The organism is Streptomyces alboniger, from assembly GCF_008704395.1.
GTDB classification, from domain to species: Bacteria; Actinomycetota; Actinomycetes; order Streptomycetales; family Streptomycetaceae; genus Streptomyces; species Streptomyces alboniger.
Map to the genome: position 1 here is coordinate 3,984,150 of NZ_CP023695.1, position 55,194 is coordinate 4,039,343.

Annotated in this window: 53 protein-coding genes and 3 tRNA genes (1 of these 56 cut by a window edge); 32 read left to right on the forward strand and 24 right to left on the reverse strand. The window is 69.9% G+C overall.

Translation table 11 applies throughout. The features are described 5' to 3' along the window. The 3 genes from gyrA to CP975_RS17690 form a co-directional block, all read left to right on the forward strand. Positions 1-1,148, forward strand: the 3' portion of a protein-coding gene (gene gyrA, locus CP975_RS17680; protein ID WP_055527288.1) for a DNA gyrase subunit A. 1,456 nt of this gene lie to the left of the window's left edge; the window shows 1,148 of its 2,604 coding nt (coding positions 1,457-2,604); its start codon lies off the left edge, out of view; the stop codon is at positions 1,146-1,148. An 18-nt stretch (positions 1,149-1,166) separates the two neighbouring features. Beyond that, a complete protein-coding gene (locus tag CP975_RS17685) occupies positions 1,167-1,826 on the forward strand; it encodes a DUF3566 domain-containing protein (protein WP_150477092.1) in 660 nt (219 codons plus the stop codon). 131 nt (positions 1,827-1,957) lie between these two features. Next, positions 1,958-2,031, forward strand: a tRNA-Ile gene (locus tag CP975_RS17690). A 223-nt stretch (positions 2,032-2,254) separates the two neighbouring features. Here the strand turns inward: CP975_RS17690 and CP975_RS17695 are convergent. Beyond that, positions 2,255-2,587, reverse strand: coding sequence for a DUF6344 domain-containing protein (locus CP975_RS17695; protein ID WP_055527292.1), 333 nt, complete (start codon positions 2,585-2,587; stop codon positions 2,255-2,257). A gap of 314 nt (positions 2,588-2,901) precedes the next feature. Here CP975_RS17695 and CP975_RS35405 point away from each other — a divergent pair, with 314 nt between their 5' ends. Together CP975_RS35405 and CP975_RS17705 are read left to right on the forward strand one after the other, a co-directional pair. Next, positions 2,902-3,030: a DLW-39 family protein gene (locus tag CP975_RS35405; RefSeq protein WP_003999697.1), complete on the forward strand. Its 129-nt coding sequence runs from the start codon at positions 2,902-2,904 to the stop codon at positions 3,028-3,030. 271 nt (positions 3,031-3,301) lie between these two features. Next, positions 3,302-4,744 (forward strand): hypothetical protein, encoded by a 1,443-nt coding sequence (locus tag CP975_RS17705; protein WP_246201541.1) that lies wholly within the window; start codon positions 3,302-3,304, stop codon positions 4,742-4,744. Positions 4,745-4,783: 39 nt separating this feature from the next. Here CP975_RS17705 and CP975_RS17710 read toward each other — a convergent pair whose 3' ends face one another. Continuing rightward, entirely contained in the window at positions 4,784-6,238 is a 1,455-nt protein-coding gene (locus tag CP975_RS17710; protein ID WP_150477094.1) for a serine/threonine-protein kinase, read from the reverse strand. 59 nt (positions 6,239-6,297) lie between these two features. Next, positions 6,298-6,846 (reverse strand): helix-turn-helix domain-containing protein, encoded by a 549-nt coding sequence (locus tag CP975_RS17715; RefSeq protein ID WP_055527494.1) that lies wholly within the window; start codon positions 6,844-6,846, stop codon positions 6,298-6,300. 182 nt (positions 6,847-7,028) lie between these two features. Between CP975_RS17715 and CP975_RS17720 the strand changes: the two genes are divergently transcribed. From CP975_RS17720 to CP975_RS17730, 3 genes are all read left to right on the forward strand, one after another. Beyond that, a tRNA-Ala gene (locus CP975_RS17720) sits at positions 7,029-7,101 on the forward strand. A gap of 1,077 nt (positions 7,102-8,178) precedes the next feature. Next, positions 8,179-8,616 carry a hypothetical protein gene (locus CP975_RS17725; RefSeq protein ID WP_055527493.1) on the forward strand — a complete coding sequence of 146 codons (438 nt, stop codon included), beginning with the start codon at positions 8,179-8,181 and terminating at the stop codon, positions 8,614-8,616. Next, entirely contained in the window at positions 8,613-9,506 is an 894-nt protein-coding gene (locus CP975_RS17730; protein WP_055527492.1) for a Crp/Fnr family transcriptional regulator, read from the forward strand. The genes CP975_RS17725 and CP975_RS17730 overlap by 4 nt, the downstream gene beginning before the upstream one ends. Before the next feature lie 41 nt (positions 9,507-9,547). On the opposite strand, the gene CP975_RS17735 is transcribed toward CP975_RS17730, so the two are convergent. Continuing rightward, positions 9,548-10,036 (reverse strand): winged helix-turn-helix transcriptional regulator, encoded by a 489-nt coding sequence (locus CP975_RS17735; protein WP_150477095.1) that lies wholly within the window; start codon positions 10,034-10,036, stop codon positions 9,548-9,550. Positions 10,037-10,124: 88 nt separating this feature from the next. On the opposite strand from CP975_RS17735, the gene CP975_RS17740 reads away from it, so the two are divergent. Continuing rightward, on the forward strand, positions 10,125-10,826 hold the full coding sequence (locus CP975_RS17740) for an SDR family oxidoreductase (RefSeq protein WP_055527490.1): 702 nt from the start codon (positions 10,125-10,127) through the stop codon (positions 10,824-10,826). A gap of 54 nt (positions 10,827-10,880) precedes the next feature. Next, positions 10,881-11,306, forward strand: a complete 426-nt coding sequence (locus CP975_RS17745; RefSeq protein WP_055527488.1) for a tautomerase family protein — start codon at positions 10,881-10,883, stop codon at positions 11,304-11,306. Between the two features lie 43 nt (positions 11,307-11,349). Here CP975_RS17745 and CP975_RS17750 read toward each other — a convergent pair whose 3' ends face one another. From CP975_RS17750 to CP975_RS17760, 3 genes are all read right to left on the reverse strand, one after another. Beyond that, complete coding sequence (locus tag CP975_RS17750; RefSeq protein ID WP_055527487.1) at positions 11,350-12,642, reverse strand: MFS transporter; 1,293 nt, start codon at positions 12,640-12,642, stop codon at positions 11,350-11,352. Between the two features lie 147 nt (positions 12,643-12,789). After that, entirely contained in the window at positions 12,790-13,599 is an 810-nt protein-coding gene (locus tag CP975_RS17755) for a 2OG-Fe(II) oxygenase (protein ID WP_055527485.1), read from the reverse strand. Positions 13,600-13,638: 39 nt separating this feature from the next. Beyond that, a complete protein-coding gene (locus CP975_RS17760; protein ID WP_055527484.1) occupies positions 13,639-15,258 on the reverse strand; it encodes an ABC-F family ATP-binding cassette domain-containing protein in 1,620 nt (539 codons plus the stop codon). Positions 15,259-15,970: 712 nt separating this feature from the next. Between CP975_RS17760 and CP975_RS17765 the strand changes: the two genes are divergently transcribed. From CP975_RS17765 to CP975_RS17775, 3 genes are all read left to right on the forward strand, one after another. Beyond that, entirely contained in the window at positions 15,971-16,861 is an 891-nt protein-coding gene (locus CP975_RS17765) for a ThiF family adenylyltransferase (protein ID WP_425474256.1), read from the forward strand. Positions 16,862-16,961: 100 nt separating this feature from the next. Then, positions 16,962-18,287, forward strand: coding sequence for an ABC transporter substrate-binding protein (locus CP975_RS17770; protein WP_055527481.1), 1,326 nt, complete (start codon positions 16,962-16,964; stop codon positions 18,285-18,287). An 8-nt stretch (positions 18,288-18,295) separates the two neighbouring features. Next, a complete protein-coding gene (locus CP975_RS17775) occupies positions 18,296-19,042 on the forward strand; it encodes a class I SAM-dependent methyltransferase (protein WP_055527480.1) in 747 nt (248 codons plus the stop codon). A gap of 15 nt (positions 19,043-19,057) precedes the next feature. Here CP975_RS17775 and CP975_RS17780 read toward each other — a convergent pair whose 3' ends face one another. Then, complete coding sequence (locus tag CP975_RS17780; protein WP_055527479.1) at positions 19,058-21,475, reverse strand: helix-turn-helix domain-containing protein; 2,418 nt, start codon at positions 21,473-21,475, stop codon at positions 19,058-19,060. Positions 21,476-21,734: 259 nt separating this feature from the next. On the opposite strand from CP975_RS17780, the gene CP975_RS17785 reads away from it, so the two are divergent. Both CP975_RS17785 and CP975_RS17790 read left to right on the forward strand, forming a co-directional pair. Further along, positions 21,735-22,190 (forward strand): carboxymuconolactone decarboxylase family protein, encoded by a 456-nt coding sequence (locus CP975_RS17785; RefSeq protein ID WP_055528380.1) that lies wholly within the window; start codon positions 21,735-21,737, stop codon positions 22,188-22,190. A 112-nt stretch (positions 22,191-22,302) separates the two neighbouring features. Further along, entirely contained in the window at positions 22,303-22,767 is a 465-nt protein-coding gene (locus tag CP975_RS17790; RefSeq protein WP_246201796.1) for an iron chaperone, read from the forward strand. 118 nt (positions 22,768-22,885) lie between these two features. Here the strand turns inward: CP975_RS17790 and CP975_RS17795 are convergent, their stop codons facing one another. Then, on the reverse strand, positions 22,886-23,593 hold the full coding sequence (locus CP975_RS17795; protein ID WP_055528393.1) for a DUF5324 family protein: 708 nt from the start codon (positions 23,591-23,593) through the stop codon (positions 22,886-22,888). A gap of 253 nt (positions 23,594-23,846) precedes the next feature. Here CP975_RS17795 and CP975_RS17800 point away from each other — a divergent pair, with 253 nt between their 5' ends. Continuing rightward, entirely contained in the window at positions 23,847-24,380 is a 534-nt protein-coding gene (locus tag CP975_RS17800) for a peptidylprolyl isomerase (RefSeq protein ID WP_055528383.1), read from the forward strand. A 123-nt stretch (positions 24,381-24,503) separates the two neighbouring features. Next, a complete protein-coding gene (locus tag CP975_RS17805) occupies positions 24,504-25,400 on the forward strand; it encodes a rhomboid family intramembrane serine protease (RefSeq protein WP_055528384.1) in 897 nt (298 codons plus the stop codon). Between the two features lie 268 nt (positions 25,401-25,668). On the opposite strand, the gene crgA is transcribed toward CP975_RS17805, so the two are convergent. After that, positions 25,669-25,926 (reverse strand): cell division protein CrgA, encoded by a 258-nt coding sequence (crgA, locus tag CP975_RS17810; RefSeq protein ID WP_030790466.1) that lies wholly within the window; start codon positions 25,924-25,926, stop codon positions 25,669-25,671. Between the two features lie 142 nt (positions 25,927-26,068). On the opposite strand from crgA, the gene CP975_RS17815 reads away from it, so the two are divergent. Genes CP975_RS17815 through CP975_RS17840 form a run of 6 tightly spaced genes read left to right on the forward strand, consistent with a single transcriptional unit; the run spans position 26,069 to position 30,431 of the window. Next, positions 26,069-26,839 carry a DUF881 domain-containing protein gene (locus tag CP975_RS17815; protein WP_055528385.1) on the forward strand — a complete coding sequence of 257 codons (771 nt, stop codon included), beginning with the start codon at positions 26,069-26,071 and terminating at the stop codon, positions 26,837-26,839. A gap of 24 nt (positions 26,840-26,863) precedes the next feature. After that, positions 26,864-27,553, forward strand: a complete 690-nt coding sequence (locus tag CP975_RS17820) for a class E sortase (RefSeq protein ID WP_246201542.1) — start codon at positions 26,864-26,866, stop codon at positions 27,551-27,553. Positions 27,554-27,607: 54 nt separating this feature from the next. Next, entirely contained in the window at positions 27,608-27,769 is a 162-nt protein-coding gene (locus CP975_RS17825) for a hypothetical protein (protein ID WP_030790461.1), read from the forward strand. Continuing rightward, positions 27,766-28,431, forward strand: a complete 666-nt coding sequence (locus tag CP975_RS17830) for an aminodeoxychorismate/anthranilate synthase component II (protein ID WP_055528388.1) — start codon at positions 27,766-27,768, stop codon at positions 28,429-28,431. The genes CP975_RS17825 and CP975_RS17830 overlap by 4 nt, the downstream gene beginning before the upstream one ends. Then, complete coding sequence (locus tag CP975_RS17835) at positions 28,428-29,669, forward strand: class E sortase (protein ID WP_055528389.1); 1,242 nt, start codon at positions 28,428-28,430, stop codon at positions 29,667-29,669. Before CP975_RS17830 ends, CP975_RS17835 begins: the two co-directional genes overlap by 4 nt. Positions 29,670-29,693: 24 nt before the next feature. After that, a complete protein-coding gene (locus tag CP975_RS17840) occupies positions 29,694-30,431 on the forward strand; it encodes a class E sortase (protein ID WP_055528390.1) in 738 nt (245 codons plus the stop codon). A gap of 106 nt (positions 30,432-30,537) precedes the next feature. On the opposite strand, the gene pknB is transcribed toward CP975_RS17840, so the two are convergent. From pknB to CP975_RS17875, 6 genes are all read right to left on the reverse strand, one after another. Continuing rightward, entirely contained in the window at positions 30,538-32,580 is a 2,043-nt protein-coding gene (gene pknB / locus CP975_RS17845) for a Stk1 family PASTA domain-containing Ser/Thr kinase (protein WP_055528391.1), read from the reverse strand. 168 nt (positions 32,581-32,748) lie between these two features. Then, the gene (locus CP975_RS17855; RefSeq protein ID WP_055528392.1) at positions 32,749-34,212 is read right to left on the reverse strand and encodes a peptidoglycan D,D-transpeptidase FtsI family protein; all 1,464 of its coding nucleotides are present in this window, start codon (positions 34,210-34,212) and stop codon (positions 32,749-32,751) included. Continuing rightward, on the reverse strand, positions 34,209-35,615 hold the full coding sequence (locus CP975_RS17860) for an FtsW/RodA/SpoVE family cell cycle protein (protein WP_150477098.1): 1,407 nt from the start codon (positions 35,613-35,615) through the stop codon (positions 34,209-34,211). Before CP975_RS17860 ends, CP975_RS17855 begins: the two co-directional genes overlap by 4 nt. A gap of 26 nt (positions 35,616-35,641) precedes the next feature. Further along, positions 35,642-37,219: a Stp1/IreP family PP2C-type Ser/Thr phosphatase gene (locus CP975_RS17865; RefSeq protein WP_199783222.1), complete on the reverse strand. Its 1,578-nt coding sequence runs from the start codon at positions 37,217-37,219 to the stop codon at positions 35,642-35,644. 128 nt (positions 37,220-37,347) lie between these two features. Further along, complete coding sequence (locus tag CP975_RS17870; RefSeq protein ID WP_030790435.1) at positions 37,348-37,866, reverse strand: FHA domain-containing protein FhaB/FipA; 519 nt, start codon at positions 37,864-37,866, stop codon at positions 37,348-37,350. A 10-nt stretch (positions 37,867-37,876) separates the two neighbouring features. After that, on the reverse strand, positions 37,877-38,785 hold the full coding sequence (locus tag CP975_RS17875; protein WP_055536035.1) for an FHA domain-containing protein: 909 nt from the start codon (positions 38,783-38,785) through the stop codon (positions 37,877-37,879). A 504-nt stretch (positions 38,786-39,289) separates the two neighbouring features. Here CP975_RS17875 and CP975_RS17880 point away from each other — a divergent pair. The 4 genes from CP975_RS17880 to CP975_RS17895 all read left to right on the forward strand — a co-directional run bounded on the left by CP975_RS17880 (position 39,290) and on the right by CP975_RS17895 (position 42,530). Then, positions 39,290-39,376, forward strand: a tRNA-Leu gene (locus CP975_RS17880). A gap of 214 nt (positions 39,377-39,590) precedes the next feature. Beyond that, positions 39,591-41,060 (forward strand): DUF2252 domain-containing protein, encoded by a 1,470-nt coding sequence (locus CP975_RS17885; protein WP_167532705.1) that lies wholly within the window; start codon positions 39,591-39,593, stop codon positions 41,058-41,060. A 93-nt stretch (positions 41,061-41,153) separates the two neighbouring features. Beyond that, on the forward strand, positions 41,154-42,110 hold the full coding sequence (locus CP975_RS17890) for a hypothetical protein (protein WP_246201797.1): 957 nt from the start codon (positions 41,154-41,156) through the stop codon (positions 42,108-42,110). A 72-nt stretch (positions 42,111-42,182) separates the two neighbouring features. Next, positions 42,183-42,530, forward strand: coding sequence for a rhodanese-like domain-containing protein (locus CP975_RS17895; RefSeq protein WP_150477100.1), 348 nt, complete (start codon positions 42,183-42,185; stop codon positions 42,528-42,530). 14 nt (positions 42,531-42,544) lie between these two features. Here CP975_RS17895 and CP975_RS17900 read toward each other — a convergent pair whose 3' ends face one another. From CP975_RS17900 to paaA, 6 genes are all read right to left on the reverse strand, one after another. Further along, complete coding sequence (locus CP975_RS17900; RefSeq protein WP_055534794.1) at positions 42,545-43,678, reverse strand: acyl-CoA dehydrogenase family protein; 1,134 nt, start codon at positions 43,676-43,678, stop codon at positions 42,545-42,547. Between the two features lie 114 nt (positions 43,679-43,792). After that, positions 43,793-44,866: a 2Fe-2S iron-sulfur cluster-binding protein gene (locus tag CP975_RS17905; RefSeq protein WP_150477101.1), complete on the reverse strand. Its 1,074-nt coding sequence runs from the start codon at positions 44,864-44,866 to the stop codon at positions 43,793-43,795. After that, entirely contained in the window at positions 44,866-45,366 is a 501-nt protein-coding gene (gene paaD, locus CP975_RS17910; RefSeq protein WP_030790412.1) for a 1,2-phenylacetyl-CoA epoxidase subunit PaaD, read from the reverse strand. The genes CP975_RS17905 and paaD overlap by 1 nt, the downstream gene beginning before the upstream one ends. Then, positions 45,360-46,139, reverse strand: coding sequence for a 1,2-phenylacetyl-CoA epoxidase subunit PaaC (gene paaC, locus CP975_RS17915; RefSeq protein WP_150477102.1), 780 nt, complete (start codon positions 46,137-46,139; stop codon positions 45,360-45,362). The genes paaD and paaC overlap by 7 nt, the downstream gene beginning before the upstream one ends. Further along, positions 46,136-46,426: a 1,2-phenylacetyl-CoA epoxidase subunit PaaB gene (gene paaB, locus CP975_RS17920; RefSeq protein WP_055529084.1), complete on the reverse strand. Its 291-nt coding sequence runs from the start codon at positions 46,424-46,426 to the stop codon at positions 46,136-46,138. Before paaB ends, paaC begins: the two co-directional genes overlap by 4 nt. Beyond that, entirely contained in the window at positions 46,423-47,430 is a 1,008-nt protein-coding gene (gene paaA, locus CP975_RS17925) for a 1,2-phenylacetyl-CoA epoxidase subunit PaaA (RefSeq protein WP_055529082.1), read from the reverse strand. Before paaA ends, paaB begins: the two co-directional genes overlap by 4 nt. 184 nt (positions 47,431-47,614) lie before the next feature. Here paaA and CP975_RS17930 point away from each other — a divergent pair, with 184 nt between their 5' ends. The 3 genes from CP975_RS17930 to CP975_RS17940 are packed head-to-tail and all read left to right on the forward strand — an operon-like array spanning position 47,615 to position 50,483. Beyond that, on the forward strand, positions 47,615-48,469 hold the full coding sequence (locus CP975_RS17930; protein ID WP_055529080.1) for a DUF5819 family protein: 855 nt from the start codon (positions 47,615-47,617) through the stop codon (positions 48,467-48,469). Next, positions 48,466-49,707 carry an HTTM domain-containing protein gene (locus CP975_RS17935; RefSeq protein WP_055529078.1) on the forward strand — a complete coding sequence of 414 codons (1,242 nt, stop codon included), beginning with the start codon at positions 48,466-48,468 and terminating at the stop codon, positions 49,705-49,707. The genes CP975_RS17930 and CP975_RS17935 overlap by 4 nt, the downstream gene beginning before the upstream one ends. Next, a complete protein-coding gene (locus tag CP975_RS17940; protein WP_055529076.1) occupies positions 49,704-50,483 on the forward strand; it encodes a TrmH family RNA methyltransferase in 780 nt (259 codons plus the stop codon). Before CP975_RS17935 ends, CP975_RS17940 begins: the two co-directional genes overlap by 4 nt. 28 nt (positions 50,484-50,511) lie before the next feature. Here the strand turns inward: CP975_RS17940 and paaN are convergent, their stop codons facing one another. Further along, positions 50,512-52,203 (reverse strand): phenylacetic acid degradation protein PaaN, encoded by a 1,692-nt coding sequence (gene paaN, locus CP975_RS17945; protein ID WP_055529074.1) that lies wholly within the window; start codon positions 52,201-52,203, stop codon positions 50,512-50,514. A gap of 194 nt (positions 52,204-52,397) precedes the next feature. On the opposite strand from paaN, the gene CP975_RS17950 reads away from it, so the two are divergent. After that, positions 52,398-53,909: a 3-hydroxyacyl-CoA dehydrogenase gene (locus tag CP975_RS17950; protein ID WP_055529072.1), complete on the forward strand. Its 1,512-nt coding sequence runs from the start codon at positions 52,398-52,400 to the stop codon at positions 53,907-53,909. Further along, positions 53,906-54,499 (forward strand): TetR/AcrR family transcriptional regulator, encoded by a 594-nt coding sequence (locus CP975_RS17955; protein ID WP_055529070.1) that lies wholly within the window; start codon positions 53,906-53,908, stop codon positions 54,497-54,499. Before CP975_RS17950 ends, CP975_RS17955 begins: the two co-directional genes overlap by 4 nt. Positions 54,500-54,539: 40 nt before the next feature. Here CP975_RS17955 and CP975_RS17960 read toward each other — a convergent pair whose 3' ends face one another. Then, on the reverse strand, positions 54,540-55,094 hold the full coding sequence (locus CP975_RS17960) for an Lrp/AsnC family transcriptional regulator (protein WP_425474323.1): 555 nt from the start codon (positions 55,092-55,094) through the stop codon (positions 54,540-54,542). Positions 55,095-55,194: the final 100 nt, after the last annotated feature.

The window sequence follows — 55,194 nt, forward strand, 5'->3', positions numbered from 1 at the left end:
TCAGTGAAGAGCTGGCGGCGATCGTCGACAAGTTCGGCGAGGACCGCCGGTCCGCGCTCGTGCCCTTCGACGGCGACATGTCCATGGAGGACCTGATCGCCGAAGAGGACATCGTCGTCACCATCACGCGCGGTGGCTACATCAAGCGCACCAAGACGGAGGACTACCGCTCGCAGAAGCGCGGCGGCAAGGGCGTGCGCGGTACGAAACTGAAGCAGGACGACATCGTCGACCACTTCTTCGTGTCGACGACGCACCACTGGCTGCTGTTCTTCACCAACAAGGGACGTGTCTACCGCGCCAAGGCGTACGAGCTTCCGGACGCCGGACGCGACGCCCGCGGCCAGCACGTGGCGAACCTCCTCGCCTTCCAGCCGGACGAGCAGATCGCCGAGATCCTCGCGATCCGCGACTACGAAGCGGTGCCCTACCTGGTGCTCGCCACCAAGGGCGGCCTCGTCAAGAAGACCCCCCTGAAGGACTACGACTCGCCCCGTTCGGGCGGTGTCATCGCCATCAACCTGCGCGAGACGGACGACGGTTCGGACGACGAGCTGATCGGCGCCGAGCTGGTCTCGGCCGAGGACGACCTGCTGCTCATCAGCAAGAAGGCCCAGTCGATCAGGTTCACCGCGACGGACGACGCGCTGCGCCCGATGGGCCGCGCCACGTCGGGTGTGAAGGGCATGAGTTTCCGCGACGGCGACGAGCTGCTCTCGATGAATGTCGTCCGGCCGGGTACGTTCGTGTTCACCGCCACCGACGGTGGGTACGCGAAGCGGACCAATGTCGACGAATACCGCGTCCAGGGTCGCGGTGGCCTCGGTATCAAGGCTGCCAAGATCGTGGAGGACCGCGGCGAACTCGTGGGCGCTCTGGTGGTCGAGGAGACGGACGAGATCCTCGCCATCACGCTGAGCGGTGGTGTGATTCGTACGCGAGTCAACGAGGTCAGGGAGACGGGCCGTGACACCATGGGCGTCCAACTGATCAACCTGGGCAAGCGCGATGCCGTGGTCGGCATCGCTCGTAACGCCGAGGCCGGGCGCGAGGCCGAGGAAGTCGACGGGGACATCGTCGTCGACGACTCGGACGGCGGCGAGCCGGCCGTCGGTACGGACGAGGGCACGGATTCCTCGGCCGAGTAGCGCGAGGAGTGAGTCATCGTGAGTGGAGCCACGGGCGCCGAGGCAAAGCGGACCGGCACTACCGGTACGGACGGTGCCCGTGGCTCCGCCACTGATGCACAGGACTCCGAGTCTCATGGATCCCAGGGGGGGACTGTGACGGACACCCGAGACGCCGACACGGAGGGTGGGGCGCTGCCCGGGGAGCGCCCCACCAAGCAGCAGGCGTCCCAGCCGTATCACCCGCCGCAGGCGTACCAGCAGGGCGCCGGCGGCGCGCAGACGGGCACGGTGCGCAAGCCGCGGACCGGGGTCCGCACCGTGCCGCGTACGCGCAAGGCGCGGCTGCGCGTCGCCAGGGCCGATCCGTGGTCGGTGATGAAGGTCAGCTTCCTGCTCTCCATCGCGCTCGGCATCTGCACGATCGTCGCGGCGGCCGTCCTGTGGATGGTCATGGACGCGATGGGCGTCTTCTCGACGGTGGGCGGCACGATCTCCGAGGCGACGGGCTCGAACGAGTCCAACGGCTTCGACCTTCAGTCCTTCCTGTCGCTGCCGCGCGTCCTGACCTTCACCGCGATCATCGCGGTCATCGACGTCGTCCTGGCCACGGCGCTGGCGACGCTCGGCGCGTTCATCTACAACCTCTCCGCGGGCTTCGTGGGCGGCGTCGAGCTGACGCTGGCCGAGGACGAGTAGCGGCGCTTTTTCCGGGCCATGGCCCCGGTTCGCCCCTGCTGCTGACCCCGCACGGGCATCGATTTTGGGACTGGCCCGCAGGTGCGCTAATCTTCAGGGGTCAGCGCGCGGGACACACACCGCAGCGCGGCGGGGCTATAGCTCAGTTGGTTAGAGCGCATCCCTGATAAGGATGAGGCCACAGGTTCAAATCCTGTTAGCCCCACAGTGGCTCCGTGCCAGGACAGAAGGCCGGTAGATCTCTTGGATCTACCGGCCTTCTGCGTTGGGTGACCTTGGTACCCCGCCGCTACCCCCGCTGTCTCGCTTCCCCCCGCTGCTCCGCTACTAGCCCGCCGCTCCCCGTGGCTTGCTGGTGTGCCTGCCCGCACGAAGGCCCCCAGCCGGTGTGGCTGGGGGCCTTGGGAGGTTCTGGGGTGCCGCCCGGGTTACGGCTCCGCGGCGAGTCCTGGCTCATGGGTGGTGGTCCCGGCCTCGGCTTCCGTGTCCGTGGGGGGCAGGTGCCGGCAGCTGGGGGATGAGCCGTGGGCCTCGGCGCGGATGCGCTGCTTCATCGTCGGGGGCAGGGACCGTTCGTACGCCGCCGTCCAGAGGGCCGCCAGGGCCGGTGTGGGCGCGCACTCCGTGGCGTTGCGTGCGTTCGTGGTCTCCTGTACCGCCGTGGCCGCGGTGGCCGTCGTGGTGAGTCCCAGCGCGGCGAAGAGCGCGAGGAAGGCGGTGACGATCGTGGTCCACAGCTTCATGGCCTTGTTGCCGGTCATGGCCCCTCAATTCGGGTTGGGCGATTTGCGTACTTTCCTCATGATGTGTATGCGGGACCGAGAGTGGTGGACCGACGCTCACGTCGCGTCGATGTTCAGATGAACACCACCCGGATGGCCTCAAGGGGGCCGAGAAAGGGCGAGGGCGGCGAAAGTCACAGTGGGCGGCCGGGCATGTGGAGCGCCGAGGTCCGTTTCGACTGCTGTGTGGGGGGCCGGAGTTGGGGGCGGATCCAGGTCACCGATCGATATCGATCGGTGTGTATAGTCGGGCGCCAGAAGTCCCCTACGTCAAGGAAAGACGAGGTCGCGCGGTGAAGAAGCTTCTCCTGGTCGCACTGGCCGCCATCGGCGGGCTCCTCGTGTACCGCCAGATCCAGGCGGATCGCGCCGAGCAGGATCTGTGGACGGAGGCGACTGACTCCGTGCCCACGGGTTCGTGAGTCATCGACACCAGTCACTTCACAGGCCCCGGTCGCTTTTGCGGCCGGGGCTTTGTGCTGTTCGGCCGGGGCCTTGTGTGGTGCGGGGCAGGGTGCGGTCCGCTCTATTCGCTTACGTGAATGATTGAGTTGCGTAAGCGAATGTGAGGGGTGGCGCGGTTGCGCCGGTGGCGGGTTCGTGGTGGTGTCCGCGAGGCGTCGGGCGGGCAGGACGGTCGGGACGGGCGGGACGGGGCAGGACCGCTGGGCTCGCGACGAGGGGTGGCGCGTGATGGGGCGGCGGCTTGGCGGGGGCTGGGGCGTGGCGATCCGCGCGGTGGCGTGCGTCGTGGCATGCACCGTGGTGTGTGCGGCGGGGGTGTTGCCGGGGCAGGCCTGGGCTACGGGGGCGTCCGCTTCGTACGGCTTCGCCGAGGGCGCCGAGACGGTCGACGGCGCGACGAGCAGCGCCGAAGGGCATCGGCTCAATGCCGGGAAGGTCTATAAAAGCTCCCTCCCGCGCGTGGGCCGGCGTTTCTACCGCTTGGAGCTCAGGGCCGAGGAGAGCGCGTACGTCGCGGTGACCGCGGTCCCCGCGTCCGGCAGCACGGTGTCCTACGCCGATGGCGTCGAGGTCTCCGTACAGGACGCCGACGGCAACAATTGCAGCCCCGGGGAGTCGCAGGAGGCGAGGTTCGGTGCTTCGGAGAGCGCGCGTCCGATCACGGCCACGGCGGCGCGCAGGGTCGGCCCGGACGAGAAGAGCTGCGAGGGGCCAGGCACGTACTACGTACTCGTCGAGCGGACCAGCGCCCCGGAGTCCTCCCGTACGAGCTGGGACCTGGAGCTTCGGGTCGCGTCGGAACCCGCGCTGCGCGAAAAGGGGGCGACGACGCCGCCGGGGCCCTGGGACTCCGCGACACCCGTGGCGCCGACCGGCGAGCGGAAGGTCCGCGAGGGCGGCACGAGCTTCAACGGGGCGCGGGCGCTGGGGAAGGGCGTCTGGGGGGACAGCATCGAGCCCGGCGGGACGCTCTTCTACCGTGTGCCGGTCGACTGGGGACAGCGGCTCTCTGTCGCCGCGGAGCTGGGCAGCCTGAGCAGCGGGGGTGAGGCTGCCGGTGGCGGTGAGCGAGGCGGCGTGGGGCGGGAGGCCGGGCGCGGGACGGGGTACGTGGCGTCCGCGCTGGTCATGACGTTGAGCAACCCGGTGCGCGCGGAGGTCGACGACGCGGATACGGCGTACGACGGTAGCCAGAAGTCGGCGGTGCTGGATCCGGTGCCTCCGGTCGCGTACGAGAACCGGTTCGCCCCGGCGGACGCGGTGGCCGCGATGCGTTTCGCCGGCTGGTACTACCTGACGGTCCACCTGAGCGCGGATGTCGCGGGGAAGTTCGGCGCGGCCCCGCTGGACCTGACGCTGCGGGTGGACGTCGACGGGGCGGCGCGGCCGGGTCCGGTGTACGCGGGGTCGCCCGTGCCGGACGAGGAGTTCGGCGTCACGGAGCGGGACACGGAGGCCGCCCGGCGCGGGGAGACGGCCGCCGGGAGCGGCACGGGCGGGGGCGACGCCGGTGCGATGGCCGTCCTCGCCACCGGGGGGATCGGGACCGGGGTGGTGCTGTTGGGCGTCCTCGGCGGGTGGACGCTGGTCGCGCGGCGGCGGGCGGCGGGCGAGGGTGGCCCCGGTGATGCGTCCGCGGGTGCGCAGTTCGGGCCGCCTCGGGGCTGGTGAGGGGCGGCGCATGGAGGCCCGCCCCCGGACTTCCAGCTGTCAGAGCTGCGTCAGCGCCCAGATCCCGACCGTGAGGCAGACCAGCGCGACGAACAGCATCGGGACCGCCACCTTGGCGGGCGGGCCGGGGCGCCTTCGCGCGGCGGGGGAGAACGGTGCGTAGGACTGGGGCTGGGAGGTTGCCTGGTTCCGGGGTGGGAGCTGGACGGTCCAGTGGGTTGTGGCCTGGGGATGGGTTGTGGGCTCCGGAGGGGGTGCGGCCTGGTGGTTCGTGGCCTGATGGGTCGTGATCTGGTGCGGCGCGGGCGCAGGGGCAGGTGCAGGCGCCTGCGTGTGTGCGGGCTCGGGCGAGGGGGCCCGTAGAGGGGGCGGCGTGGGGGGAGTGGACGGGTGGGGTGGCCGCTGGGGCGGGGCCAGGTGGAAGGCGTCGGCCTCCGAGCTGGGGTGACTGACTGCCGGGGTCGGGGCGTGGGCCGGCGTCGGCGGTGGGGCGGCCGGCGGCGTCGGTGCGGGCCGCGAGGGGGACTGTGCCGGGGCCGGGAAGGGATCGGGGTGGTTCGGCTGTGGTGGGAGGTGTACGTGAGCGGGCGCGGGTCCCGGGCGAGGCGCGGAGGCGAGGGGGCCGTCGGGGTCGAAACCCGTCGGCAGCGGCGCGAGTTGGTCGAAGATCTCGACGAGTTCGTCGTCCGGGCCGGGCTCGGGCAGCATCTCGGCGGCACAGGCCAGCGCCTTGCGCGCGCCTGTGGCGGTGCGGAAGCGCGTCCGGGGGTCGGGCTGGAGCAGGGTTGCGATGACCTGCCAGAGCGGTTCCGGGATGCCGCTCGGGGCGCTGGGGGTGCCGTGCTCGGCGAAGTGCTCGATCAGCGCCTTGGCGTCCGGTTTGGCGCCTTCCAGGAGATACAGGGCGACCAGGCCGACGGCGAAGAGGTCGGCGGTGAAGTCGGGCTCGGCGCCCATCATCTGCTCAGGAGCGAAGTAGCCGGGTGTCCCGACCACGTAGTCGGTCTCGGTGAGCCGGGGCTCTCCCTTGCGCATCGAGATGCCGAAGTCGGACAGGCGCAGATGCGGGCGCCCCGCGCCGGTGGCTTCGAGCAGGATGTTGGCCGGCTTGATGTCGCGGTGGACGACGCCCTCGGCGTGCACGGCCGCGAGACCGGAGAGGAGCTGGTCGAGGAGCGTACAGGCGAAGCGGAGCGGCAGCGGGCCGTAGTCCCCGATGACATGCGCCAGCGAGCCGCCGCCGACCAGGTCCATGGTGAACAGGACCTTGTCGTCGTCGGCGGCCCAGCTGGCGGGCGCGAGTACATGGGGGTGGTCGATCCGCAGGGCCTGTTCCCGTACGAACCTCAACAGGGCGTGCGCGTCGCTCTGTTGCAGGACCTTGGCGGCCACGTACCGGTGGCGCCGGTGGTCCCAGGCGCGCCAGACCGCACCGACTCCCCCGTGCCCGATCGGGTCGACCAGCTCGTACCGGCCGGCGAAGACCTCACCCATGGTCGCGCTCCGCTCCCCTTCCGGGCCGCGCGGCGGCCCGGTCGACGGATCAGCCTGTGTCAGCTTTGGTGCGCCTCGTAGTGGGCGACCGCGTCCGCGGTGCGTCCGGCGCCGTACACCCGGAGGAACTCTGCCAGTTCCGGATGGGTGGGGGCGAGGGAGTCCGCGGCGTCGATGATGTCGCCCGCCGCCGCGACGGAGCGCAGCAGCGACTGGATCTCGCGCACGACGCGCTTGACCGTGGGCGCGCCCGAACTGGTCGCCGTCTGGGCGGTGTTCGTGAGGACGGAGCCGCCCTGGGACTTCTTGATCTCGTCCATGCGGTCGGTCGCCTCCGCGGCGCTCACGCTGCCGTCGGCGACCTGGCCGGCCAGTTCCTGGAGGAGCTGGACCCGCTGGACGACCGCGGGGTTGCCGATCTTGGCACGCTGACCGCTCATCAGCTGGGAGAGCATGGGCGCGGACAGGCCGAGGACTCCGGCCAGGCGTGCCTGGTTCAGGCCCAGATCATCGATGAGGCGACGGAAGAGCGCCCCCAGCGGCTCCCCGTACCAGTTCCGCTGGAGCTCTCGTGCTCTCGCGGTGGTGTCCTGCTGTGCGGCGTCCATTGCGTCTCCCCATCGCTTCCCCTAAGACCGCGGTTCGCTGCCGCGAACCACGTCGTGCATCTTACGGAGCGTGGTCGTGGACCGGGACCCCCAATCCTTTTGCGGGATCCGGGGGGAGACCCGGTACTCTGGTCTGCGACGCACGCCGGGAGGTGATTCTTCCGGTCCGGTGCATCGTTCTCGGGGCCTTAGCTCAGTTGGTAGAGCGCTGTCTTTGCATGGCAGATGTCAGGGGTTCGACTCCCCTAGGCTCCACAGTCCGAGAGCCCCCCTGACCTGCGGAAACGCGGGTCAGGGGGGGGCTTTTCGTTTTCCTGACGTCAGCGCTCCGTGGCAGCCGTGTCGGCCGCGGCCCGATCTGCCTGGCGTCCCGCGCCCCGCGTCCCGGGCGATTCGTTACTCGTGCTGCCGGCCCCGCTGCCGAACCCTCGCTGCCGAACTTCCGCTGCCGGGCTCATGCTGCCGCACTCATGCTGTCGACGGAGCGTGGCCAGGCGTCGAAACCGGCATACACGTGCACAAGGACTCTTATGCTGACGTTTCGCCTGCACATTCGATTACTGGCGAGTACATTCTGATCGCGTCGGGTGATGAAGAGCGCGGCATCTTACAACCTGTAGCCGATTTCGCAATCTCGGAGGAGGATGCCTTTGGTCCCGATTTCTCCATTTGTTTGATCTGCATGAGGAGTCGTGATCGAAATCGGGGCGGAAGCTCTCGTTCAGGTGATCAACGGGAAGCGGGTCCGGGGTGCGGCTGCGGATTTCGTTGCCGGCCATCTGGTGTGAGCTGGGGAAATACGAAGGGCCCCGCCGTCGGCGGGGCCCTCGTGACGATGAACATCGGGCACCCGAAGGGGGCCAACCCTCCGGGCAAATGCCCGATGATGCTGAGCGAAGGCCAGTCCAGGGCCTGTGTCCAGCACTGGATATGTAACCGAACTTGGTGCCTCGTTATGCCTTATCCGGAGGGATTTTGGGGGCCGACGCGGCCAAAGCCCTATGCCTACGGGTTTCTTGACGCCCAAACAACCCCCTGAATCCCTGATAAGTGGCCGTTTAGTGGACTTGCCATGCTTCGCCGTTTGATCTTCAAATCCCTCTCGGGAAGCCTTAGTTGGGCACGTTGTCGGTCTTCGGTACCCTCTGCGATTAACCGGTCGATGGAGCCTGTTACGCGGGTGCCGAAGCCCGGCCATTGCAAGAAGAGCGATGAACAGTCCAGCGGCATCCGGCACCCGTGCCGGGCTCGTCCTCCCTCCGGCATCAGCCACCGGAGGGAAGCCGGGCAGCAGCCGCGATCCCTGCCCGTCCAGCACCGGGAGAACTGCTCGTGTCCGCCACGGCTCCGTTGGTCGCCCTCTTGGCGATCTTTCTGATCGTCTTCGCGACGATCGCCTTCGTCGTCCACCGCTTCCAGTCCAAGCCCGTCCGCGTCGCCGCCATCGTCACCGCGATCGCCACCCTGGTCGGCGCGCTGGTCCCCGTCACGCGGATCCTGATGGAGCCCCCGCCCGAGCCCGAGGCCGACCTCGTCCGGCTCGTCGTCCTCGTGGCGATCTTCCTGATCGTGTTCGCGACGATCGCCTTCGCCGTCGACCGGCTCAAGTCGGCGCCGGCCCGTGTGGTCGCCGTCATCGTCGGAATCGGCACGCTCGTCGGATCGATGGTGCCGATCACCAAGGTCCTCACCGAGCCCCCGGCTCCGCCCGTGGCCGCGCACACCGTCGCCGGGCCGCTCCACGCCGAGATCACCGCGGGGCTGCTGTGACCGACAGCCGCACCAGGGGCGACGAGCCCGACAAGAGCATCACGGCCAGGTCACGCGTGACCGTCGCCCCCAATCCACCTGCCCTCCCCAGCTCGTCCGTCGTCCCCAGCCCATCCGCCGTTCCCCGCCCGGCCCCGGTGTACGAGATGGCCGGCGCCGGCACCGTCGAGCCCCGCAGCGCGCGGGCGCTGCGCGTGTTGCAGTACTACTACCTACAGCAGGGCCTCAACCACGAGGTCGCTGACGAACTCGCCCGCTTCAGCATGCTGTACCGGCACCAGCGTTCCGCCGAGCCCGAGCCGCTGAACTCCCACCACGTCGAGTTCGTACTGTTCGGCACCGTGCTGGTCAACGGGCGCATCTGGGGCGGGAACTACCTCCTGGGCAACCTCGACCTGTTCACCGATGTGCCGTCCGTCAACCGGCTCGAACAGGTCCAGTTCCTGTCCGCCACGCGTACCGTGCGCATCCCGCGCAAGGCCCTGCGCTCCGTCGCGGTGCGCAATCTGTCGGTCGTCCGTATGGTCCACCAGCGTCTGATGACCTACGTCCTGGAGTTCGAGGACCTCTACGGCACGGACGCCTGCAAGCCGATCCACCGCGTCGCCCGGCTCCTGTTCCACCTCATGTACCAGCAGGGACTCGGTGCCAAGATCCTCTCCGGCGCTCTGGACCCCCACGTCGTGACCGGCCCCACCCAGCGTGACTTCGCCAACGCCCTCGGGCTCGGCGTCTCCACCGTGGAGAAGTCCCTCAAGGAACTGCGCGAGCACGAGATCCTCGCCGACACCTCCAACGGCCGGATGAACCGGACCTACCGCATCCTCGATCCCGCCGAGCTGCGCGCGATCGGCCTGGGCGCGACCCTCCCGGGCACCGGGGGCGCGTAGGTGGCGTATCAGCCGGGCCCCGCCCGCCCGGCCCGCATTCGCTAGTCGCCCTGCCACTCCGGGTTCAGCCGGATCTCTATGGCGTCGGATGCCGTCTGCGGCACCGGCTCGGCGGTCACGCTGACTCTCGTGGTGCGGCCGGTGGCGGCCTCGACGAACGAGAGGGGCGGGCGGCCCCCCTGGAGATACTTGTCGCCCCACTGCATCAGTGACAGGAACACCGGCAGCAGGTCCTCGCCGGCCGCGGTCAGCCGGTACTCGTCGCGGGCCCGGCTACCCGCCTCCTGATACGGGGCACGCGCGACGACCTCCGCGGATTCCAGCTGTTTGAGTGCCCGGGACACCGCGGGCGCGGAGGCCCCGATCCGCGTCACGAAGTCCTCGAACCTGGTGGTGCCGTAGAAGCACTCGCGGATGACCAGGAACACCGTCTTGGTGCTCAGCAGGCCCAGCACCCGCTCCGCCGAACAGCCGTCACCGATCGACCAGGCATCCCGGTCACGCAGCCGCTCCTCGAACTCCATCGCCATTTCGGCATTGTAACTAACGCTTGCGTTACCCAGCGGAATCGTGCTTCCTTTCTAGCTAACGATGACGTTACTCAGGTGGGAGGCTCTGATGGTGGCGGTAGCAGGCAAGGTGGCCGTGGTGACCGGCGGCCGACGGGGACTCGGCGCGGCGCTCGTGGACGAACTGCTGGCGCGCGGCGCCCGAAAGGTGTACTCCACCGCGCGCGCCCCGTACGTGGATGACCGCCCCGAGGTGGTCACCGCCCGGCTCGAGGTCCGCTCGGAGGAGTCGGTCGCCGACTTCGCGCGGGGCGCCGCGGACGCCGAGATCGTGTTCAACAACGCGGGCGTCCTGCTCCCGGCCCCCTTGCTGACAGGCGAGCTGGAGGGGGCCGACGAGATGTTCGACGTCAACGTCTTCGGACCGCTGCGGGTCACACGGGCCTTCGCGCCGATCCTGGCCGCCAACGGCGGGGGCGCGTTCGTCCACATGCACTCCGTACTGTCCTGGCTGGCCGGCAGCGGTGCCTACGGGGCGTCGAAAGCCGCGGCGTGGTCGCTCACGAACTCGCTCCGACTCGAACTGGCCGCCCAGAACACGCAGGTGGTCGGCGTACACGCGGGCTTTATCGACACCGACATGGTCGCCGCCATCGGGCAGCCGAAGGCCGAGCCCGCCGAGATCGCCGCGCGGATCGTCGAAGGACTTGAGGCCGGGGAGGCGGAAGTGCTCGCGGACGACGTCACCGGCAGGGTCAAAGCGGCGCTTTCCGAGCCCGTGGAACACCTCACCTTCTCAGCCACGGGCTGACTCCCATCCCCCCCGGGGCCCCGCGCCCCACGACCCGAGGAGCACCGAACCGCCATGCCGCTGTGGACCATTCACCACACCCCCGGAATCTTCACCGACCACGACAAGAGCCGGCTCGCCGCCCGCATCACCGACCACTACGAGAAGGTCGGGCTGCCCCGGTTCTACGTGGTGACCCTTTTCCAGGAAATGCCGGCCGCGGACTTCTACGTCGGCGGGGAACCCACCCCGGCCGGTGTCCGCATCGCCATCGACCACATCGCCCGGCGCAACCCCGACCAGGAGACCCGCCGCCGAACCGCCGAGTGGATCCGGGGAATGCTCCAGCCCTACTTCGAACAACACGCGGGACTGCACTGGGAGTTCCACGTCGACGAGACCAGCCGGGACCTGTGGATGATCAATGGAATGGTGCCACCCCCGGAAGGCTCGGACGCCGAGAAGGGCTGGGCGCGGCAGAACGCGGCATCCCCCTACTGACCGGTCCGCGGCCCGGTGGCGGCCGGGCCCCCGTCGCCTCGGGTCAGGTGGCGCTGACCGGCTCGGCCTCATTCACGTCGTACATGCCGAGGTGGCGGTTGAAGACGACCCAGGTGATGGAGGTCGCGAGGCCGCAGGCCGCGATGACCAGGGCCGTGGTGGGGCTGAGGAACTGGGAGACCGTGCCGCCCACGAGCGCGCCGATGGGCTCGAATCCCAGCGTCGTGAAGCGCATCGCTGAGGTGACCTGGCCGATCATGTGCGAGGGCGTCACCATCTGCTTGATCGTCTCGCTCATGACCAGGTTCACGACGATGGCGAAGCTCCACAGGAACATTCCGGCGGCCACGGACAGGAACTGGAGAACGGAGGAGCCCAGCAGTTCGGAGCCGGGGACGAGGAACGCGCCCACGGTGGGTACGACCAGGGACAGGACGTAGAGCAGCCGGGTACGCACCTTGCTCATGAACGTGGAGGCGGCTGTCGCGGACAGGACGCCGCCGAGCCCGCCGGCCGCGCTCGCCAGGCCTACGAGGAGGGGGCTGAAGCCCAACTCCTTGACCACGTAGTAGGTGTAGACGGCGAAGAACATCGCGGTGAAGAAGTTGAAGTGGGCCGCGGAGACGATCACCGGACGCAGCACGCGGTGGGAGAAGGCCCAGGTGAAGCCGGACAGGGCGCCCTTGACCGTCTCCTGCTCGGCATCTTCGTGGCCGGCCTCGGCATCCTCTTCTCCGGTGTTCTTCGCTTCCTCCTTCGCCCCCTTCCTCGTGCTGTCCCCCGACCCGAGCAGCAGCACCGTGCTCGCGATGTAGCTGCACACGTCGGCGACCAGGGCCAGGGGTGCCCCCAGCGCCTGGACCAGGAGGCCTCCCAGGCCCGGGCCCGCGACCTCGCTGACCGCGGTGCTGCCCTCCATATACGAGTTGATCTTGGGGAGCTGGCGGCGGTCGAACGTCAGGACCACGTGCGAGGACAGAGCGGAGTCGTAAAGGAGCGTGAGGGCCCCGACCAGGAAGACGGTGACGAAGAGCAGGGGGATGCTCAGCACGTCGAGCGCGTAGGCCACCGGGATCATCCCGATCAGCAGCAGGCGCAGGATGTTCGCCGTCACCATGACCGACCTGCGCGGGTAGCGGTCGGCGGTCATGCCCACCCATAGCCCCAGCAGCAGCACGGCCAGTGACTCGGCGCTGCCGAGCAGGCCCATCTCGAACGCGGAGGCGTCGAGGGTGCCCAGGGCGAGCAGCGGGATGATGACCACGCTGGCCTGGGTACCGAACAGGGATACGGTCTGGGCAGTCCACAGGCTTCTGAAACTGCTGTCTTTGAGCACGTCGAACTCCTGGCGGCACGCCGGTAGATCTGATGAAAGCGGGGGCGGACATCACCGCACGGCTCTGCCTGTGGTGGCGAGAGCCGTGCGGGGGTCAATAGTCGGCCGCCGGGGCCCGTCGAGGCGAGCCGTATTCCGGAGCGGCCGCTACTTGGCCGTACCGGACTCGGCCGTACCGGACTTGGCCGTGCCGAAGTGGACGGCGACGGAGAAGCGCACCCAGGACCGCGAGCGGATCGTGCACACGCTGTGGTGGTAGCCGGGGTTGATCCGCAGGAGCGCCAGGCGCCCTCGCTCGGGCTGCGTGGCCAGGGCGGCGCCGCTGGGAGCCTCCACGACCAGTTCACCGCCGTCGCCCGCGGACCAGCCGGGCGAGAGGAAGAAGACGAGCCCGAAGCGCCGGTCGTCGAAGGTGTCGGAGTGGCGGCGCAGGTAGTGGCCGGCCTCGTACCTGGCGATGTCGGCCGAGCGGAAGGAGACGCTCTCGCCGAACGCGGAGGAGAACGCGGCGGCCACCTTTTGGCTCTTGAGCGCGGAGATGAAGGCGCGGATGCCCAGGGCGGACCGGGGGATGTCGCGCAGGCAGCCGCTGCGCGAGAAACGCCGCTCGGGGGCTGCCTCGGTGAACTCCTGTTCGCTGCACGGCTTCACGTCGTCATCGGGGGTGAGCAGCCAGTGCTCCGTGTCCCAGGTCGGCAATGCGGCCAGCTCGGAGACGAGGGGGGCGGTCATGTCCGCCGGCATCAAGGGCAGGCTGGTGGCCGGAGCGTCGCTTCCCGGCCGCAGCAGACCGAGCGCTTCCGTCACGGGGGCCGCGGTCAGCATGCCGATCGTCCTGGCGTGGAAGGCGATCGCGGCGTCCCTGCTCATGTGGTCCATCGCAGAAGCGGACTGCTGGTCCGGGACGGAAGTGGACTGCCGGTCCGTGACAGAAGTGGTCTCTGCCGAGTCCTGCATCTTGCCTCTCCTTCGATCGGTAGGGGTCTCGCCAAGGGATCAGCGGACCCTGGTCACCCGGTTCTCGTCCCACACCGGTTCCTGCGTCTGCACGACCTCGCCGTCGGAGCGGAAGAGGAGGTAGCGGTTGAAGGAGCTGGCGAGCCAGCGGTCGTGGGTGACCACGACGACCGTGCCGTTGAACTGTTCGATGGCCTGCTGTAGTGCCTCGGCCGAGACCAGGTCGAGGTTGTCCGTCGGCTCGTCGAGCAGGAGCAGGGTCGCGCCGCCGAGTTCCAGGAGCAGGATCTGGAACCGCGCCTGCTGTCCTCCGGAGAGCGTTTCGAAGCGCTGGTCCGCCGCGGCCGCCAGTTCGTAGCGCGAGAGCATGCCCGCGGCGGCCCCTCGGTCCAGGCCCTCGCGGATGCCCTCACCGCGGCCCATGATCTCTACGAGCGTCTTGCCCGCCCACTCCGGATGCTGGTGGGTCTGGGTGAAGAAGCCGGGTACGACCCGTGCGCCGAGGCGCCAGGAGCCCGTGTGGTCCACGTCGAGGCCGGCCAGCAGCTTCAGCAGGTGGCTCTTGCCGGAGCCGTTCGACCCGAGCACCGCGACGCGGTCCCCGAGGTAGATCTCCAGGTCGAACGGCTTCATGAGGCCGGTCAGTTCCAGCTGCTCGCACGTGATGACGCGCGTTCCGGTGCGCCCGCCCGTCAGGCGGGGGACCACGCGCTGCTCCCGGGGCAGCTCAGGCGGCCGGCCGGCTTCCTCGTACTTGCGCAGCCGGGTCTGGGCGGCGCGGTAGCGGGGCGCCATGGCGGCGCTGATCTTCGCCTGCTCGCCGAGCGTGTGTACCAGTTCCTTGAGGCGTTCGTGCTCCTCGTCCCACCGGCGGTGCAGCTCGGCCAGCCGCTCGCGCCGCGCCTGGCGGGCCTCCTTCCAGCCGGTGAAGGAGCCGCCGTGCACCCAGGTGGTGCGGCCTTCGAGGGCTACGACCTTCGTGGCGACGTTGCCCAGCAGGGCGCGGTCGTGGCTGACGAGGAGCACGGCCTTGTCGGTCGTACGCAACTGCTCCTCCAGCCACCGCTTGCCCGGGACGTCGAGATAGTTGTCCGGCTCGTCGAGGATGAGTACCTGCTCACGCCCGCGCAGCAGCGCTTCCAGGACGAGGCGTTTCTGCTCGCCGCCGGAGAGGGTGTTGACGTCGCGGAAGCGGGCGCGGTCGAAGGGCATGCCGAGCGCCGCGGTGGTCACCACGTCCCAGAGCACCTCGATCTCGTAGCCGCCGGCCTCGCCCCAGGTGCCCAGCGCCTCGGCGTACCGCATCTGGGTGGCCTCGTCGTCGCGCTCCATCAGCTCTAGTTCGAGAGCGTCGATGTCTGCCGCCGCCGCGGCGATCCGCTCGGGGGCGGCGGCCAGCAACAGATCCCGCACGGTCGACTCATCACGTACGGAACCGATGAACTGCGGCATCATCGCCAGGCCGCCCTGTACGTGGACGGCGCCCGCGCGCGGCTTGAGGCGCTTGCCCGCGACGTTGACCAGGGTGCTCTTCCCCGCGCCGTTGTGGCCGATCAGCGCTGCGACCTCCCCGGCGCCCACGGAGAAGCTGACGTCTTCGAACAGTGTCCGCCCGTCGGCGAGATTGCACTCGACACCGTTGAATTCAAGGAATCCCATGATTCTGAGCTTCGTTCTCTCGGCTTTGGAAGATGCGCTGTGTGCGGGCTCGGAATTTCATGTTCCGGTTTTCGTGATCCGCCCAAAGGGTCCACTACCCCTCCCGGGCGTTGCTTCAATCCCCCGTGCCAATCCTTTATTCCCGCCGCAGTATTCCTTCCGCGGTACGGCTCCAAAGGCCCTCACGCGTTTCACGGATCCTGCCTGGAGAGATTGGCGAACACAAGGGAAGAAATGTCCGCATTGAAGGCGTTTAGTGCACTTTGCGTGGAAAATAAAAATCCTGCCCTGAAGATGCTTGACAAGCACCTAGGAGAATGGTGAAGCTTCCTGGCGTCAGAGCAATTCAGTTCCGATGCACATGAGGAGCGACAGTGAACGAGAACGTTACTGAGACCGCAATTCAGGTTGCTACGCAGGAGCAGGATGACATCTTCTTCATCGAGGAGATGGACGTGGCCGACGCCGCTCAGGTGATGGTCCACCGCTGCTGACAATGTGAGTCGGAGGGCAGCCCCGTAAAGCGGGGCTGCCCTCCAGCTCCTTGCACATGTGCGTGTTATTCGCTTCCTGCCTCAAGGATGTGTCGCGGGCTATGCGTGTATGGCTGAACCCTGCCTGGCAACTGGAATCGGCCGGCAGCACGGTGACGTTCCAGGGCGAGAAGAAGAAATACGTCCTTGATGACAGTAAAGGCGTGGTCAGCCGACTGATGGCCGCCCTTGAAGACGGCTGCGAAAACGAAGCCCTGAAAGCGCTGACCAGCCGCGACTCCGACTGCGAAAGCCTCGTCAGAGCCCTGCGCAAACGCGGCCTTCTCATCGAGTCGCCCTCGGGGCCGGCCGGCGACGACAGCATCCATGCCCGTCAGTGGGGGCATCTGGCCCTGCACACCCCCCGCCCTGACGAGGCACAACGCCGTATCTGCGATGCCACGGTCATGGTCATGGGCGTGGGGGGCACCGGCAGCGTGATCCTCCAGCACCTCATCGGGGCCGGGGTCAGGCGCTTCGTACTCGTCGACACCGACAACGTGCAGCTGAACAACCTGAACCGCCAGTTCACCTTCCCCAGGGCGGCCGTGGGCGAACCCAAACTGGACGCGTCCCAATCCTATATTCGTGACCGTGTGTCAGACGCCGAAGTCTCGCTCGTCGACCGGTTCGTCACATCATCCGCGGACATCGAAGAACTCCTCGAAGCGCATACGGACGTCGATGTCATCGCCGTATGCATAGACCAGCCGATAGGCAGCATCTCTGATGCGGTGTCCGAATCTGCCTGGGGTCGGGATGTGCCGTCCATATTCGGTGGAGTGGGTATGCAGCGCGGATTCTATGGGCCGCTCTTCGCGCCCGGGAAATCAACGGTTACTCCGGAGCGGCTCGCCTTTTCCGCGCGCGCGGATGACGCTGGGTCGACTGCCGATTCCGGAGATCTGCGGAGCACGCGCTATTCGTTCGGCCCCCACAACACCATTATCGGTGCCTGGATGGCCGCCTCGATTATTCACCACATCGCGGGTATCACCGAACTCGTCGACTACGACGTACGGAAAATCATCGACTTCGAAACCGGCCGTATCACTGCCCAGACCCGGTAAACAAGCGCCCGGCGCACTGAAGGCCCCGCCGAGCGCGCTTCGCCTAACGGCACGGGTTCGCGCCAAAGACGCGGCGGTATCGCGCCAAAGGGGAAGCGGCATGTCCAAGCCGATCCGAGTGGAAACGGACCTCATCCCGTCGGGCCTCTACGGCGCGGCCGACGACTGGACCGGCCTGACCATCACGCGCCAACTCGCCCGCCCGCTCTTCGTGGAGGGCCCCGGCCGCACCCTGATGCCAGGCCTGTTGCACCAAGCGCAACGCCTGGACGAGAAACGCTGGGACTTCGCCCTGCGGCCCGGTGCGCGATGGTCCGACGGCCTGCCGATCCGCGCTCTCGACGTCGCCCGGCACCTCACGGCGGTCGCCAGGCAGGCCGGCCCCTTCGCCTGGCTCGTGTCGCTCATCGAGCAGATACGGCCCCTCGGCCCCGACCGGCTGCGGCTGACCACCCGCCTCCCCGTGGGCAACCTTCCCGCACTCCTGGCCAACCCCGTCTTCGGCCCCCGGCACAGCGACCCGGCCATCACCAGCGGCGCCTACACCCTGGCCGACGCGCCACCGGGCGAACTCCGCCTGCGGGCAACCGGTCCCGGACCCGATGTCACGTACGTGCTGTCCTCCGACGCCCAGCACGGTCAGCGCCTCTTCGACCGGAGAGCCGTCGACATCACCTGCCCGACGACGTTCCCCGTGCCCCAGTGGGCACGCCGCGCCGACTACCCCGACCTCCAGGTCGACGACCTCGACATCGCCGTCGCCCTCCTGCCGCCGAGTGGCATGGCCGCCGAACGCAAACGGGCCGTCGCCGCCGCCCTCGACCGCCGGGAGCTGTCCCGCAGGCTGCACGGCGCCATCAGCCCACTCGACTCCCTGACCGGGCTGTGGGATCCGGGCCGCCCCGTCCCACCGGCCCGCGCGGCCCGCGAACTGTTCCCGGCGGCCGGGCGCACCCCCATGCGCCTGGTCTTCCCGGACTTCTCACCGAACCGGGAGACGGCCCACGTCCTCGCCGAGCAGATCGGCGACCACACCGGACTCACCCTGCGGCCCGAGGCCATCGACTACCGGGCGTATCTCACCCAGCTCCCCACTACGCACCGCGAAGACTTCCGGCTCGTGCTGATGGCCTCCCCATGGCCCGATCCGGTCTCCCTCCTCCTCCCCTTCACCCGGCGCCCCGCGGCCCAGTTGCCCGGCGGGCCCGCGTCCGCGTTCAAGGACCTCGTGCACCACGCCCTGGCCGCGGACGACCTCGACGACCGGCTCGCCCGCTGCGCGCAGGCCGAGCAGTCGCTCAACGCCACCGGCGAAGTGTGCGTGTTCGGACGGCTCAGGTCGGCGGCCCGGCTCCGCGTGAAGAACTACGTCAGCCCGCCGTCCGGCTGGGCGGACCTGTCGGTATGCGAACCCCCGCAGGACTGAGGACAGCGATGGCAAAGATCAATTATCTCAAGGTCAACGAGCGGTACTGGGACTCCAACAGCGAGCTGTACCACGACGCCCACCCCGAGCACTTCGACGCCGCCCGGCACCCCTCCTGGGGCATCTGGCACCTTCCGGAGAGCGACCTCAGGATCTTCACGGACGACCTTCCGGCCGGCTCCCGGATCATCGACCTCGGCTGCGGCATCGGGCACGACACCGAGGGGTTCGCCCGCGCCGGGTTCCGGGCCTACGGCGTCGAACTCTCCTCCGGCCAGCTCTCGCGGGCCCTCGGCGGGCAAGCCGCGGGTTTCGTCCAAGCCGCGGCGGAGCGCCTGCCGTTCCGTTCCGGAGTCTTCGACGCGGCCTTCTGCGACCACGGCGCGTTCGATTTCTCCCCACCCCGGCGCCTGCTCGAAGAGGCGCACCGCGTGCTCCGCCCCGGCGGCATCCTCGGCCTGTGCACCTACTCCCCGCTCCTACAGATGTGCTTCGACAACCAGAGCGGCACGGTCGGCGAGCACCTCGCGAACCCCTATGGCGACGCCCGGATGAAGTACGGCGGCGACGTGGTCGTCTTCCACTCCACCTACGCGCAGTGGATCGACATGTTCCGGGACTGCGGATTCACCATCGAACGGTTGGTGGAGCCCACCGCCCCCGCCGACGGCGGCACCTACTTCAAGGAAGCCCTGGACCGGGAGTGGGCGGAGAAGTGGCCGGCGGAGGTGCTGTGGAAGGTGCGCAAGGCCTGAGCCGCGGGAACGGAGTCAGTGGGGAGCCGTTTGCGCGAGTACCGTCGCGATGCCCTCGTGGGCCCGTGCCGCCGCGTACTGATTGCCGAGGCGCGGGGCCATGTCCAGCGCCTGGCGGTGCAGCCGCAGGGCCTCTTCGGGGAGGCCCGCGAGGCGGCAGGTCTCGCCGTAGCCGTTGAGGAAATGGATCTTCCAGTGCTCCTCGAACAACTCGTCGAGCAGGGCGAAGGCCTCCCGGTGGCTGGCCAGGGCCTCCTCGTACCGGCCCATCTGACGCAGCGCGACGCCCTGGCAGTTGAGGCACCACGCCTGATTGTGCAGGTGCCCGTCGTCGCGGGCCTGGGCCAGGGCCAGGCGGAGGTGTTCCGCCGCCTCGTCGGGTGCCTCGTGGGCGAGGGCCACGCCGAGGGTGAGCCGGGCCGTCAGGGCAGGCGGCCACGCCGGGTCGGTGTGGGGGGTGTCCAGTACCGCGCGGGCCCGATGCGCGGCCTCCTCGCGCTGGCCCAGTTGCAGCATCGCCCAGGCCTCGGACGCGGCCGCGTGGGCGGCGCCCGTCGGGCTGCCCGACTTGTCGTACAACTTCCCTGCCAGCCGGAAGAGTTCGAGCGGCTCCGTCACCTGTCCCGCGTCCCAGCTCAGGTAACCGCGGCGCAGGGCGAGTTCGGCCTCGGCCCGTGCGTCGCCCGTCTGGGACACCCGGATCCCCGCCGCCTCGTACGCGGCCGCGGCCTCCGCCATGCGGCCCGCGTTGTAGCGCGCGAAGCCCAGATCGCTGTGCGCCTCCGCCAGTTGCAACGGGTCGCCCAGACGTTCGGCGGCGGCGAGGGCGCGTTCGAAGAGGGAATTGAGGTGGGTCGTGCCGCAGCGCCGCGCGAAGTACGCGCGCAGGAAGCGCGGCAGCTCGCATACGTGCGCGTCGGCTCCGACGGCGGCCGCCGTCTCGAAGGCCGCCATCAGATTTCCGTACTCCGCGACCAGCCAGGCGAAGGCCGCGTTCTTGTCGGAGAACCGCGGCAGCTCGGCCGGCGCGCGCCCCGCTGCGGGAGGCCTGCCGGACGACAGGAACGGCATCGCCGCGTCGGCGGCGGCAGCCGCGTGTACGTAGTAGTCGAGCACCCGGCCGAGCGCGCGGCCCCGCTCCTCCTCCGAGTCCTGCTCCGCCGCGGCCCTGCGCGCGTGCTGGTGCACCAGGTCGTGCAGGCGGTACTGGCCCGCCGCGGGCTGCTGGACCAGGTGCGCGTCGAGCAGGTCCTCCAGCATCACCCTGGCGGTGCGCAGCGGCACGTCCGCCAGCGCCGCCACCACGTACTCGTCGAAGGACGCCCCGGGCAGCAGGCCAAGCATCCGGAACAGGCGGGCCTGCGCCCGGTCCAGCTGCCGGACCGACATGGCGAACGCCCTGTCGAACTCGCTCGCGCCCTCGGCCAGCCGCTCGGCCAGGATGCCCACGGTCCAGCCGGGCCGGTGCCGCAGCCGGGCCGCCGCCAGCCGCAGCGCCAGCGGGAGGTGACCGCACAGCCGCAGCACCTCCGCGGCGGACTCCGGATCGCGGGCCAGCCTGCTGCCGGCGCCGCCGGGGTCGCCGCTGGCGCGGGCCAGCAGCTCCGCGCTCTCCCGCGCGCTCAGCACGTCGAGCGAGACCGGGGGCACCTCGTCCAGGTCGAGGAGCCGGTTACGGCTGGTGATCAGGGCGACCGAGGGGCCCGCGCCGGGCAGGAGCGGGCGTACCTGCTCGGCGTCGGCGGCGTTGTCGAGGACCACGACGACCCGGCGGCGCGCCAGCTCCGACCGCCAGCAGGCAGCCAGCTGTTCGACACCCTCCCGCGGGACCCGTTCGGACGGGACGTCGAGGGCGCCGAGCAGCATCCGCAGCGCGGAGTCGGGGTCGAGGGGCGGCCGGCCTTCGGTGAACCCGTGCAGGTCCACATAGAGCTGGGCGTCCGGGAAGTCGGCGGCGAGCCGGTGCGCCGCGTGGATGACCAGAGCGGTCTTGCCGACGCCCGCCATGCCGTCGACGGAGACCGCCCGGTGACTTTCGACAGCGGTGAACACGGCGGCGAGCCGCTCCTCGCGCCCGGTGAAGTCGGACACGTCACGCGGCAGGTCGTTGCGGGGCAGGGCCCGGACCTGACGGCTGCTCTTCGGGGGCGCGGGCAACGGGGCCGAGGCCCGTTCCCACAGGGGTCGCAGCGGGCGGGGGTCGCGTTTCACCAGGCGGCAGAGGGCGACCACCGCGGGCCAGGGCGGGGCGGTCTGACCGTTGAGGTAGCGCGACAGTGAGGACGAGCTGAGGCCGGTGTCCCGGGCGAGGGCCCGTACGCCGAGCCCGGACAGCTCCTGGAGCAGGCGCAACCGGGCGGCAAGCTCGTCCTGAGGGTCGCCCTTCGCTACGTGCCCACGTTCGGCGGCTCGTCCTTGACCGTGACCGTCCATCGTTCCCCCGTGTTCCCGCATCCCCGTGTCCCCGTGTTCCCGCATCCCCGTGTCCCCGTGTCCCCGTGGCCCCGTGGCCCCGTGGCCCCGTGGCCCCGGCGCCGCGCGCCGCCGTCCCGCTCTGGCCGAAGTTTCCCGAGCCAAGTCGCCGCTGGTCAAGGCTTGTTCGGCTGTCCCACGGTGTCCCAGCACCGTGGTCCGGCCCGGCGGGGACGGCTGTTATGGAGTCACACCCCGAGGGAACGAGGAGAAAAACCAGATGCAGTCCCGTATGAAGAACCCCGCCGTCGTCCTGCCCGACACGATGCAGCCCATCCAGCAGCTCCTCAAGGCCACGCACGCCGGTGGCGTGGACGCTCAGACGCTGGAGCTGGTGCACCTGCGGGTCAGCCAGATCAACGGTTGCAGCGCCTGCGTCGACGGCGGCGCCAAGAGCGCTCGCAAGGCCGGAGTCAGCGACGAACGGCTTGACACGGTCGCCGCCTGGCGCGAGGCCCCGTACTTCACCGAGGAGGAGCGGGCCGCCCTCAGCCTGGCCGAGGCCGCGACGCGGCTGGCCGACCGTCCCGACCCGGTGAGCGACGAGGTCTGGGACACGGCCGCCACCTACTTCGACGAGAAGCAGCTGGCCGCGATCGTCCTGATGGTCGGCGTCACCAATCTGTTCAACCGGCTCAACGCCACGACCCGCCAGATCGCCGGCGCGTGGGGCTGACGAGCACCGGCCCCACGACGCCCTAGCCCCACCCGCACGCCCAGACGCCCTGTACGCCCAGACGCTCCGCACGCCCAGGAGATCCGCCATGAAGACCGCGCAGAAGTCCGCCATGTCCGCCAGGAGCGCCACCTCGACCGACACGACGTCCGAGCGGTTCACCGACGAGGAGCGCGGCGCGATGAAGGAGCGGGCCAAGGAGCTGAAGGCGTCCGCCCGCCGTGGATCACGTGCCGACAAGGCGGCGGAGGACGAGGCCGCCGTGCTGGCCAAGATCGCCGAGATGCGGGACTCGGACCGGGTCATGGCCGAGCGGATCCACGCCGTCGTCAAGGCGAGCGCACCGGACCTCACGCCGAAGCTCTGGTACGGGATGCCCTCGTACGCCAAGGACGGCAAGGTGCTCTGCTTCTTCCAGAGCGCGGAGAAGTTCAACGCGCGGTACGCGACGTTCGGCTTCAGCGACAAGGCCGAGCTGGATGAAGGCGCCATGTGGCCGGCCTCCTACGCCCTGAAGGAGCTGACCGCGGCCGCCGAGGCTCAGATCGGCGAGCTGGTGAAGAGGGCGGCGGGCTGAAACGGGAACGCGGCGCCGTTTCACGTGAAACGGCGCCGCTGTTTCACGTGAAACATCGAGGGGCGGAAGACCACCCGGTCTTCCGCCCCTCAACAGTGTGTGACGTGCGTCAGCCCTGTCAGCTCCGCTTGTCCCGGTCAGCCGCCTCTGCCTCGGCCTCGGCCTGCTTGGCCTGGACCTCGGGGTCGAGGGCCGCCTGGTCACTGCCGTCGACCGAGGTCAGCGGCGTGGTGTCCGGGACCTCCGTGGCCGCGGGCGGCTCGACCAGCCAGTCGGGGTTGGCCTGCTTGTCCCACCACTTCCAGGCGGCGAAGGCACCACCGGCGAGGATGCCGATGACGACGAACCTCTTGGCGATGCGTCCGTTCCTGGCCCGGCGCTCGTGCTTGCGGACCAGGCGCTGGATCTCCTTCGCCGAGACCTGACCGCGCAGCGCGGCGAGGGCGGCGGCGCTACGGGAAGCGGCCTCCTCGCGGACGGGCTGCGCGGCGGCCACGGCGGACTCGATCCGGGGCTTGGAGTAGTCGGCGGCCTGGCGGGCCGCCTTGCGGGTGCGGACGGCAGCCTCGTGCGCGGCATGGTCGACCTTCGGCGGCACGTGCGTACGCGCCTGCTCGACGCGGGGGGCGACGTGGGCGCCGTACTGGACACGGGCCTGTTCGGCCGCCTGTGACACCTTGGGTGCCAGCCGTGCACGCGCCTCATGGGCGTAGTGCGCGGCTCGGTCCTTGGCCGTGTCGGCGTATGGCGCCACCGCGTCCGCGGCGTGCCGCACGCTGTCCTTGGCCGAGCCGGTCGCGGCGCGCACGCTGTCGATGCGGGTCACGTGATCCTCCTCCTCGGTGGCGTATACGTATGTCACCTTTCCACCCTTTCAAAGATCATGCCTTCTGGATGGCTCCGAGGCCTGAAAGGGCGGGCATCCGGGTCAAGGACGCCGACTCCGGATGAACGGTGCGAGAAGAGCCTGCGCCGACCATGTCACGGATCGCCTCGACGCGCGCCTACTCGGTGGCTACTCGTCGCAATCCGGTCCGTGCGAGGATCGGGGTGTCACAGAAGACAACGGAAGGCAGATCGTGGCTGAGCAGCTTTACGCCACCCTGAAGACCAACCAGGGCGACATCGTGGTCCGGCTCCTGCCGAACCACGCGCCCAAGACGGTCAAGAACTTTGTCGAGCTCGCTCAGGGCGAGCGCGAGTGGGTCCACCCCGCGACCGGCAAGAAGACCACGGACCGCCTGTACGACGGCACGGTCTTCCACCGCGTGATCCAGGGCTTCATGATCCAGGGCGGCGACCCGCTGGGCAACGGCACCGGTGGCCCGGGTTACGAGTTCGAGGACGAGTTCCACCCGGACCTCGCCTTCGACAAGCCGTACCTGCTGGCGATGGCCAACGCCGGTCCGGGCACGAACGGCTCGCAGTTCTTCGTGACTGTGTCGCCGACCGCGTGGCTGACCCGCAAGCACACCATCTTCGGCGAGGTCACCGACCCGGCCAGCCAGAAGGTCGTGGACGCCATCGCGACCACGCAGACCAACCCGCGCACCGACCGCCCGGTGAGCGACGTGGTCATCGAGTCCGTGGTCATCGAGAACCGCGACGCCTGATCAGCGCGTACCCCCGCGTACGCGAGGGAACCGACCGCCCCGCCCATCCGTAAGGAAGGGCGGGGCGGCGCGTTGCCATGTCATGCCGTCACAGTGCCTTCGTACGGAGATTGAGGGGACCTCATGGACCAGGTGCCAGGCAGCCCGCAGGAGCCGCGGGGGGCGACGGGCCTGCCCGTCTGCTACCGCCACCCGGACCGTGAGACCGGCATCACCTGCACGCGCTGCGAACGCCCCATCTGCCCCGAGTGCATGATCAGCGCCTCGGTCGGCTTCCAGTGCCCCGAGTGCGTGCGCGACGGCTCGGGGACCGGTCACGCCCCGGCGGCCAACCAGCCGCGCACGGTCGCGGGCGGCACGGTCACCGCCGACCCGCGCCTGGTCACCAAGGTCCTCGTGGGGCTGAACCTCGCCCTGTTCCTGGTGCAGCTGGCCGTCGGCGACCGCTTCACCGACCAGTACGACCTGCTCGGGCGGGCGTTCGTCCCGGAGTTCGGATCGGTGGAGGGGGTTGCCGAGGGGCAGTGGTACCGCCTGGTCACGGCGATGTTCCTGCACGGCAGCATCATGCACATCGCCTTCAACATGCTGAGCCTGTGGTGGATCGGCGGCCCACTGGAGGCGGCGCTTGGCCGGGCTCGCTATATCGCCCTGTACATGGGCTCGGGCCTCGCGGGCAGCGCGCTGACCTATCTGCTCGAAGAGCCGTACAGGCCGTCGCTCGGCGCGTCCGGCGCCATCTTCGGTCTCTTCGGCGCGACCGCCATCCTGATGCGGCGGCTGAAGTACGACATGCGACCGGTGCTCGCCCTGCTGGCGATCAACCTTCTCATCACCGCTTTCTGGCCCAGCATCGCGTGGCAGGCGCACGTCGGAGGCCTCGTCGGCGGTGTCGTCATCGGCTTCGCCATGGTGCACGCGCCCCGCGAGCGGCGGAACGTCATCCAGTACGGCAGCTGTGCGCTGGTCCTCGCCGCGACCGTGATCATGGTGCTCGTCAGGACCGGACAGCTCACCTGAGCCCCTGTTGTCCACAGCGTGTGTTCGACCCTGTGCACGCGGTGGGGAACAACCGTGCCCCTTGTCGCTGACCTGGGTTTCCCCGGGAAGGACAAGGGGCGAGCGGACTCCGCGGAACCGGTGGGTCAGTCACACCGGCGTCAACCGGCGGAGAGTTATCCACAGATCTTCAGACCTTTTCCACTCGTGTGGATAGCGCTGTGGATAACTCAGGGCAAGGCTTGTGCGCGGAGTGGAGAAGTGCCTCGCGGCAGGGGCCGCGACGGACCTACTTCCACTGCGTCGAGACGCCGAATCCCGCCGCGATGAAGCCGAAGCCGACCACGATGTTCCAGTTGCCGAGCGGGTCGATCGGCAGCTTCCCGTCCGTGACGTAGAAGACGACGATCCAGGCGAGCCCGATGAGGAACATCGCCAGCATCACCGGAGCCACCCAGCTGCGGTTGGTCAGCTTGATGGCCGTCGCCTTCTTCGCGGGCGGCGGCGTGTAATCGTCGGCCTTCTTGCGGATACGTGACTTCGGCACGAGGGTCTCTCCTGTCGATGCGCTGCGTGGCCGCGCAGGGAACTGTGGTGTGACGCCGGGTGGGACTCCACGGGGAGCTGAGGCCTCCCCCGGGCGTCCGTTAGCGTAGTGCTTCCGCGGCGCTGAAGGAGATAAGGGTACGTTGAGCAATTCTGCCGACTCCCACAAAGGTGCCGGTCGCCGCATCCGATGGCGTCCGGTTCGGGTGCTTACGGGCGCCGTTTTCGCGCTCGCGGGCCTGATTTTCTTCACCAGTTTCAACACGGCCAAGGGCACCAACATCCGTACGGACGCGTCGCTGCTGAAACTCTCCGACCTGATTCAGGAGCGCAGCCACAAGAACGGCGCGCTCGACGAGTCCAACGGCTCCCTGCGCGACGACGTCGAGTCGCTGGCCCAGCGGGACAACGGCGGCACCAAGGCGGACCAGGCCCGGCTCAAGGCCCTGGAGGGCAACGCCGGCACCAAGGCGCTGAGCGGCAAGGCCGTCACGGTCACCCTCGCGGACGCCCCGCCCGACGCCACGGCCAAGCTCCCCGGCTACCCCGAGCCCCAGCCGAACGACCTGGTCATCCACCAGCAGGACCTCCAGGCCGTGGTCAACGCCCTCTGGCAGGGCGGCGCCAAGGGCATCAAGGTCATGGACCAGCGCCTGATCTCCACGAGCGCCGTGCGCTGCGTCGGCAACACCCTGATCCTCCAGGGCCGCGTCTACTCCCCGCCCTACAAGGTCACCGCCGTCGGCGACCCGGACAAGCTGAAGAACGCCCTCGCCGCGTCCCCCGAGATCCAGAACTACATGCTGTACGTCAACGCGTACGGTCTCGGCTGGAAAGTGGACGACGACGGGGCGGTGACTCTTCCCGGCTACTCGGGCACAGTGGATCTCCACTACGCGAAGCCCGTGGAGTAGCGGCCCCTGGGGGAGCTTGTGTCCGTGCGCGTGATGGTCAGGACGTTCAGCGAACTGTGCATCACCGTCGGCGCGTTGATCGTGCTCTTCGTCGTGTACGTCCTGTTCTGGACCGGCGTGAAGGCCGACAGCGCCATGGACACCCAGATCGACGAGCTTCAGGACCGATGGGCGCGGGCCCCGCTCTCCGAGAGGACCGGAAACGACCCCCTCGACGCCTCCCCGAAGAAGCCCGCCCCCTACGAAGACGGCGAGCCCTTCGCCGTGATGTACATCCCGCGGTTCGGTTTCACGTGGAACAAGCCCGTGCTCCAGGGCACCGGCACCGACGTACTGAAGAAGGGCCTCGGGCACTACGCGTCCACCGCCCAGCTGGGGCAGAAGGGCAACTTCTCCGTGGCCGGACACCGCCGCACCTACGGCGACCCCTTCAAGGACTTCCCGAAGCTGCGCCCGAACGACGCCGTCGTGTTGACCGACGGCGCCACCTGGTTCACGTACCGCGTGGACGGGGAGCCGTACAGGACCCTCCCCGGCGACATCGGCGTCATCGACGCCGTCCCGCGCAAATCCGGCTTCGACGGCCCGGGCCGCTACCTCACCCTCACGACCTGTGAACCGGAGTGGGGCCACAGCCACCGGCTGATCGTCTGGGCGCGTTTGGATGCCACCCAGCCCGTGGAGGCCGGGAAACCGGAGGCACTGCGCCGTTAGTCTGGTGCCGTACGGCGAGGGAGGACTGTTGCCGTACGCGACGGAAGGGACGGCATGTACGGCTGGATCTGGCGGCATCTGCCGGGAAACGCATGGTCAAGGGCGCTGATTTCGCTGGTGCTCGTCTTCGCGGTGGTCTATGTGCTGTTCCAGTACGTCTTCCCCTGGGCCGAACCGCTGCTGCCCTTCAACGACGTCACCGTGGACGGCCAGTGAGCGCCGCCGGCGGCACGGGCCGCAGCCGCAGTCGGATCCTCGTCGTCGACAACTACGACAGCTTCGTCTTCAACCTCGTCCAGTACCTGTACCAGCTGGGCGCCGAGTGCGAGGTCCTGCGCAACGACGAGGTCGAGCTGCGGCACGCGCAGGACGGCTTCGACGGCGTCCTGCTCTCGCCGGGTCCCGGCGCCCCTGAGCAGGCGGGCGTCTGCGTCGAGATGGTCCGGCACTGCGCGACCACCGGTGTGCCCGTCTTCGGCGTCTGCCTCGGCATGCAGTCGATGGCGGTGGCGTACGGCGGCGTGGTGGACCGCGCCCCGGAGCTGCTGCACGGCAAGACCTCGCTCGTACGCCATGAGGGCAAGGGCGTCTTCGCGGGGCTGCCGTCGCCGTTCACCGCGACCCGCTACCACTCGCTGGCCGCCGAGCCGACCACGGTCCCGGCCGAGCTGGAGGTCACCGCGCGCACGGAGGACGGCATCATCATGGGCCTGCGACACCGTGAACTGCCGGTCGAGGGCGTGCAGTTCCACCCGGAGTCCGTGCTGACCGAGCACGGCCACCTCATGCTCGCCAACTGGCTGGTGGAGTGCGGCGACACCGGGGCCGTCGCCCGATCGAGTGGGCTGGCCCCGGTGGTGGGCCGGGCCACGGCGTGACGGCCTTGCGCCCCGAGCACGACTCCTCCGGAGCCCCGTACGACGCCAATGGCGCGCACGGCGGCGGGTTCGCCCACGGGGACGCGGGGGCGCTGGAGGAAGCGGTCGATCACCTGGCCGATCCGCTGACCGATCCGCTGCCGGGGCAGCATCCGTCACCGTGGTTCCGCAGCGCGTCGGTGGAGCCGCGGCAGCAGAGCCCCGACCAGCAGCGGAGCCCCGTACAGCGACAACCGCGGCCTCAGCAGCAGCCGCAGAGCCCCGTACAACAGCAGCCCGAGCCGCAGCCGCAAAGCACCCCTAAACCCACGTACGAGCAGCTCTACGGCGCCTACGCCCCCGAGCCGATAGCCGACGACGAGACGGTGGGTCTGCGCACCGCCGACACGCGCCGTGCGGCGGAGCCGGGCGCGGGGCTCAAGGCCGGACCCGCCGACGGCCTCGGCGAGGGCAGGGCGGCCCGCCGCAAGGCCGCCAAGAAGGGCGGCGCGCGGCCCTCACCGCCTCGGCCCGCCGGGGCCCCGCTCTCCCGCCTGGAGGCCCGCCGCGCGGAGCGTGCCCGCAGGCCCTCGCCCGGCGCGGTCATCAGCCGGGGGCTCGGCGAGGTCTTCATCACCGTGGGCGTGCTGATGCTGCTCTTCGTGACGTACCAGCTGTGGTGGACGAACATCCGGGCCCAGCAGCAGGCGGACGGCGCCGCCCATGACCTCCAGGAGGACTGGGCGAGCGGCAAGGGCAAGCCGGGCACGTTCGAACCGGGGCAGGGCTTCGCGCTCCTGCACATCCCCAAGCTGGACGTCGTCGTGCCGGTCGCCGAGGGCATCGACAAGCAGAAGGTCCTCGACCGCGGCATGGTCGGCCACTACAACGAAGGCGCCACGAAGACCGCGATGCCGGACGCCAGGACGGGCAACTTCGCGGTGGCGGGCCACCGCAACACCCACGGCGAACCGTTCCGCTACATCAACCGCCTGGAGCCGGGCGACCCCATCGTCGTGGAGACGCAGGACAAGTACTTCGTCTACAAGATGGCGAACATCCTGCCGCAGACGGACCCCGGCAACACGAGCGTGATCGGCCCGGTCCCGCCGGGCAGCGGCTTCACGAAACCCGGCCGCTACATCACACTGACCACTTGCACCCCGGAGTTCACGAGCAAGTATCGAATGATCGTCTGGGGCAAGATGGCCGAGGAACGGCCGCGCAGCAAGGGCAAGCCGAGCGCGCTCGTCAACTAGAAGTGTGAGAACGGGGCAGAACCAGTGGCAGCCACGACCGAAGACGACGAGAAGCAGGCCGAGGCGCCCGCTCCGGCGCCCGCCCCACGACGCCGGGGCCGCGGCCCCCTCGCCCTGGCGGTCAGCGTCTTCGGCGAACTCCTGATCACCGCGGGGCTCGTGCTCGGCCTCTTCGTCGTCTACTCCCTGTGGTGGACGAACGTCGTAGCCGACCGCGAGGCGCACAAGCAGAGCGACAAGGTGCGCGACCGCTGGGCGGGCGGCCCGGGCAGCGTCGACACCAGGGGCGGCATCGGCTTCCTCCACGTACCCGCGATGGGCAACGGCGAGATCCTGGTCAAGCCGGGTACCGACAGCAAGCTCCTGAACGACGGCGTCGCCGGCTACTACAAGAAGCCGATCAAGTCGGCCATGCCCGAGGACAAGGAGGGCAACTTCGCGCTGGCCGCGCACCGCGACGGGCACGGCGCGAGGTTCCACAAGATCGACAAGATCGAGAAGGGCGACGCGATCGTCTACGAGTCGCGCGACAAGTGGTACGTGTACAAGGTGTACGCGACGCTGCCCTCGACCTCGAAGTACAACGTGAAGGTCCTCGACCCGATCCCCAAGGAGTCGGGCGCGAAGAAGCCGGGCCGCTACATCACGCTGACGACCTGCACGCCGGTCTTCACCTCCAACTACCGCTACGTCGTGTGGGGCGAGCTGGAGCGGATCGAGAAGGTCGACAACAAGCGGACGCCTCCGCCGGAACTGAAGTGACTCCCCGGCCGATTCGCTGAACGACGCTGTCGCTGAACGACGCCGTCGTTGAACGGCAGAGCCCCGGTACCGCTCAGCGGTACCGGGGCTCTGCCGTTGGTGCGGGTCAGTCCTGGCCGAGGTACGGATCCCGGTGGGAGTCACGCTGCGACAGACCGCCGATGAAGCCGCCGCCGTCGTCTCCGCCGCCGTTGCCGCCGTTGCCACCGCCGTTTCCGTTGCCGCCGCCGCCCGCGGTGGTCAGGTCGACCGCCGTGCCGGGCTCCGCCTTCTCGCCCGCGCCGGGCGTGGAGAGGACCACGAGGGCGTCGTCGTCCTGCGGGCCGGTGATGGTGCCGACCGACAGCCCGGCGTCCTCGATGGCCTTACGGGCGTCCTTGAGCTTCTGGCCCATCAGCGTCGGGACGGTGGTCTCCTCGGGGGCCTTGGCGACCTGGACGGCGACGGTGGAGCCGGGGTCGGCGGGCGTGCCCGCCGAAGGCGTGGTCTTGATGACCTTGCCCTCGTCCACCTCGTCGCTGGCGACGTCCGACCGGGTGGCCGCGAAACCGTTGGCCTTGAGCTGCTTCTCGGCCGCCGCGTAGTCGAGGCCGGTCACGTCGGGGACGTTGACCTGCTTCTTCTCCTCGGCGACGGTCAGCGTGATGGTCTCGCTCTTCTCGATCTTGCTGTCGCCCGGCGGGTCCTGGCCGATGACCTTGCCGGGGGTCCGGTCGGACTCCTCGGTCTCCCGCTCGATGGAGGTGAAGCCCTTGGCCTTGAGCTGGCTCCTGGCCTCCTCGTAGCTCAGTCCCTGCACATCCGGGACGAGGATCTTCGGGGAGCCCGTCGACACCGTCACCGTGACGGTGTCACCCTTCTCTACGTCGGCGTCCGCCTCGGGGGTCTGGTCACAGACCTCGCCCTTCGGGTACTTCGCGCACGCCTTGCGCTCGCCGACCTTGAACTTCAGTCCGACGTTCGTGGCCGAGTCCTTGGCCTCGGCCTCGGTCTCACCGACGAGATCCGGCGCCTTCATCTGTCCGTCACTGCCGCCGTCCCCGCTGAACGCGAACTTCCCGATGAGGATCGCCCCCACCAGGACCAGCACGCCCGCGAGGATCAGCAGCCAGGTCGACGCGTTGCTCTTCTTCTGACGGCGGCCGTGGCCGGCCTCGTCCGAGCCGTAGCCCCCCTCGGGGCTGACCGGCGGCATCATCGCCGTCTGGCCGCCGTTCTGCGGGCGCAGCATCGCCGTCTGCTGGTCGGCCCCGTAGCCGTCGGTCCCGCCGTAGCCGACCGCGCCCATGGCGGCGGTGGCGGCGACGGGCTGGCCGTCCAGGCACGCCTCGATGTCGGCGCGCATCTCGTCGGCCGACTGGTAGCGGTAGTCCGGGTCCTTGGTGAGGGCCTTCAGGACGATGGCGTCCATCTCCGGAGTGATCTCTCCGTCGAAGACGCTCGGGGCCTGCGGCTCCTCGCGCACGTGCTGGTAGGCGACCGCGACCGGGGAGTCGCCGACGAACGGCGGCCGGACGGTGAGCAGCTCGTAGAGCAGACAGCCGGTGGAGTACAGGTCGGAGCGGGCGTCGACCTGCTCGCCCTTGGCCTGCTCGGGCGAGAGGTACTGGGCCGTGCCGATGACCGCGGCCGTCTGCGTCATCGTCATGCCGGACTCGCCCATGGCGCGGGCGATGCCGAAGTCCATGACCTTGACCTGGCCGTTGCGCGTCAGCATGACGTTCGCGGGCTTGATGTCGCGGTGGACGATGCCGTTCCGGTGGGAGTACTCCAGGGCCTGGAGGATGCCGATCGTCATCTCCATGGCCCGCTCCGGCAGGAGCTTGCGGCCGGAGTGCAGCAGCTCGCGCAGCGTGGAACCGTCGACGTACTCCATCACGATGTACGGGATGGAGACCCCGTCGACGTAGTCCTCGCCAGTGTCGTAGACCGCGACGATCGCCGGGTGGTTGAGCGAGGCGGCAGACTGGGCCTCACGGCGGAACCGGGCCTGGAACGACGGATCGCGGGCGAGGTCGACCCGCAGCGTCTTCACCGCCACGGTGCGTCCGAGGCGGGTGTCGTGCGCGAGGTAGACCTCCGCCATCCCACCACGGCCGAGCACCTGGCCCAGCTCGTACCGGCCGCCGAGGCGACGCGGCTCTTCCATAGCTAATCCAGCCCTCTCCGTCGGTCCCGACCGCACCTTTGTGTGGTCCGGCGGTGTGCTGTCCGGGCATACCGTACCCGGCTCGACTTGCGTGACCCGGACGCGACCGTCAGCCGATACCGGACCGGTACCGCAACGTGCACCGATGTGGAGTGGCCGTGACGGGCGTCACTTCTTGCTCTTGATGACCGCTTCCATCACGGACTTGGCGATGGGGGCGGCGAGCCCGCCACCGGAGATGTCACCACGGTCGGCGTCGCTGTCCTCGACGACCACGGCGACGGCGACCGGCGACCCGGAGTCCGTCTTGGCGTACGAGATGAACCAGGCGTACGGGTTCTTGCTGTTCGCGACGCCGTGCTGGGCCGTACCCGTCTTGCCGCCGACGGTGACGCCGGGGATCTGGGCGTTGGTTCCTGTGCCCTTCTCGACGACCGTCTCCATCATCTGCTGGAGCTTCTGGGCGTTCTCCTTCGACAGCGGCTCGCTCATCTCCTTGGGCGAGTGCTTCTCGATGACGTCCAGGTTCCGCGCCTGGAGTTCACTGACCATGTACGGCTCCATGAGGGTGCCGTCGTTCGCGATCGCGGAGGCGACCATGGCCATCTGGAGCGGCGTCGCGGCGGTCTCGAACTGGCCGATGGAGGACAGCGCGGTCTGCGGCTTGTCCATGTCCTCCGGGAAGTGCGAGGCGTTGGAGCGGACGGGCACGAACTGCTGTTCGTTGAACCCGAACTTCTTCGCCGTCTCCAGCATCTTGTCCTTGCCGAGATCGGAGCCGATCTTGCCGAAGACGGTGTTGCAGGAGACCTGAAGCGCTACCCGCAGCGAGGCGTTCTTGCAGGGCAGGTCACCCTCGTTCTTCAGCGGGGTCGTGGTGTTCGGCATGGTCCACGGCAGCGGCGAATCCGTCTTCTCGTCGATGCCGTCGTACAGGCCGTGCTCAAGGGCGGCCGCCGCCGTGACCACCTTGAAGGTGGAGCCGGGCGGATAGGTCTCGCGCAGGGCGCGGTTGACCAGCGGCTTGTCCTTGTCCTTGTCGAGTTCGAGGAACTTCTCGGCCTCTTCGTTGGTGTTGCCCGCGAAGTCGCCGGGGTCGTACGAAGGGGTGGAGGCCAGCGCCAGGATCGCGCCCGTGGACGGGTCGATCGCGGCGACGGCGCCCTTGCCCTTGCTCTTCAGGCCGTCGTACGCGGCCTTCTGCGCGGCGGAGTCGAGGGTCGTGACGACATTGCCGCCCTCCTTCTTCTCGCCGGTCAGCATGTCGAGGGTGCGGCGGAAGAAGAGCCGGTCGTCGTTGCCGGTGAGGATGCCGTCGTCGATGCTCTCCAGCTGGGTGGCACCGATGCGCTGCGAGGAGTAGCCGGTGATGGGCGCCCACATGGGCCCGTTCTTCCAGGTGCGCTTGTACTTCAGGTCGCTGCCCGGGGTGGCCTTCGAGCCGGTGATGGGCTTGCCGTCGACGATGATGTCGCCACGCGGCTGGGAGTAGCGCTCGATGGTGACGCGGCGGTTCTTCTCGTGCTTGGCGAGGGTGTCCGCCTGGACGTACTGGAGCCAGTTGTCCCGGGCGAGCAGGGCGAGGACGAGCAGCCCGCAGAAGATCGCGATCCGGCGCAGGGGCTTGTTCACGGTCGGACCACCTGGGTCATTTCGGCGTCGGGGTTCGGGGCGGGGGTCGGGGCGGGGCGGCGCGCGGTGTCGCTGATCCGGAGCAGGATGCCGATGAGGGCCCAGTTGGCGATGACGGACGAACCGCCGTACGCCAGGAAGGGCATGGTCATACCGGTCAGCGGGATCAGGCCCATGACGCCGCCGGCGACGACGAAGACCTGGATGGCGAAGGCCCCGGAGAGACCGATCGCCAGGAGCTTGCCGAACGGGTCACGGGCGGCGAGGGCCGTCCGGACGCCGCGCTCCACGATCAGGCCGTAGATGAGCAGGATCGCCATCACGCCGGCCAGACCCATCTCCTCGCCGAAGGTGGCGAGGATGAAGTCGGAGTTGGCGGCGAAGCCGATGAGGTCGGAGTGGCCCTGGCCGAGCCCGGTGCCGAGGACCCCGCCGGAGCCGAAGGCCATCAGGGACTGGGCGATCTGGTCACTGTTGTTCAGGATCACCGTGTCCGAGAACGGGTTCAGCCAGGCGTCCACACGCTGTTGTACGTGGGGCTCGAAAGAGGCCACGCTGACCGCGCCTACGGCGGACATCAGCAGACCGAACACGATCCAGCTGGTGCGCTCCGTGGCGACGTACAGCATGACGACGAACATGCCGAAGAACAGCAGCGACGTACCGAGGTCGGTCTCGAAGACCAGGATCAGGATCGACATCGCCCAGACGACGATGATCGGGCCGAGGTCGCGGCCGCGCGGCAGGTACAGCCCCATGAAGCGGCGGCTGGCCAGGGCGAGAGCGTCGCGCTTCACCATCAGATAGCCGGCGAAGAAGATCGCGATGACGATCTTCGCGAACTCACCGGGCTGGATGGAGAACCCGCCGACCCGGATCCAGATCTTGGCACCGAAGACATCCATGCCGAGGCCCGGCACGAGCGGCAGCAGCAGCAGGACGAGGGCGCCGACCATGGAGATGTACGTGTAGCGCTGTAGGACGCGGTGGTCCTTGAGCAGGAGCAGTACGCCGACGAAGAGCGCGACGCCGATCGCGGAGTACATCAGCTGGTTCGGCGCGGCCTCGACGAAGTTCTTGCGCTGCTGGAGCTTCTCCGACTGGTCGAGCCGCCAGATGATCACCAGCCCGAGGCCGTTGAGCAGCGTCGCCAGCGGCAACAGCAGCGGATCCGCATACGCGGCGAACTTGCGTACGACGATGTGGCCGACGCCCGCGAGCAGGCCGAGGCCCATGCCGTAGCCGAGCATGCCGGTGGGCACCTTGCCCGTGAGCGCGAGGCCCACGTTCATGTAGGCGAACAGCGGGATGACGACCGCGAACGCGAGCAGCGCGAGCTCGGTGTTGCGCCGGCTCGGCGCACCGATCGCGCCGATCGTCGACGTGTGTGTAGTACTGCTCATGGCGTGCAGAGGCCCCCAACGGCTGCTTACTGCTTACCGCACAGCGGGACCAGCTTCTGCTCATCCTCGGAGAGGCTGGGGCCGGGTGTGGGAGTCGGTGCGGTCTTGGACTTGTTCTTGTCGGTCGGGTTGTTCTTGTCGTTCTTGTCGTTCTTGTCGTTCTTGCCGGTCGGGTCGGACGGGTTCGTGGTGGGGTCGTCGCCCGGGGCCTTGGACAGGCCGGTCGTGCCGCCCGCCTCGCCCTCACCGGTCCGTGCGTTGTTCTCCCGCTCGACCTCGCGGCGCTCGGCGTCCTTCTTGCACGCCGACGCCTGGAGGCCCAGCTCCTGGATCTTGTTCTCGGCCTCGTCGAGGTTGCCCTCGGCGATGGTGGCCTCGACCTGCTTGCGCTGGTACGGCGGCAGGTACTTGAGTTCGATCTCGGGGTGGTCCTTCTCGACCTTCGACAGGCTGACCCACGCCAGGTCCTGGTCGATGCCGCGGTAGAGCGCGATGTGCTCGTCCTTCGTGCCCACGTAGTACTGGGTCTGGGTCCAGCGGTAACCGCCGTAGAGGCCGCCTCCGATGACCGCGAGCGCGAGCACCGTGTAGAGGGATCTCTTGAGCCACTTGCGGTTGCCGCCGGGCTTCACGAAGTCTTCGTCGTCGTACGCCCCGAAGCCGCCCTCGGGGGCGTACCCCGTGGTGTCGCCGCTGCCGGGCGGGCCGAAGCCGCCACCCTGGCCGTGGGACGTCTGCGGCGGCACCGGGCGGCCGAGGCCGGAGGCGCGGCCCGCGGGCGTCTGCATGGCGCCGTCGTCCTGCGCCTGGAGCTGGTTCTCGGCGACCGCGCCGACCACCACGGGGGTGTCGGACAGCTGGCCGGCGAGGGTGTCGCCGCTGTCGATGTCCAGGACGTCGGCGACGATGACGGTGATGTTGTCGGGGCCACCGCCGCGCAGCGCGAGCTGGATCAGATCCTGCACGGTCTCCTGCGGGCCCTGGTAGGAGGCGAGGGTGTCCTCCATGGTCTGGTGCGAGACGACTCCGGAGAGGCCGTCCGAGCAGATCAAGTAGCGATCCCCGGCGCGGACTTCGCGGATGGAGAGGTCCGGCTCGACGTGGTCACCGCTGCCCAGCGCGCGCATCAGCAGGGAGCGCTGCGGGTGGGTGGTGGCCTCTTCCTCGGTGATGCGGCCCTCGTCGACGAGGCGCTGCACCCAGGTGTGGTCCTGCGTGATCTGCGTGAGGACGCCGTCCCTCAGGAGGTACGCGCGCGAGTCGCCGACATGGACGAGACCGAGGCGCTGTCCCGTCCACAGGAGGGCGGTCAGGGTGGTCCCCATGCCCTCGAGCTGGGGGTCCTCCTCGACCATCAGCCGCAGCTGGTCGTTGGCCCGCTGCACGGCCGTGCCGAGCGAGGTCAGGATGTCCGAGCCGGGGACGTCGTCGTCGAGCGTGACGAGCGTCGAGATGACCTCGGAGCTCGCCACCTCGCCCGCGGCCTGGCCCCCCATGCCGTCGGCGATGGCGAGGAGACGCGGGCCGGCGTAACCGGAGTCCTCGTTCCCCTCCCGGATCATGCCTTTGTGCGATCCGGCGGCGAAGCGCAAAGACAGACTCATGCGCACCTCGCCCGTCGGCTCCGGGTACATCCGCACGGTGCCCACCCTCCGGTCGGGAGCGCGCCGGCGTCCAGTGCCTGGACAGCCGCTTCGGCTCGCTCGCTCCGCTCGCGCTCTTTCATGACGTACTACTTCCGCAGCTCGATGACGGTCTTGCCGATGCGGATCGCCGTGCCCAGCGGAACGGGCGTCGGGGTGGTGAGTCGGGTCCGGTCGAGATACGTGCCGTTGGTGGACCCGAGATCCTCGACGATCCACTGGCCGTCCCGGTCCGGGTAGATCCTGGCATGCCTGCTGGAGGCGTAGTCGTCGTCCAGCACGATCGTCGAATCGTGCGCACGGCCCAGCGTGATGGTCTGGCCCTGCAGCGCGACCGTCGTCCCGGCGAGGATGCCCTCGGAGACGACCAGCTTGCTGGGGGCGCCGCGGCGCTGGCGGCCGCCACCGCCCTGCTGCTGGCGCTGCGGCGGTGGTGTGGCGGCCTGCTGCGCTCGGGCGGCCTGTTGCGGCCGCTCGCGGCGCGAACCGCGCTGTGTGACGCGCGTTCCGAACAGGTCGCTGCGGATGACCTGGACGGCCACGATCACGAACAGCCACAGAACGGCCAGGAAACCTAGCCGCATGACCGTCAGGGTCAGCTCTGACATTGCCCCCGCTTCACCCTTCGGCTTGCCGGTAAACGATGGTGGTTTGGCCCACGACGATCCGCGAGCCGTCGCGGAGCGTAGCGCGGGTGGTGTGCTGCCCGTCTACCACGATGCCGTTGGTAGACCCGAGATCCTGGATCGTCGAGGGCGTTCCGGTCCGGATCTCACAGTGCCGGCGCGAGACGCCGGGGTCGTCGATCCGCACATCGGCGTCGGTGCTGCGTCCCAGCACCAGCGTCGGGCGGGAGATCTGATGGCGGTTGCCGTTGATCTCGATCCAGCGCCGCACCTGGGCGCCCGGAAGTGGTCCGGCGCCGGGACCCGAGGGTCTGGCCGGTGCCGGGGACTGGCCGCCGGGGCGGCCTCCGCCGGGCGGCGGTGCCGCCGGCATGGGAGGTGCCCCGCCGGGACCCGCGGAGGGCGGCTGCGGATAGCCGTAACCCCCGCCGGCGCCGCGGCCGGGGGCCGCGGGGCCAGTGGGGGCGCCGGCGCCGGGGCCACCGGTGCCGGGGCCCGCGGGGGCGCTCTCCGGAGCCTGGGAGGTGCTGGAGGCGAGCGTGCGGCTGCGGACGCGATACAGGCCGGTGTCGAGATCCTCGGCCTTCTCCAGGTGGACCTTGATGGGTCCCATGAAGCTGTAGCGCTGCTGCTTGGCGTAGTCGCGCACCATGCCGGACAGCTCGTCGCCGAGCTGCCCGGAGTAGGGGCTCAGGCGCTCGAAGTCGGGCGCGCTGAGCTCCACGATGAAGTCATTGGGGACGACGGTCCGCTCGCGGTTCCAGATCGTGGCGTTGTTGTCGCACTCGCGCTGGAGGGCGCCGGCGATCTCGACGGGCTGGACTTCGGACTTGAACACCTTGGCGAAGGTGCCGTTGACCAGACCTTCAAGTCGCTGTTCGAACTTCTTCAGGACTCCCATGGGGCACCTCCTCCGTCGTAGTCATCCTGGTACTGCTTACTGATCGTATCCACGCGCCGGGAAATCGGCTGGTTCCCCCTGTCCGCCCAGTCGACGAGTGTCGCCTCTCACAAGGCATGCCCGCACCAGCCTCCAGGGATCCTCCCAGGACCCCTGACGTGGCCCTGATTTCCGGATCAGGAAACCCTTCCGGGCAGCTGTCGGGGACGGCTGCCCGAGTCTCCTCTTACCAGGGATCGTAGAGGGGGCCCCGAGCCAGTGTCCCGCACCTGGCGCCGGTCCCCGGCGAGCTCGCCGGGGACGGCCCGACTTGCGGACCGGATCGCGGCCTGGGTCGCGGTCCGGATCGCGGTACGGGTCGTGGCCCCCGGCTTGTCCGAGGGTGGGCCCCTTGGCAGGTGCCCGCCGAATACGGATGTGAATCCACCCTCGGCAGCGTGCTAATCTTCTGGATGTCGGCAGGCGCTCGCACCACACAGTGAGAGGCCCAAAGACAGCACCCATGCGCGGGTGGCGGAATAGGCAGACGCGCTGGATTCAGGTTCCAGTGCCCGCAAGGGCGTGGGGGTTCAACTCCCCCCTCGCGCACCACGAGGAAGCGGTCCTCCTCCGGATGAAAGTCCGGTAGGGGGCCGCTTCTTTTTGTTGTGTCTGCTGGTGTGTCTGTTGTTGTGCCCGGCGGCGCGGTGATGTATGTCACTGGAGTTATCCACAGGCTCTGACGGGCATCGGCGCGCGGCGGTACTTTCGAGGCCTGGGTCGCTTTCGAGGCCCGGGTCGGTGACGGTCGGCGGGGGCGATGGGCATGGCGCAGCGGGTTGAGGGCGGGCGCGGGACGGTTCCTGGGCAGCGGGGCCAGCGGGGGCGGGCCGGTGTGAGGTTGCCGGAGGTGCCGGGGTTCGCGGCCTGGCCCACGGCAGCGCAGGAGTCGCCCAAGGGCGAGGGCAAGGCGCTGCGGGGGCGGGTCCCGCGCTCGGAGCACGCGCGGTTCGAGGTGGGCGCCGGGCGGCCCGACGCCGTGGCGGCCGTGGAGGAGTCGAACCGCAGCAGGCTCCCCGAGCTGGCGCCGATCCGGGTCGGCAGGATGACCGCCTCTCCCTTCGCGTTCCTGCGGGGCTCCGCGGGACTCATGGCGTACGACCTCGCGCGCGCCCCGTTGACCGGCATCGGCGCACAGATATGCGGGGACGCGCACGCGGCGAACTTCGGGCTGTACGCGGACGCGCGGGGCGGGCTCGTCATCGACCTCAACGACTTCGACGAGACGGCGCACGGCCCCTGGGAGTGGGACCTCAAGCGCCTTGCCACCTCCCTGGTGCTCGCGGGGCGCGAGGCCGGCGCGAGCGAGGACGTCTGCGCGGAGGCCGCACTGGACGCGGCGGGGGCCTACCGCCGCACCATGCGGCTGCTCGCGAAGCTGCCCGCCCTGGACGCGTGGAACGCCATCGCGGACGAGGAGTTGGTCTCGCACACGGACGCGCGTGATCTCCTCGGCACGCTGGAGCGGGTCTCCGAGAAGGCCCGGCAGAACACGAGCGCCAGGTTCGCCGCGAAGGCGACGGAGCCGGTCGAGGGCGATGACGGCTCCGTGGGGCGACGGTTCGTCGACGCCCCGCCCGTGCTGCGGCGCGTACCGGACGCGGAGGCGGCCGCGGTCGCCTCCTCCCTGGAGGGGTACCTGGGGACGCTCGCCGAGGACCGGCTGCCGCTGATCGGGCGGTACGCGATCCAGGACGTGGCGTTCCGGGTCGTGGGCACGGGAAGCGTCGGCCTGCGGTCGTACGTGGTGCTGCTGCTCGATCACCGGGGCGAGCCACTGGTCCTCCAGGTCAAGGAGGCGCGGCCCTCGGCGCTGCTTCCGCATCTGCCGGAGGCGGGCTTCGAGGCGCCCGCGGCCACGCACGAGGGGCAGCGGGTGGTGCTCGGACAGAAGCGGATGCAGGTCGTCAGCGACTTCCTGCTCGGGTGGACGAGGGTGGACGGTCTGCCTTTCCAGGTACGCCAGTTCAGGAACCGCAAGGGCAGCGTGGACCCGGTGTCGCTGACCGCCGATCAGATCGACGACTACGGCCGAATGACCGGCGCCCTGCTGGCCCGCGCCCACGCGCACAGCGCCGATCCGCGCCTCATAGCGGGGTACTGCGGCAAGGGTGACGTGCTGGACACGGCGATCTCGCGGTTCGCGACGGCGTACGCGGATCGTACGGAGGCGGATCACGCGCTGCTGGTGCGGGCGGTCAAGGAGGGGCGGGTGGCTGCTGAGGTGGGGGTGTGAGGTGCGGTGCCTGCTTCCTGGGGGACGGTCGGCGCGGTGGACGGCCGTGTATCCGGGGCGGGCGGCTCTGTGGCCTACGCTGGACGGGTGACGATGCCGGAAGCCGAGCCGACGCAGCCCGAGACGCCTGAGACACCCGAGACTCCCGGCGAGGGGGCGGGGCGGCCGGGTTCCGGTGGGCGGCTCAAGGACCAGCTCAAGGAGCGGCTCAGGGCGCGGTACGAGGAGCCGGGTGCGGAACCGGGCGCGGAACCGGTCGAAGAGCGGGCCGAGCGGCCCGAGGCGCGGCTCGAAAGGGCCGTACGCGCCGCCGAGCAGGCGCTGATCGAGTACGAGATCGCGTTGGAGACCTTCCGGGTGGAGGTCGAGAACTTCTCCCGCCTGCACCACCAGAAGCTCGGCCCGATGTACGCGCGCCTCGACGAACTGGACGCACGGATCGCCGAGGCCACCGCCGCCCGTACGGGCGACCCCGAGGACCGGCGCAAGGCGGACGAGGCGCGGGCTCGGGTGATGCCGATGCCGGGCATCGAGGAGCTGTTCCACGGCTGGATGGACGACGAGGGGCTCCACCCCGAGGCGGCGGCGATGCTGACCGATCAGTCGGTGCGGCCGCCGCAGCGCGTGCGCCCTGGCGAGGAGGCCCGCAAGCTCTACCGCGATCTGGCCCGCAAGGCGCATCCGGACCTGGCGCAGGAGGAGGGCGAGCGGCAGCGGCGCGAGGAGTTCATCACGCGCGTCAACGCCGCGTACGCCCGTGGTGACGAGGCGATGCTGCGGGAGCTTTCCGAGGAGTGGGCCGCGGGTCCCGTGCCGGAGGAGCAGCGCCTCACGCGCAGCGAGGAGCTGTACGCCAGGCTCGAATGGCTCGCCCAGCGCAAGGAACTCCTCTCCGTCCTCGCCAAGGATCTGGAGGAGAGCGCGATCGGCGGGATGCTGCGGATCGCCCCGGACGACCCCGACGCGCTCCTCGACGAGATCGCCGAGCAGTTGCTCGCGCAGGTCGCCGAGCGGGAGGCCGAGCTGGAGCGGCTGACCGCGTCACCCTGACCGATGCGTCGAGCAGTCCCGTCCGTGAGCAGTCCCGTCCGCGGGCCGTTACCGGTCGGGTAGCGTCGGGGTATGGCTTTCGGATCTCATGTGCCCACCGTCGGCGTCGACGACCTCACGAACGACGACTTTCTGCTGGACGTCCGGGAGGACGACGAATGGCAGGCGGGCCACGCCGCGGGCGCGCTGCACATTCCGATGAGTGAATTCGTCGCCCGGTACGGCGAGTTGACCGAGGCCGCGCCGCAGGACGGCAGGGTCAACGTCATCTGCCGGTCCGGCGGGCGCTCCGCCCAGGTCACGATGTACCTCGGGCAGCAGGGCATCGACGCGGTGAATGTCGCCGGGGGCATGGAGGCCTGGGAGGCCTCCGGGCGACCGGTCGTCGACGACGAGGGACAGCCGGGCACCGTCGTCTGAGTGTTCTCGGCGTCTCAGCTGAGCGCGTGGGCCGCCAGGAGGTCGCCCAGGGCCTCCTCGTGCGCTGCCGCCGGGCCGAGGGAGAGTTCCAGGTGCTTGGCCCAGGCGTGGTAGCGGTGCAGAGGGTAGTCGGTGTCGGCGCCGAAGCCTCCGTGCAGGTGCTGGGCCGTCTGCACGACCCTGCGTACGCCGTCCGACGCCCAGATCTTGGCGACCGCCACGTCTCCCGCTACGGGCAGGGCGCTGTCCGTAGCGGTGCTGACGCGCCAGGCGGCCTGCCAGAGGGTGGCCTCCATGGCGCGCAGGTCGATGTAGCGGTCGGCGGCCTGCACCGCCACGGCCTGGAACGTGGCGACAGGGTGCCCGAACTGCTCCCGCTTGCTGGTGTATTCACCGGTCATACGGAGGACGCGCTCACCCAGGCCCAGGGCGAGCGCGCAGGTGCCGGTGGCGAGCAGGTCGCGCAGCCGGTCCCAGGCGCCGTCGGTCTCGACGACGTCGGACGCGGCGACGCGCACGGCCTCCAGCCGCAGCTCGCCCAGGCGCTCACCGCTGGTGGAGCACTGCTCGGCGAGGGTGAGGCCCTCATGGACGCGCGGGACGAGGGCGAGTACGGCGCGGCCCTCGGGGGTGCGGGCGGGCAGGACGACGAGGTCGGCGTTGTGCGCCCAGGGCACGGCCGTCTGGAGTCCGTCCAGGAGCCAGTCGTCGCCGTCGCGCTGGGCGGTGACGGCGAGTTCGGCGGGATCGTGGCCGGTGCGGCCGCTGGCGGCGACCGTGAGGACGAGCTGCCCGCGGGCGGCCCGCGGCAGGACCCGCCGCTTCAACTCGGCGCTGCCATAAGCCTGTACGGCCGACGCGGCGGCGCTGCTCTCCAGGAGCGGCACCCGTGCGAGGACCTTCGCGGACTCGCGGAGCACCAGGCACAGGGCGATCGGGTCGAGGCCCACGCCGCCGTGCTCGGCATCGACGAGCAGGCCGAGCAGGTCGGCGTCCGCGAGCCTGGACCACAGGGCGCGGTCGAAGTCCTCGGCGACGGCACCGGGCGTGAGGGCGGGGCTCGGCACCCCGTCCGGCGTGACGTCGGCGAAGAGCGCCTTGGCCGCCTCGACCACCGCCTGCTGTTCCTCGGTGAAGGTGAAGTCCACTGCCTGTCCTCCCGTACACCGGCTGCTCGAACCTGACGGGGCGTCAAGATAGAACAGGTTCTAGCGGAAGGGAACAGTGGCGGCGCCGCGCGGTCGCCCCCGGGAGGTTGCCTCTCAGCGGTCGAAGTCCAACTCCACTGTGTCCGTGGTCGGATGGGACTGGCAGGCCAGTACATACCCGGCCTCCGTCTCCTCCGGCTCCAGCGCGAAGTTCCGGTCCATGCGGACCTCGCCCGAGACCCGGAAAGCGCGGCAGGTCCCGCAGACCCCGCCCTTGCAGGCGTAGGGCGCGTCCGCGCGGTTGCGCAACACCGTCTCCAGGAGGGTCTCGCCGTCCAGGACGGGCCAGGTGCCCGAGCGGCCGTCCAGGGTCGCCGTCACCGTGCTGTGCGCGGGCGTGGCGGCCGGGGGCGCGGGCTCGGCCGCCACACCGCCGTCCACATGGAAGATCTCCTCGTGGATGAGCCGACGGTCCACACCGAGGCCGCGCAGGGCCCGCTCCGCGCCCTGCACCAGACCGAACGGGCCGCACAGGAACCACCCCTCGATCTCCGCCACCGGCAGCAGCGCCGGCAGGAGCCGGGCGAGCCGCTCCTCGTCGAGCCGCCCGGAGTCGAGGCCCGCCTGCTGTTCCTCCCGGGAGAGGACGGTCACCAGCTGGAAGCGGTCCGGCCAGCGGTCCTTGAGGTCGGCCACCTCCTCCAGGAACATCGTCGAGGCGGCCGTGCGATCGCTGCGTATCAGACAGAAGTCGGCTCGCGGCTCTCGCTCCAGGAGTGTGGTGACGATGGACAGCACCGGTGTGATCCCGCTGCCGCCGACCACTGCGGCGTAACGCCCGGGGGCGGGGTCCAGCGTGAAGCGTCCGGCCGGGGTCATCACCTCCAGCTCGTCGCCGACGGACAGCTCCTTGAAGGCGTACGTCGAGAAGGCGCCGTCCTCGACGAGGCGCACCCCGACCCGCAGCGTCCGCGGCTCCCCGGGGGCGTCGGGGCGGGGGGCGGGGGAGCAGATCGAGTACGTACGGCGGATCTCGGTGCCGTCGACGGAGCGGCGCAGGGCGAGGTGCTGGCCGGGGGTGAAGCGGTACTCCTCGCGCAGTGCGGGCGGCACGTCGAAGGTCAGCGTCACGGAGTCGTCGGTGAGCCGGTCGACGGCCGCTACCCGGAGCGGGTGGAAGCGGGCCATCACAACTCCTTGAAGTGATCGAAGGGTTCACGGCAGGAGGCGCAGCGTCGCAGGGCCTTGCACGCCGTGGAGGAGAAGCGGCTGAGCAGCTCCGTGTCGGTCGACCCGCAGTGCGGGCAGCGGATCGACAGGCTCAGGGGGACGGGGCCGTCGGCCGGGTGGGAGCGTGGGGGCGCTATGCCGAACTCGGCCAGCTTGCGGCGGCCTTCGGCGCTGATGTCGTCCGTCGACCAGGCGGGGGAGAGCACCGTGCGCACGGAGACCTCGGGGATGCCGTGGTCGTGCAGCACCTGCTCTATGTCGGAGGTCATGGCCTCGATCGCGGGGCAGCCGGTGTACGTCGGGGTCAGCTCGACGTCGACCTTGCCGGGGGCGAGGACCCGCACGCCGCGCACGACGCCGAGGTCGGCCAGGGTCAGCACGGGCAGCTCCGGGTCGGGCACCGAGCCCGCCAGGGCCAGCAGCTCCGCCTCCAGCGCGGTGGGCGCGGTCGTCACCATGACGCCCCCGGGTGGCTCCGGTGCAGGTGCTGCATCTCGGCGAGCATCCGGCCGAACGGCTCGGTGTGCAGACCCTGACGTCCGGCGCCGGCCGTCCACGCGCCGGTCTGCGGTCCGTCGGGCACGGTCAGGGTGGCCCGCTCTATGACGGCCGTCACCGAGGCCGTCCAGCTCTCCCGCAGCGCCGGACAGTCGATGTCGAGACCGGCCACCGGCTGGAACATCTCACCGGTGAACCGCCACAGCGCGTCGAGCCCGCGCTGCATCCGCTCGTGGCTCTCGGCCGTGCCGTCGCCGAGCCGCAGCGTCCACTGCTCGGCGTGGTCCTGGTGGTAGGCGACTTCCTTGACGGCCTTCGCGGCCAGGGGCGCGAACTCGCCATCACCGGACGCCAACTGGCCGTACAACAGGGTCTGGTACGTGGAGAAGTACAGCTGGCGGGCGATGGTGTGCGCGAAGTCGCCGTTCGGCTGTTCGACCAGCTGGAGGTTGCGGAAGGCGCGCTCCTCGCGGAGGTATGCCAACTCGTCCTCGTCGCCGGCCAGGGAGAGCAGGACGCGGGCCTGGCCGAGCAGGTCGAGGGCGATGTTCGCGAGGGCGACCTCCTCCTCGAGGACGGGGGCGTGCCCCGCCCACTCCCCCAGGCGGTGCGAGAGCACCAAGGCGTCGTCGCCCAGGGCGAGGGCGGGCAGGGCGGGCAGGGCAGGCGTCGCCACGGGAGTGGCGGTGGGTGCGGCCCCGGCAGCGGGGGTGGAGGCGGGTGCGGCGGTCATAGGTGCTTCACCCCGTCCGGGATGTCGTAGAACGTCGGGTGGCGGTAGGGCTTGTCGCCCGCCGGTTCGAAGAAGGAGTCCTTCTCGTCCGGCGATGAGGCGGTGATCGCCGTAGACGGCACGACCCAGAGGGAGATGCCCTCGCTCCTGCGGGTGTACAGATCGCGGGCGTTGCGCAAGGCCATCTCCGCGTCCGGGGCGTGCAGGCTGCCGGCGTGGGTGTGGGAGAGCCCGCGACGGGAGCGCACGAAGACCTCCCACAGCGGCCACTCGGTCGAGCTGCTCATGCTGTCGCCTTTCCGTGCTTCGCGGCATGGGCGGCCGCGGCCTCCCGGACCCAGGCGCCCTCCTCGTGGGCGCGCCTGCGCTGGGTGATGCGCTGGTCGTTGCAGGGGCCGTTGCCCTTGAGGACGTCCCAGAACTCGGTCCAGTCGATCGGGCCGAAGTCGTAGTGCCCCCGCGATTCGTTCCACACCAGGTCCGGGTCGGGGAGGGTGAGGCCGAGCGATTCGGCCTGGGGGACGCAGATGTCCACGAAGCGCTGGCGCAACTCGTCGTTCGAATGGCGCTTGATCTTCCACGTCATCGACTGCTCGGAGTGCGAGGACTCGTCGTCCGGCGGGCCGAACATCATCAGCGAGGGCCACCACCAGCGGTTCACCGCGTCCTGCGCCATCTCGTGCTGGGCCTCGGTGCCGCGGCTCAGGGCGAGCAGGGACTCGTACCCCTGGCGCTGGTGGAAGGACTCCTCCTTGCAGACGCGGACCATCGCACGGGCGTAGGGGCCGTAGGAACAGCGGCACAGCGGGACTTGGTTGGTGATCGCCGCGCCGTCCACGAGCCAGCCGATCGCGCCGACGTCCGCCCAGGTCAGCGTGGGGTAGTTAAAGATCGACGAGTACTTCTGACGGCCCGAGTGGAGCTTGTCGAGCAGCTCGTCGCGGCTGGTGCCGAGGGTCTCGGCGGCGCTGTAGAGATACAGGCCGTGTCCGGCCTCGTCCTGCACCTTCGCCATGAGGATCGCCTTGCGCCGCAGGGAGGGGGCGCGCGTGATCCAGTTGGCCTCCGGCTGCATGCCGATGATCTCGGAGTGCGCGTGCTGCGCGATCTGGCGCACCAGGGACGCGCGATAGGCGTCCGGCATCCAGTCGCGCGGCTCGATGCGCTCGTCGGCGGCGACCGCCTCGTCGAAGGCGGCCTGCTGCTCGGCCGTGCGCGCGGGCGGGGCCGCCTGGCGCGCCGCCTCGCCCGGCTCCGTCCCCGCCGCCTTGTGTGCGGCTGCTGTCGCCATCTCGGTCCCCCTCGACCTGAGCGAACCGACCGACCGATCGTTCGGTTCGTTTGAATTCAATGGTGCGGCGCGCCGCCATAAGGTGTCAACCCTGTGGATAACTTCGCGAACACTGTGCGCGACGGGCAGGCCTGAGTACCGTTCCGGCGGCAGGGTTCGGAGCGGGTACGGGGAACGGGGCGGAATGGACGGGTACGAGGAGGGCTCCGGCGGCGGGCCCGCCGGTCCCGAGGGGCCAGAGGGGCCTGAGGGGCTCGGGAGACCTGAGGGGCCTGTCGGCAGCCCGGAAACCGTGCCGGAAGCGCCACGCGGAACCGCACTGGACGCGCCGCCCGGAACCGCCCCGGAAGCCCCGCCCGGAACCGCCCCGGAAGCCCGCGTCGGCATCGCCGGGCTCAAGCTCGGCTACCAGATCGCCGCGGCCTGCGCCCTCGCGCTCATCACCGTGGCCTCGTGCGTCCATATAGGGATGCTCTTCTTCCACGTCGCCCCTTCGAACACCCTGACCAAGCAGCACGGCGACGTGGTCGACGCGTGGGTCTATCCCGAGTTCGAGCAGAACTGGAAGCTCTTCGCCCCCAACCCGCTCCAGCAGAACATCGCGGTGCAGGCCAGGGCGGAGCTTCGTACGGCGGACGGAGGGGTGCGGACCACCGACTGGTACGACCTCTCCGCGCAGGACGGCGCCGCCATCGACGGCAGCCTGCTGCCCAGCCACACGCGGCAGAACGAACTCCGCCGCGCCTGGGACTTCTACGTCGGCTCGCACGACGCGCAGAATCGTCCCGTCGGCCCGCGCGGGCAGCTCTCCGAGCACTACATCCGCCGCATCGCGCACATGCGGCTCGACCGGGAGCGGCCGGGCGGTGAGGGCGACGCCATCGCGCGCGTGCAGCTGCGCTCCAGGACCACGAACGTGCGGGCGCCGAAGTGGAGCGAGGAGAAGGTCTCCCCGAAGCCGGTCTACCGGCTGCTCCCGTGGTGGCCGGTGGCGCCCGGCGACCTGCCGCTCGCGGGTGCGGAAGGGACCACCAGGTGACCCGTCTCGAACGTCCGCTGGCGCAGGGGCTCAGCAAGGTCACCGGGTTCGCTCTCGGCCCGTACCAGACCGCGGTGGTCCGCATCGGATTCGCCGCCACCTGGCTGTTCTTCCTGCTGCGCGAACTGCCCCACCGCCACGAGATGTACGGTCCCGACGGCCCCTGGGGCTGGGACATGGCCCGGCAGCTCATCTCGGGCAACGGTGCCTTCACCGCGCTGATGTGGTCGGACGGGCGGATCTGGTTCGAGGTCGTCTACGCGCTCGCGATCCTGAGCAGTGCCCTGCTGGCGCTCGGCTGGCGCACGCGCACGATGTCCGTGCTCTTCATGATCGGTGTGCTGTCGTTGCAGAACCGCAGCATCTTCATCGGCGACGGCGGCGACAACGTCATCCACCTGATGGCGACCTACCTGGTGCTCACCCGGTGCGGTCAGGTCTGGTCGCTGGACGCGCGCCGTGCGGCACGCGCGCGTGCGGGAGACGTCGACCGGGTGGGGCCCGTCCTGTGGTGCGCCCTCGGGGTCGGCCTGTCCGCCGTGACGTTCATGGGAGAGCTGAGCGGTGGATGGCTGCTGATCTTCTGGGGGCTGTGGCTGGTCCACGGCCTGTGGTGGGCGGTGGGGCGCCGTGCCCCGCACAGCGAGCTGCGCAAGCTGCTCGATGTCATCGCCAACCTCACCCACAACGCGGGCCTACTCGTGATCATGGTCGAGGCCTGTCTGATCTACGCCACCGCGGGCTGGTACAAGATCCAGGGCAGCCGCTGGCAGGACGGTACGGCCGTCTACTACCCGCTGAACCTCGACTACTTCTCCCCGTGGCACGCCCTCTCCGAGCTGCTCTCGTCCAACGGTCTGATCCTGATGCTGGTGACGTACGGGACGGTCGCCGTGCAGGTCGCCTTCCCCTTCACCCTCTTCAACCGCCGGGTGAAGAACGTCCTGCTGGCAGCGATGATCTTCGAGCACGCCGTCATCGCCGTCGTCCTGGGGCTGCCGTTCTTCTCGCTCGCGATGATCACGGCCGACGCGGTGTTCCTGCCGGAGTCGTTCCTGCGGCGCGTGGGCGGCTGGGTGGCACGCGCGCGTGGAGCACTGATTTCCCGTACGCCTCTCTCCCGTACGCCTCTCTCCCGCTTGGCGCTCCGGGACCTTACGCCGTCGCGGCAGCAGCGTCCCGCGGGCCGGCGGGACGAGGAGCCCTCCGAGCACGCGCGCGTAGGCTTCACCCCATGAACAGGACGGACGCGGTGGGCCCCGACGCCGCCGTGCGCGCCTGGCGCGCGCTCGCCGACACCTCCGTGCTGCTCGACGGCTTCCACGCGATCAAGCACGCGCTGCGCTTCGACGCACGGGTGCCGGTCGCGCTGACCGGTGACAGGGCCGAGGTGCTGGCCCTCGCGGACGAGCTGGCGCCGGACGTGAGGGACGCGCTGGACGCGCTCCTCGTGGAGGTCCCCGAGGAGCGGCTGCGCGCGCTGGTGCCGCGGCTGCACCCCACCGCGACGGCCGCCCTGGCAGTACGCCCTTCGCGCGCGGCCAATCTCGATGCGCTGGGCCGCATGCCGAGGACCGCGCCGGTCGTGGTGCTCGACGACCCCCGCAATCTGGGCAACGCCGGGGCGGTGATCCGGCTCGCCGCCGGGTTCGGCGCGACCGGTGTCGTCACGACCGGGACGCTCGACCCCTGGCACCCCACGGTCGTACGGGGTGGTGCGGGGCTGCACTTCGCGACGGCCGTGGAGCGGATGGACATCGCCGGACTGCCGCCGGGGCCGGTGTTCGCCCTCGACGCGGAGGGCGACGACATCCGGGGGCTGAAGCTCCCGGACGACGCGGTGCTCGCCTTCGGGTCCGAGCGCAGCGGCCTGTCGGCGGAGCTGCGGGAACGGGCCGATCACTTGGTCTCCCTGCCGATGCGCCCCCAGGTCTCCAGCTACAACCTGGCGACGAGTGTCGGCATGGCGCTCTTCCACTGGTCGGCGGGCAGGCCTCCGGGCCTGGAGACCTGAGCCCGCCGGGTCACGCTCCGCGCGCGGGTCACGCGTCCTTGCGGACCTCCACCACGCGGAAGCGGTTGGCGACGAACGCGCCGTCGCACAGCGCGGCGTTCGCCGCGGGGTTGCCGCCCGAGCCGTGGAAGTCCGAGAACGCCGCCGTCTGGTTCACATAGACCCCGCCCGTGAGGTTCAGCGACAGCTGGGCGCACTCCTCCAGGCAGGTCTCCTCGATGGCCGTGGAGACCTCTTCCGAGGTGGTGTACGCCCCTACGGTCATCGCTCCCTTGTCGCGCACCGTGCGGCGCAACAGCTCCACAGCGTCGGCGGCGGAGTCGACGGCGACCGCGAAGGAGACCGGGCCGAAGCACTCGCTGAGGTAGGCCGACTCGGCGTCCGGCTTCGCGCCGTCCAGCTTGACGATCACCGGCGTGCGCACCACGGCGTCGGGGAAGTCGGGGTTCGTGATCGTCCTTGAGGGGAGGGCCACTTCGCCGAGGCCCGCGGCAGCCTCCAGGCGGGTCTTCACGTCCGGGTTGACCAGCGCGCCCAGGATGCCGTTCGCCCGGGCGTCGTCGCCCAGGAGGCCGCTCACCGAGGCCGCGAGGTCGGCCACCACGTCGTCGTACGACTTGGCTCCGGCGTCCGTCTCGATGCCGTCGCGCGGGATGAGGAGGTTCTGCGGGGTGGTGCACATCTGGCCGCTGTAGAGGGACAGGGAGAAGGCGAGGTTGGCCAGCATTCCCTTGTAGTTGTCCGTCGAGTCGACCACGACCGTGTTGACGCCGGCCTTTTCCGTGTAGACCTGCGCCTGGCGGGCGTTGGCCTCGAGCCAGTCGCCGAACGAGGTCGATCCCGTGTAGTCGATGATCTTGATCTCGGGGCGCACGGCGAGCGTCTTGGCGATCCCCTCGCCGGGCCGCTCGGCGGCCAGGCAGACCAGGTTCGGGTCGAAGCCCGCCTCCGCGAGGACCTCACGGGCGATCCGGACCGTGAGCGCGAGCGGCAGCACCGCGCGCGGGTGGGGCTTGACCAGGACGGGGTTGCCGGTCGCGAGCGAGGCGAAGAGGCCCGGGTAGCCGTTCCACGTAGGGAAGGTGTTGCAGCCGATCAGGAGTGAGATGCCGCGCGGCACGGGCGTGAACCGCTTGCTCAGGGCGAGGGGGTCGCGCTTGCCCTGGGGCTTGTGCCACTCGGCGGTGCCGGGCGTGCGGGTCTGCTCCGCATAGGCGTACGCGATCGCTTCCAGGCCGCGGTCCTGGGCATGCGGGCCGCCCGCCTGGAAAGCCATCATGAAGGCCTGCCCGCTGGTGTGCATGACCGCGTGCGCCATCTCGTGCGTGCGGGCGCTGATCCGCGCCAGGATCTCCAGGCTGACCATCGCGCGCGTCTCCGCGCCCGCCTCGCGCCAGGCGCGCATTCCGGCGCGCATGGCGGGCAGCAGCGTGTCGATGTCCGGGTGGGGGTACGTGATCCCCAACTCCGGGCCGTACGGAGAGACTTCGCCGCCGACCCAGTCGTCCGTGCCGGGCTGGTCGAGGTCGAAGCGGGCGCCCTGGAGGGCGTCGAAAGCGGCTTTGCCCTCGGGCAGGCTCAGGCTGCCGTCCTCCCCGTACGCCTTGGGGTGCTCGGGGTGCGGGGACCAGTACGCGCGCGTGCTGATGGTCTCCAGCGCCTGATCGAGGGTGGACCGGTGCTTGGCGATCAGCTGGTGCGCGGTGAGTTCGGCGGCCATGGCAGGACCAACTCCTCGTCGGTCAGCTCTCCATCGAGCTGGCGAGTGGGCGGGAACAGTGGGCAGGGACTGGCTGACAGAGCTAGAGTAACCGAACGATCGGTCGGGACAAGAGGGTCCGTCAAACCTGTGGACAACTTCTCCGGGCCACCCCGAACCCGGCGGTCGGCGGACCGTGCGGGAGGATCGCGAACATGACAGCACTCGAGCTCAGCAGCGCCGTTGCCGTGGTGGGCACCGGAACCATGGGGCAGGGCATCGCACAGGTCGCCCTGGTGGCCGGCCACCCCGTGCGGCTGTACGACGCGGCCCCCGGCCGGGCGAAGGCGGCGGCCGACGCGATCGGCGCCCGTCTTGACCGGCTCGTCGAGAAGGGCAGGCTCACCGCCGCGGACCGTACCGCCGCGGCCGCCCGCCTCACGCCCGCCGACAGCCTCGCGGAGCTGGCGGGCTGCGGTCTCGTCATCGAGGCCGTCCTGGAGCAACTGGACGTGAAGCAGCGGCTGTTCCAGGACCTGGAGGACGTCGTCGGCGGCGACTGTCTGCTGGCCACCAACACCTCCTCCCTCTCCGTCACCGCCATCGCGGGCGCCCTGGAGAAGCCGGGCCGTTTCGTGGGCCTGCACTTCTTCAACCCCGCGCCGCTGCTTCCCCTCGTCGAGGTCGTCAGCGGCTTCGCGACCGACGAGACGGCGGCCACGCGCGCGTACGAGACCGCGAAGGCCTGGGGCAAGAGGCCGGTGCGCTGCGCGGACACCCCCGGCTTCATCGTCAACCGCGTCGCCAGGCCCTTCTACGCCGAGGCGCTGCGCCTGCACGAAGAGCGCGTCGCCGACCCGGCGACGATCGACGCGGTCCTGCGCGAGTGCGGCGGCTTCAAGATGGGCCCCTTCGAGCTGACCGACCTCATCGGCCAGGACGTCAACGAATCCGTCACGCGCTCCGTGTGGGAGTCGTTCTTCCAGGACCCCAAGTTCACCCCCTCGCTCGCCCAGCGCCGGCTCGTCGAGTCACGCCGCCTCGGCCGGAAGTCGGGCCGGGGCTGGTACGCGTACGGGGATGACGCCCCACGCCCGGAACCGCACACCGCCGGACCCGAGCGGGCCCCGGAGTCCGTCACCGTCCACGGTGACCTCTTCGCGGCGGAAGCCCTCCCGGGCCTCATCCGGGACGCCGGCATCCGCGTCGAGCACGGCACGGACGTTCCGAGCTATCCAGGCTCCATCGAGCTGCCCGGCGGCGCACGGCTCGCACCGGCCGACGGGACGTCCCCCGACGCCGCGGCCGAGCCCACGATCCACTTCGACCTCGCCCTGGACTACCGCACCGCGACCCGCATCGCCCTCGCCCCCTCCGGCAGGGTGGGCGAGCAGGCGCTGACGGAGGCGATCGGCCTCTTCCAGGCGCTCGGCAAGAAGGTCAGCGTCATCGGGCCCGCCCCGGGGATGATCGTCGCCCGCACGGTGTGGATGCTGATCGACTTCGCCCTGGACGCCGTCGGCCGCGAGGTGGCCAACGCCGAGGGCGTCGACGCCGCCATGCGCCTCGGCGTCAACTACCCACTCGGGCCGATCGAATGGGGTCGCCGCCTCACCGCGTACCGCGTGGCCGAGGCGCTGGATCTCCTGAACGACGAGTACCCCACCGGGCGTTACGCACCCTCCCAGGCCCTGCGGCGCCAGGCCGTGCGAGAGGAGTACTCATGACCACCGCCCGGCGGGACACCTACACCCCGGAGACGCTGCTCAGCGTCGCCGTCCGGGTCTTCAACGAGCGTGGCTACGACGGCACGTCCATGGAGCACCTCTCCAAGGCGGCCGGCATCTCCAAGTCCTCGATTTACCACCACGTGGCGGGCAAGGAGGAACTGCTGCGCCGCGCGGTGAGCCGGGCGATCGACGGGCTCTTCGGGATCCTCGCCGAGGAGCACGCGCGCGTGGGCAGCGCCGTCGAGCGCCTTGAATACGTCACGCGCCGCACGGTGGAGGTCCTGGTCGCCGAGGTGCCCTATGTGACGCTGCTGCTGCGCGTGCGCGGCAACACGGACACCGAGCGGTGGGCCCTGGAGCGGCGCAGGGAATTCGACCAGCAGGTGGCCGAGCTGCTGAAGGAGGCCGTCGCGGACGGCGACCTGCGCTCCGACGTCGAGCTGCGCCTGGCCACCCGGCTGCTCTTCGGAATGATCAACTCCATCGTGGAGTGGTACCGGCCGGAGAGCCGGGGAGCGGCCAACGGCGCGGAGATCGCCGACGCCGTCGTGCGGCTGGCCTTCGCGGGGCTGCGCACCGACCGCTGAACCTCGGAGTCGGCACGACGGCCGCTCGGGCGGCCGTCGGTCAGCTCTCGGGCTCCATGTCGTCCTCCTCGAAGACCAGCAACGTACGCGTGCTGAGGACTTCGGGGATGGACTGGAGCCGGGTGAGCACCAGCTCGCGCAGGGCGCGGTTGTCCGGCGTGTGCACCAGGAGCAGTACGTCGAAGTCGCCGCTTACCAGTGCGATATGGGACGCACCCGGGAGTGCGCGCAGATGCTCGCGCACTGTACGCCAGGTGTTCTGGACGATCTTGAGCGTGATGTAGGCGGAGGCGCCCTGCCCGGCGCGCTCGTGGTTGATCCGCGCCCCGAAGCCCCGGATGACGCCGTCGTCGATGAGGCGGTTGATGCGCGCGTACGCGTTGGCCCGCGACACATGGACGCGTTCGGCCACGGAGCGTATCGATGCGCGACCGTCCGTGTGCAGGATCTGGAGGATGTCGCGGTCGATGGCGTCCAGGGGTCGAGGATCCGGCACCCGGGCCTCCGGTACTCGGGGCTCTGGCACCCGGGGCTCCGGTACTCGGGATTCCGGTACTCGGGGCTCCGGTGGGCCGCCGGCGTGCTGGTCGGCCATTCGTTCAGATGCCATGTCCCCCCGCCTCCCTACCATGGACGTACTGCATCCATCCCAGGCTGTGCAGAACCGTTTGTCCACAGCCTGGAGGTGCCTGTAG

Excerpts from the sequence above, each read along its gene's own strand:
- CP975_RS17715 (WP_055527494.1), bottom strand. The coding sequence starts at position 6,846 with ATGGACGCCGCACAGCAGGACACCACCGCGAGAGCACGAGAGCTCCAG.
- CP975_RS17695 (WP_055527292.1), bottom strand. The coding sequence starts at position 2,587 with ATGACCGGCAACAAGGCCATGAAGCTGTGGACCACGATCGTCACCGCC.
- CP975_RS17960 (WP_425474323.1), bottom strand. The coding sequence starts at position 55,094 with ATGGCCGACCAGCACGCCGGCGGCCCACCGGAGCCCCGAGTACCGGAA.
- CP975_RS17705 (WP_246201541.1), top strand. The coding sequence starts at position 3,302 with ATGGGGCGGCGGCTTGGCGGGGGCTGGGGCGTGGCGATCCGCGCGGTG.
- CP975_RS17785 (WP_055528380.1), top strand. The coding sequence starts at position 21,735 with ATGCAGTCCCGTATGAAGAACCCCGCCGTCGTCCTGCCCGACACGATG.
- CP975_RS17875 (WP_055536035.1), bottom strand. The coding sequence starts at position 38,785 with ATGGGAGTCCTGAAGAAGTTCGAACAGCGACTTGAAGGTCTGGTCAAC.
- CP975_RS17890 (WP_246201797.1), top strand. The coding sequence starts at position 41,154 with ATGCCGGAAGCCGAGCCGACGCAGCCCGAGACGCCTGAGACACCCGAG.
- CP975_RS17740 (WP_055527490.1), top strand. The coding sequence starts at position 10,125 with ATGGTGGCGGTAGCAGGCAAGGTGGCCGTGGTGACCGGCGGCCGACGG.
- CP975_RS17710 (WP_150477094.1), bottom strand. The coding sequence starts at position 6,238 with ATGGGTGAGGTCTTCGCCGGCCGGTACGAGCTGGTCGACCCGATCGGG.
- CP975_RS17940 (WP_055529076.1), top strand. The coding sequence starts at position 49,704 with ATGAACAGGACGGACGCGGTGGGCCCCGACGCCGCCGTGCGCGCCTGG.
- paaN (WP_055529074.1), bottom strand. The coding sequence starts at position 52,203 with ATGGCCGCCGAACTCACCGCGCACCAGCTGATCGCCAAGCACCGGTCC.
- CP975_RS17765 (WP_425474256.1), top strand. The coding sequence starts at position 15,971 with ATGGCCGCCCTTGAAGACGGCTGCGAAAACGAAGCCCTGAAAGCGCTG.
- CP975_RS17825 (WP_030790461.1), top strand. The coding sequence starts at position 27,608 with ATGTACGGCTGGATCTGGCGGCATCTGCCGGGAAACGCATGGTCAAGG.
- CP975_RS17885 (WP_167532705.1), top strand. The coding sequence starts at position 39,591 with ATGGCGCAGCGGGTTGAGGGCGGGCGCGGGACGGTTCCTGGGCAGCGG.
- pknB (WP_055528391.1), bottom strand. The coding sequence starts at position 32,580 with ATGGAAGAGCCGCGTCGCCTCGGCGGCCGGTACGAGCTGGGCCAGGTG.
- paaC (WP_150477102.1), bottom strand. The coding sequence starts at position 46,139 with ATGACCGCCGCACCCGCCTCCACCCCCGCTGCCGGGGCCGCACCCACC.
- CP975_RS17950 (WP_055529072.1), top strand. The coding sequence starts at position 52,398 with ATGACAGCACTCGAGCTCAGCAGCGCCGTTGCCGTGGTGGGCACCGGA.
- CP975_RS17905 (WP_150477101.1), bottom strand. The coding sequence starts at position 44,866 with ATGGCCCGCTTCCACCCGCTCCGGGTAGCGGCCGTCGACCGGCTCACC.
- CP975_RS17770 (WP_055527481.1), top strand. The coding sequence starts at position 16,962 with ATGTCCAAGCCGATCCGAGTGGAAACGGACCTCATCCCGTCGGGCCTC.
- CP975_RS17895 (WP_150477100.1), top strand. The coding sequence starts at position 42,183 with ATGGCTTTCGGATCTCATGTGCCCACCGTCGGCGTCGACGACCTCACG.
- paaD (WP_030790412.1), bottom strand. The coding sequence starts at position 45,366 with ATGGTGACGACCGCGCCCACCGCGCTGGAGGCGGAGCTGCTGGCCCTG.
- CP975_RS17780 (WP_055527479.1), bottom strand. The coding sequence starts at position 21,475 with ATGGACGGTCACGGTCAAGGACGAGCCGCCGAACGTGGGCACGTAGCG.
- paaA (WP_055529082.1), bottom strand. The coding sequence starts at position 47,430 with ATGGCGACAGCAGCCGCACACAAGGCGGCGGGGACGGAGCCGGGCGAG.
- CP975_RS17805 (WP_055528384.1), top strand. The coding sequence starts at position 24,504 with ATGGACCAGGTGCCAGGCAGCCCGCAGGAGCCGCGGGGGGCGACGGGC.
- CP975_RS17735 (WP_150477095.1), bottom strand. The coding sequence starts at position 10,036 with ATGGCGATGGAGTTCGAGGAGCGGCTGCGTGACCGGGATGCCTGGTCG.
- CP975_RS17955 (WP_055529070.1), top strand. The coding sequence starts at position 53,906 with ATGACCACCGCCCGGCGGGACACCTACACCCCGGAGACGCTGCTCAGC.
- CP975_RS17860 (WP_150477098.1), bottom strand. The coding sequence starts at position 35,615 with ATGAGCAGTACTACACACACGTCGACGATCGGCGCGATCGGTGCGCCG.
- CP975_RS17760 (WP_055527484.1), bottom strand. The coding sequence starts at position 15,258 with ATGGGATTCCTTGAATTCAACGGTGTCGAGTGCAATCTCGCCGACGGG.
- CP975_RS17870 (WP_030790435.1), bottom strand. The coding sequence starts at position 37,866 with ATGTCAGAGCTGACCCTGACGGTCATGCGGCTAGGTTTCCTGGCCGTT.
- CP975_RS17745 (WP_055527488.1), top strand. The coding sequence starts at position 10,881 with ATGCCGCTGTGGACCATTCACCACACCCCCGGAATCTTCACCGACCAC.
- CP975_RS17775 (WP_055527480.1), top strand. The coding sequence starts at position 18,296 with ATGGCAAAGATCAATTATCTCAAGGTCAACGAGCGGTACTGGGACTCC.
- paaB (WP_055529084.1), bottom strand. The coding sequence starts at position 46,426 with ATGAGCAGCTCGACCGAGTGGCCGCTGTGGGAGGTCTTCGTGCGCTCC.
- CP975_RS17930 (WP_055529080.1), top strand. The coding sequence starts at position 47,615 with ATGGACGGGTACGAGGAGGGCTCCGGCGGCGGGCCCGCCGGTCCCGAG.
- CP975_RS17755 (WP_055527485.1), bottom strand. The coding sequence starts at position 13,599 with ATGCAGGACTCGGCAGAGACCACTTCTGTCACGGACCGGCAGTCCACT.
- CP975_RS17865 (WP_199783222.1), bottom strand. The coding sequence starts at position 37,219 with ATGAGTCTGTCTTTGCGCTTCGCCGCCGGATCGCACAAAGGCATGATC.
- CP975_RS17790 (WP_246201796.1), top strand. The coding sequence starts at position 22,303 with ATGTCCGCCAGGAGCGCCACCTCGACCGACACGACGTCCGAGCGGTTC.